This is a genomic window from Pseudoalteromonas rubra (assembly GCF_004212645.1).
GTDB classification, from domain to species: domain Bacteria; phylum Pseudomonadota; class Gammaproteobacteria; order Enterobacterales; family Alteromonadaceae; genus Pseudoalteromonas; species Pseudoalteromonas rubra_G.
Genome location: NZ_PPUZ01000046.1, coordinates 1 through 57671 on the forward strand (window position 1 = coordinate 1; position 57671 = coordinate 57671).

Below are 57671 nucleotides of genomic sequence, written 5' to 3' on the forward strand. Positions count from 1 at the left end.
CGAGCGGGTCATTAGCTCAGTTGGTAGAGCAGTGGACTTTTAATCCATTGGTCGATGGTTCGAGTCCATCATGACCCACCATTCTTGCTGAATCCCTTTCCTTTCATATTCTCTTAAATATTCCTTCAAAATACCGTCTTCAACTAGGATTATTGCCCCGATTTTCGTATAATTCGCGGATATTCCGTCATGTGGACTAGTGGTCGAGAGAATGAGTCTAGCAGAACAAATTATGCCGGAGGACTATATTTTTCCTCCAAAGCCTGCACCGTTAACTAAGCAGGAACAAGCCGAATATAAAACCAGAATTAAAGCGTTGTTAAAAGAGAAGAACGCGGTTCTGGTTGCCCATTATTACACAGATCCAGAGATCCAAGCCCTGGCTGAGGAAACCGGTGGCTGTGTTGCAGATTCACTGGAAATGGCGCGTTTTGGTGCCAAGCAAAAAGATGCCGATATGATCATTGTTGCCGGTGTACGCTTTATGGGTGAAACCGCCAAAATCCTAACACCAGAAAAAACCGTTGTTATGCCCACTTTGGCAGCAACCTGTTCTCTGGATGTAGGCTGTCCTATCGACGCGTTTTCGGCGTTTTGTGATCAACACCCGGACAGAAAAGTGGTTGTGTATGCAAATACCTCAACCGCAGTGAAAGCACGCGCTGACTGGATAGTGACTTCGTCTTGTGCACTTGAGATTGTTGAGCACCTGGACTCAGAAGGTGAGAAAATCATCTGGGGACCAGATAAACACTTGGGTTCTTACATTCAAAAGAAAACCGGTGCGGATATGATCATGTGGAACGGTGCCTGTATCGTCCACGATGAGTTTAAAACCAAAGCGCTGAAAGACATGAAAGCCCTGCACCCCGATGCGGCAGTATTGGTGCACCCTGAGTCGCCAGCCGAGATCGTTGACCTGGCAGACGCTGTGGGCTCAACAAGCCAGCTGATTAAAGCGGCGCAGGAAATGCCTAACCAGAAGTTCATCGTTGCGACTGACCGCGGCATTTTTTACAAAATGCAGCAACTGTGTCCTGAGAAAGAGTTCTTTGAAGCGCCAACGGCGGGTGAAGGGGCAACCTGTAAGAGTTGTGCCCACTGTCCGTGGATGGCAATGAACGGCCTTAAAGCCATTGAAGAAGCGCTACTGGATCCAAGCGGTAAAGAAGTCTTCGTAGATATGGACTTACGAGAGGGCGCATTGCGTTCATTGAATCGCATGCTGGACTTTTCAGCAAGCTTGCAAAAATAAGCTAAGTTGCTTAGTAACTAAGCATTTGGCTGGGTTTTTACAAAAAATACTTGCTAAAGCGTTAAGCTTTTCATAGTATTAGCGCCGCACCCAAGCGGTGCTACAGTGCGGAGAGATGGCTGAGTGGCTTAAGGCGCACGACTGGAACTCGTGTATACGTTTATAGCGTATCGAGGGTTCGACTCCCTCTCTCTCCGCCATTTCAAATTTAAAAAGGCGTCCGGTGGACGCCTTTTTGCGTTTTGCTTCTTTATATAAATACACCTTGCCAAATCCTTGTGGTGCTACACTTGGTAGTACACACTTGGGTGAAAAGCCGTTACTATAATCAGCATTAATCGAGTCTGCGAGTATCTAATGCAAGAAGAACTGCTCAATTCAGTAATCAAAATAACAAAAACAAGAGACATAGATTCGCTCGAATACAGCCTGCTATCGACCATTCAGGAACTGGTAGGCTGTCAGCATCTGTGTGTGTATAAGAATTTTAATACTCAGGAAGATCTCGCAGTTGAACGAAGCATTGGTTTGACTATGCATGGTGAGCGGGAATTTGAATGGCTCGACAGGCAAGTGATTGAACAGCCTCAGTCTGAATTGATCTCCTGTTTGCAGTCCTCCTGCATTATCACGGTGCAAAATGCAGATGGTATAGAAAAACGCTGGCTGCCTATCAATATCCATGAAACACCGGTTGGTGCAATAGAAGTGCACTCAGGTGGCCTGAACAGTAATGAGCAGGTACTTCTGAATGCCTTTGTGCGCATCTACGAAAACTATCTGACCATATTGCATGAAAATGAGCGGGATAAACTCACAGGCCTGCTGAATCGTCAGACCTTTGAGAAAAAGCTTAAGCAGTTGCTTGAGAAGCAAGTGATCAAACAAAATCGCCATATTCGCGATGAGCAGGATCCACGCACCTTTCATCAGGGGGCAACATCCTGGCTGGCGATGATAGACATAGATCATTTCAAGCAGGTCAATGATAATTATGGCCATGTTTGCGGGGATGAAGTCTTGCTGCTGGTTGCGCAGAAAATGCAGCAGTTTTTCCGCTCGACCGACTTGTTATTCCGCTTTGGAGGTGAAGAGTTTGTGCTGGTGTTTGAGCCAACGGATCAGGCCTCTATCGAGGCAAAGCTGGAGCAGTTTTTAACGCTTATCCGCAACACGCACTTTCCATTTGTAAAAACCCTGACTGTCAGCGCGGGGCTGGCGCGGATCAGCCCCTATGACTTTCCTATCAATGTATTAGAGAATGCAGACAGGGCGCTATATTACGCCAAGGAAAACGGTCGAGATCAGGTTGCGTTTTTTGAAACACTGTTGAATGCCAATAAACTGGAGCGCCATGACGAAGGCTCTGGGATTGACTTGTTCTGAGCCGACAGGACACCCTGCGGTAATGGCAGCCTGTTACCGCATCCTCTTTTGCTACTCCTTTGGTTAGCGATGTATTCAGCTACGTTGCTATTACCCTGTGAAATCTCTTACACTGATCAAAGTCCAAAACTCGCTTAAAAAGCCCGAGACATCATTATGTTGCACATAATCCAATCAAATCGTATGGAAGCCCTTCAAGCACAGTTTACAACGTTGTTGAAGCAGGCACCGCTTGAGGACCCTTTTGCTAACGAAATTGTCTTGGTGCAGTCTCCGGGCATGTCTCAGTGGCTTAAAAATGGCTTGAGCCGCGATATCGGCTATGCGGCACAAGTTGAGTTTCCACTGCCACTCAGTTTTATCTGGCAGCTGTATCAACAGTTTTTGCCGGATGTGCCCAAAGAGTCACCTTTTAATAAAAACAACATGAGCTGGAAGCTGTTTACCTTGCTACCCCAGAAGCTCAGCAACCCGCTTTACGAGCCGCTGAGAGTATACCTGGAAGAGGGCAGTGATCTGCCACAGAGTGACCTTAAGCGCTTTGCCTTGTGTGAGAAAATTGCCGATGTATACGACCAATATCTGATGTACCGGCCAAACTGGCTGGAACAATGGGAGCTGGGCACAGATACGCTGGAAGATGTCGATGTAGGTATTGCGCCCTGGCAGCCGGACCTGTGGCGGGCACTGGTCGAACATACTCATAATTTAGGACAAAGCCCTTATAACCGGGCCAATATGCATCAGCAATTACTGGCAAAGCTGGCGGATGCTGACATCACCAGCTTGCCCCAGCGGATCAGCATATTTGGTCTTTCAGCCATGGCGACTAACCAGCTAGAGATATTCAATGCCCTCGCCCAGAAAATCGATGTATTGCTGTTTTTCTTTAATCCCAGTGAACATTACTGGGGCGATCTGGTTGATGAGAAAACCCAGGCAAAGATCCTGGCAAACTATCAGGTAAGGCCGGCCCTGGATGCTCAGCTGCAAAAACAGGCTGGCGAAGGCAATTACTACAATACCGGTAACCCTTTGTTGTCCTCTTGGGGGAAGCTAGGCCGGGATTACCTTGAGCAGTTGCTGCAAACCGATGCGCGCTGGTTGGATGGCTTTGTTGACCAGTTTGATGACAGCCTGCTGGCCCAATTGCAGCAGGAAATCTATCAACTGGCGTTTAAAGGTGAGTCTCTGGTCGATGACCCAAACTGGTATGTCAGTCCGCAGGGGCGGCTGACCATCAAAGAGGATGACAGCTCCGTTTTACTATGCGACTGCCACACACCATTGCGCGAAGTTGAGTTGCTGCACGATCATCTGCTGACGCTCTTTCATGAAGACCCGGCGCTGACGCCAAAAGACATCATAGTGATGATGCCGGATGTGGGCAGCTACAGTCCTTATATAGAAGCGGTGTTTGGCAGTGCATCAGGGGCGAGAAAAATCCCTTTTGCACTGGCCGATATGAGCATAGAGCAAGAAAAGCCGGTGCTAAATTCCTTCGTTACACTGGCGGGGCTGCCTTTTAGCCGGTTCAGCGTGTCCGATATACTCGATCTGCTGGGCGTTGAGCCTATCGGTAAGCGCTTTGCGGTGGAGCAGAGTGAGTTTGTGCAGATCCAGACCTGGCTGCAACAGGTGGCGGTCAAATGGGGCTTAGATGGCCAGCACAAGCGTGACTACGGGTTACCGGAGATCTCATTGAATACCTGGCGGCACGGGCTACAACGCCTGCTGCTTGGCATTGCCAGTGCAGATGAACTGACGGCATACAATGAGATATATCCGGCCGATGCGGTAGAAGGCATGGCTGTGAACACCTTGAGCAAGCTAATTGCCTTTATCGAAGCGTTGGAGCAGGCGCGAGAGCAGCTCTTAGTGGCAACGCCACTGGGTGAGAAGTGTGCTGTGCTCAGACACATGCTGGCAGACTTTTACGATCAGGATACCGAGCAGAGCTGGGATCTGATGCAATTGCATAAAGTCATCGACGAGCTGGAAAAACACCATATTAATGGCGACTTTGCCGGTCCGGTTGATGCCAGGATCGTATTACATCAGGTTCGCCAGGGGATCAAAGACAAAGGGGTTGGTCAGCGCTTTTTGGCCGGGGCAGTAAATTTTTGTACTTTGATGCCGATGCGAGCGGTGCCGTTTAAAGTTGTCTGCCTGCTTGGTATGAATGATGCCGATTATCCGCGCCAGGTACAACCGATTGGCTTTGACCTGGTACCGTATTCGCGGCGTCGTAAAGGAGACCGCTCACGTAAGCTGGACGACCGTTATCTGTTTCTGGAGGCGCTGCTCAGTGCGCGTCAGCAACTCTATATCAGTTATCTGGGCCGCTCTTGTTATAACAATGAGCCGCAGGTGCCGTCCATTTTAGTGAGCGAGTTATGTGAATATCTGGACCGGGCTTTTTGCTACCAGGATGACAGCCTCAAGCCCAGTGAGCAGCTTTACCGCCAGGCACCTTTGCAACCATTTAGCAGCGAGCATTATCAAAGCGGCCCATTACACAGCTTTAACCCCAACTGGTGTCCATCTCAAAGTGAGCCACCGTCTGAATTGGCACAGCAACCCACTGAGCAAGCGATTGCACTTGAGCCGCCAGACGAGCTGGAGTTACCGGACTTTTTGCGCGCCTGTCTGGCACCGCAGCGCTGGTTTTATCAGTATACGCTGGGCGTCAGGTTAGTGACGTTAGAGGAAGATACGCCCGACAGTGAGCCATTTGCACTGGACCCTCTGACGCGTTATCAGTATCTGGACGAAATCTTACACAGCGAACTGAGCGACACACCGCTGCCCGAGGCGCAGCTGCTGCAACGCGCCCAGTTACCACAGGCCAATGTGGGTGTGGTTGAACTGCAAAAGTTAAAGGGACGCGTCGCGGCTATGTCAGGACGCCTGAAAGACGTGATGGGTGAGCCAATGGAGCCGGTGGAGGTATGTGTGCAAGTTGGCTCAACGCGTCTGCTTGGCTGGCTGGGAGACTTATACCAGGGCAAGCAAATATTTTATCGTACGGCCAGTATCAAAGGCAAAGACAGGATCCGAGGCTACCTGATGCACCTGATAGCCAATTGCGTGACACCCAACACAGAAACACACATTTATGGCCTGGATGAGCAAGTCGTTTTTCCGCCAGTCAGTCGTGATGACGCACAGGTTCAGTTAGCTAAGTGGCAGGATTTTTATGCCCAGCTTATCACCCGCGCAGTGCCGTTCTTTGCGGCCACCAGTTATGAGTTTTGTAAAACCCAGGATATGAGCAAAGCACTGAACAAATTCCAGGGAGGCCAGTACATCGGCTTTGGTGACTCTGAAGACCCGTATGTGGCACTGAGTTTCCCGTCATTGCAGGCCTGCGAAGCGGAGTTTACACAGTGGAGCAACGAATTACTGACCCCGCTTATCGACCTTGCACAGGAGTCCCGCTATGAAACGGCTTGATCCCCAAACCATGCCTTTGTCGGGCCATAACCTGATTGAGGCCAGCGCCGGAACGGGTAAAACTTATACCATCACGGGGTTGTATTTACGCTACCTGCTGGGGCTTGTTGATGCGCAGAGTCAGACTACTCCGTTGAGTGTCGAGCAGATCCTGGTCGTTACCTTTACAGACGCCGCGACTCAGGAGATCAAAGACAGGGTCCGAAAACGTATAGTACAGGCTCGGGATGCTTTACTCGGCGGCGGCTGTGACGATGCGCTGATCAGTGCGCTACTGGCGCAAGTGGCGCAAGTGGCAGATCAGGAAGCGGCTTATCACCTGCTCGATGCCGCGGCTAAATCCATGGATGAGGCCGCCATTTTTACCATTCATGGCTTTTGTCAGCGCATGCTTAAACAGCATGCGTTTGAATCTAACCTGAGCTTTAATCTGGAGTTTATCCTCGATGACAGCGAGCTGTTTAATGCCGCTGTTGAGGACCACTGGCGACGCTTCGTCTATCCCCTGGATGCGGATAAAACTGAGCTGGTGTTGTCGCATTTCTCTCATCCACAGGCACTGGCAAAGCGCCTTTATCCTTTGCTTAAACGCGGTGATGCCCGCCTGGCGCCCGAGCTGGACCTGGCCGTCGTGCTGGAGCAAAGAGCTGAGTATCAGCGCCGGGCGGCAGGATTTAAACAACAGCTGTTAAACTCTGATTTCTTCCAGGTATTGCGCGACAGTGGAATTTCAAAGAGCAAAGCGCCGGGACGGCCTGCCAATATCCAGGCGCTGATCGACTATTGCATGGGCGACGACTGGTACTTTGAATTTGGTAGCAGCAAGCATTCGTTTGCCTTATGGGGAGAGGCCCAGCTGAGCGACCCGAAAAACTATACCAAAACGGGTAAGCCGATTGTTCACCCGGCACTAGGCTGGTTTGATGAGATGGCGCTGTTGCACCAAAATGTGTCCAAAGGATTACCCATTGCCTTGTTACAGCATGCACTGAAAGAAGTGCGCGCGCTGATGAGTCAGGCAAAGCTTGAGCACAGCCTGATCTCGCCAGACGATCTGCTACAAAACTTGCATCAGGCATTACACGGTGCGCAGGGGGAGACGCTTGCTAAAAAAATAGCGCAGCTTTATCCGGTTGCGATGATAGACGAATTCCAGGACACAGATCCCATTCAGTTTGGCATTTTTTCTCGCATCTATGGCACTGAGGGCGCCCAAGGCCTGACCATGATAGGCGACCCTAAGCAGGCCATATATGGTTTTCGTGGTGCGGATATTTTCACTTACATCGGTGCGAAACATCGGGTGGATGAAACCCGCCAGTTTACTTTGGATAAGAATTATCGTTCGGCCCGGCGCGTGGTCAGTGCGGTGAATGCCATTTTTACCGCGCAGGCCGACAGTTTTATTTTTAACCGCGACATTCCGTTTATTGAGGTCGACGCTGCGGGCAAAGACGCCGACAATACCTTTACCCTGGATGGTACTGAACCGCCGGCTTTGCAATTCAATGTGCTTGAAGATGACGACGCGCCGGTTACCAGCAAAGCCAGCGCCTATCCGCAGCTTGCCGAGGGCTTTGCGGCGCAAATTGCACAGTTGCTGACCCAGGCTCAGGAGGGACGCGCCTGCATTGGTAAGCGCCCGGTGCTGGCTGCGGATATTTGTGTGCTGGTTCGGGATCGCGTTGAAGCCAGTGTGATAAAACAGGCGCTACAAAGGGCTGGCGTAAGCAGTGTTTATCTGGCCCGGGACAGTGTGTTTTCGCAGCCTGTCGCGCTGGCTGTCTGGCAGTTACTGCACGTTGTACATGGCAATTATGATGAAGCGGCTTTACGCGGCGTGCTGGCCGGTCCCTTGTTCGCCCTTAACGAGCAGCAGATCTTTGCATTACGCACTCAGGAAGGACAGTGGCAGCGTTACCTGATGCAGTTTGCCCAGCTTAAACAGCTGTGGTATCAGCAAGGCGCAATGGCCACACTGGAGTCTTTACTGGTCGACAATCAACTGGTTACCTTGTGGCAGCAGGCAGGCTACGAAGTTGAGCGCTGGCTGACGGATTACCGGCATCTGGCCGAGTTGTTGCAGCATAAACAGATAGAGCTGGAAGGCACACACAGGGTGATGCGCTGGTTGCAAGCTCAGTGTGCCAACCCCAGCTATGAAGGCACCCAGCTGCGCCTTGAAAGCGATGCCGATCTGGTCAAAATCGTCACTATGCACGCTTCCAAAGGATTGGAATATCCCCTGGTTTACATGCCTTTTGCCACTGCATATAGAGAGGCCAGTGAGGTGATTTATCATGAAAATGGCGAGCTGGTGCTCAATCTGGATGCGGACGATAACGCACAGCATAATGCCGAGCGTGAGCGTCTTGCGGAGGATATTCGCCTGCTGTACGTGGCACTGACCCGGGCTGTTCATTTTTGTAGCCTGGGCCTGTATAACCTGCCTCTGGGGCGCAGTAAAAAGCCTGGGATCCAGCAATGTGCTCTGGGGCATGTGTTGTTGAACAAGGATAAAATCACAGAGGCAGCCCAATGGCATGACCAGCTTCGCGACCTGTGCTCACGCCATGAGGGGATGGCGTATGAGGTGCTGCGCATAGCGCCTTGTGTGTATCAGGCGCAGCATACCCAGGAAACACAGTTGTTGCATAGTCGGCCTGTCGAAGTAGCGATTGAGCAAAACTGGCGAATGACCAGTTTTAGCCAGCTGAGTTATCATGAAACCAGCGCAGATCGCCCGGTGGGGGCACTGGATGAGAACCACAAAATTGACCTGCCCGAGCCGAGCGTGATCAAACGCTTTACTCCTTACACCTTTGTTAAAGGTGCGCGCGCCGGTAGTTGTTTACATGAGATCTTTGAGCAGATTGACTTCACCGCGCCCCACGCACCTACCCGGCCAGACAAACTGACCTTAGCTGAAGCAACTCAGGCTTGTCTGGAGAAATATCATCTTGATACGGTATGGCAGGAAACCGTGGAGCAGTGGATCCTGGGGTGTCTGAATGCACCTCTCACCCCGCTTCCGGAGCTGACGTTGAGCCAGCTGAGTGTCTCGGATTGTCTGGTGGAGATGGAGTTTCAGTTACCACTTAAGCGCCTGTCCTACACCAGATTAAACAAATTAGTAGCGCAAATCACAGGCGCGCCGAGCCATTTACGTTTTGATGAGGTACAGGGCATGCTCAAAGGCTTTATTGACCTGATCTTTGTTTGGCAGGGGCGCTATTTTATTCTCGACTATAAATCAAACTATCTCGGGGATGCAGCGGCGGATTATCAGGCCGATAACCTGGCGCTGGCGATGAGCTCGCATCAGTATCATCTTCAGTATCTGATTTATTCCGTGGCCCTGCACCGGTTATTAAAACATCGCCTCGCGGATTATTGCCCGCAGCGGCACTTAGGGGGCGTGTATTACTTGTTTTTACGTGCTTTACCGGATGGGGCCGGCTGCTTCTACACCCAACTGGACGAAAAGACGTTGCTGCAACTGGATGCCTTATTTGATACGGGAGAACAAGAATGATGCAGGACATGTTTGAATTCCCGGCAGAGGAGCTGGATCATCAGGCCTATATTGCCTTACTGATCCACACCCGACGTGTGCGAGCCGCCGATGTGGCGCTGGCAAAGCTTTTGTGCCAGGGGCAGTATGACGCGGTATTTTACCTGGTTTTATTGTTGCAACGAGCAGAACAAAGTCAGCACACTTGCTTGTTACTGGCTGAGATTGACTGGCAGAATCCATTTTCTTTAAGCGCGGACGATATGAGTGCCGGTTCGGATACTGTGTCAGAGGCTCAGCGTTTGCCATACACCCCGTTTGGTAACCCTGACATGGCATTGGCTGCGTTGAATTCGCATCCGGCGGTGGGCGAAGGGCGGCCTTTACGGCTATTTGCCGGGCGGCTATATCTGGGGCGTCTGGCGGACTATGAAGCTTACCTGAGTGACCGTTTTCGGCAGATGGCAGAGCAACCGATACAACAAGATGCAGGGCAGTTGAGTGCTTTGCTGGACCAGTATTTTCCGCTCGATAATGCTCAGGACATAGATTGGCAAAAGGTTGCCTGTGCCATGGCTGCATCCAGCGGGTTTTGTGTGATCACCGGAGGCCCAGGCACTGGCAAAACCACAACGGTGACCAAGTTATTGGCGATTTTACAGTCCTTGTACACAGCAGCACCACTGAGTATTAAGCTGGTGGCGCCGACGGGCAAAGCAGCAGCCAGACTCAGCGAGTCTATTATTGGTGCGAAAGGGCGGCTGTCGCTGCCGCCCGAGCTGGCAACGCTTATCCCGGAGCAAGCCCAAACCATTCACCGATTGCTTGGTGTGATCCCGAACACCAACCGCTTTATTCATCATCAGCAAAATCCATTGCACATTGATTTGTTGATAGTGGATGAAGCTTCTATGGTTGACCTGGCGCTGATGAATAAACTGGTCAGGGCGTTGCCGCCGCATGCCAGACTGATCCTGCTGGGAGATAAAGACCAACTCGCATCAGTTGATACCGGCAGTATACTGAGTGACTTATGTGGTCATCTTAAACTCGGTACACAGCCGGCATATACCATTAATCGTGCGGCTTTTTTAAATCAGGTCTGTTTTGCCGGGCGCGACGTGCTAAAGGGTAAAGCAAGCCGTTATGCGCTGGCCGACGCCACGGCATTTTTACAGCAAAGCCATCGCTTTAAAAGTGATAGCGGCATTGGTCAGCTGGCCAGTGCAGTCAATAACAACGATCCTAAGCAGCTGCAACAGGTGATCAATCACGGATACAGCGATCTGAGTTTTTACGGACTGGGTGTGGATCAATATAATGCCTTGCTTGAGCGGGCGGCGGATCACTACAGCCGATACCTGGAGGCTATCCAGAGTCACAGTGAGCCAGAAGAGGTGCATGCGTTATTCAGTCAGTACCAGCTACTTGCAGCGGTCAGAGAAGGGCCTTATGGCGTCGCAGAGCTTAATAAGCGTATTGAGCAGAAGCTTGCTCAGCGCAGGTTGATTACGCCGTATAACCGCTTTTACGCCGGTATGCCGATTATGATCACGCAAAATGACTACCAGCTTAAACTGTTTAATGGCGATATTGGCATTTTATTACCTGACGCACAGGGTCAGCTCTATGCAACTTTCATTGATGAGCAAAGCACAGTGCGACACTTTTATCCCGCAAGACTGCCCAGTTTTGAGCTGGTGTATGCCATGACTATCCATAAGTCTCAGGGCTCGGAATTTGATTACACGGCATTGATTTTGCCTCCAATCCAGCGCGCCGGTAAAGGTGTGAACCGTCAGCTGGTTTACACAGGTATTACGCGTGCAAAGCAACACCTGGAGCTCAATTGCCAACCGCAAGTGCTGCAATTATCCATGCAAACGGAGGCGGGACGACAATCAGGAATGGCTCAAAGGTTACGTTTGAGTTAAATTTGTGTTTTTATCTTGTTTGTTTTTTTCTTTGGGCTACAGTTGTAAATAACGGAGATGACAGAAAGTGTTCATCTGCGTTAATAACCCAGTGATTTATGCCGCCACTCAGCTGGCGGCATTTTTATTGCCAGTAAATGTGAAGAGCTGCGGTCTTATCCTGTTACAGTGTTGACTTTTTCAGCGGATTGCGGCTTTATAAAATAAAGTAATTACTCAAAAGAATAAGAACGATGAAATCACTTGAGCAACATCTGGTCAACTACGCCTTATATCACAGAGACAAACGCAATATTGCAACTCACTTTGTCGGTGTCCCTTTAATCGTATTTGCTGTGGTCTGGATGACATTTGTGCCATTAGGCGTAATCTTTCAGGTCCCGATCAGCCTCTCTGCCTGTTTAATTTTGCTGGTTAGCATTTATTACTTAGCTTTGTCGCCGACATTGGGCAGCTGGATGATAGCGTTTCTGCTGCTGTGTCAGGGGGCTACTGGTTATGCATTTAGTGCGATGGCCCAGGCAGGGGTCGATGCGGTGTGGTTCTATGCCACGGGGCTGGCATTGTTTGTTATTGGCTGGGTGATCCAATTTGTCGGACATTATTTTGAAGGAAAAAAACCGGCCTTTGCAGATGACCTGATGGGGTTGCTGATAGGGCCGCTATTTGTGATGATGGAGCTACTCAATAAAGTCGGATGTTTTAAAGCCCTTGAGCAGCAGGTTAATAATGAGGCCGGTCCGTACCGGCCCTGAGTTGCTCATGCCCGTTTAGATTGAGATCCGGGTTTCCAGTTGGCATCCTTTAACAATGGTAATATTCTGACAATTAAGGCGAATTTTACCATTGTTGGTTTCCAGCACGTAGGCCAGTTCCGGGGCTCTATCTCCGCCTGCCTCTGTCAGTTGCTTACGGGCACGGTGCACCATGATATTCATATGATTGGTTTGCACGCCAAGCGCCTTGGCCAAGTCTTCGCGATACAGCCAGCCCTGAGATTCAGTGTCCATGCCGTTTTGTTTATCGTCAATCCGGGTTCTTGCCAGCAGTAACATCAGGTAGTGGTGCGTGCGGCAACCTAAGTCGATTTCCTGACCTTCAAGTTCCAGTGTCAAATCCGTTTTTTCCTCGTCCTGGCTTACACTAAAATTTAACGCAATGGGTTTTACAATCGGTTGATTGTCCAGGTGTTTGGTCATGGTGGAGGTATTGGCACAGTAGAACAGCCACTGCTGACCAAACAGAGAAACGACGCCGCCATCAATCAAAGCCTGACGGTCTGAGGTATTTAAATCTTCAAGAAACCAGTAATTGAGTAAGGCATCGAAGTACACGATATGGCTGGCCTCTTCGTCATTGGGCAACAGGATCTGATTTTCCAGTTCAATGACTTCATTGGCATTGGTTTGCGATACCAGATACTGGCAATTGGCATTCAGGTTGGCCACGACGTAAGAGTTTTGTCCCGGGGCTGCAAAGTCAATTTTGTCATTCTCTGAGAGCTGATACGGGAGGTTTTTATCAATCTTTTTATCATTGATCCAAATGCCGTTTGTACTAACATCGCGAATTAGCCAGGTGTTATTAGCGTGTTCAATGATGGCATGATGTCGGGATATACCGGGCTTATCGACGAACGTATCTACATTAAATTTGTAACGCCCAAAAGTGTGATAACTTTTCAGGTAAATTTTTTCCAGTTTTTGTTCATCGATCAAATAAGCCATAAAATTTTCCTAACTTTCCGTATAAGTGACGCACGCGAAATTGCATTTCGGTGGAGATTCTACCTTGTTGAAGACACTATTTCCTTAGTTACCTTCAATTTATAAAAAGAACCCGCCGCAGCGGGTACTGTTATTTCAGGAAATATTCACAATAATAATCGACCTGAAACAGGCAATTATCATGTCCGGGCAAAGACAATTGCGAACCTTACCATTGTAACCAGACCAGTGGCATCTTGCCATTACAGCAGATTACACCACGCAACTCACTCTCTTGCATAAAGTGCAACTATGTTCCATATTTTTATGAGGGTTAGATCACAGGAGTCGGCTACAGCGTCGACAGCGGAGGGGATATGAGTGAATATAAATCGCTAAAAACACTTAAATTAGAAGGGGTCTATCAGTTTTGTGATTATTCTGATGCGGAGCCGCTGAGCTTATCGAGTCCCGCCGTCAAGGTGATCACCGATTTTGCCAGACGTCAGCCGCAGATGATCCAAAAGGATGTCGACATAGACCATGCTGTGTATATGATGCTAAACGGCCATGTGCGCTCAAAGCTGGTCGTTGATCATGATGATACCTTTCTTGGCGTGGTTAATTCAAAAGACTTGTCGGGTCGGCGGGTTTTGTCCATTGCCCAGAAACGGCAGGTATCTCGTAGTGATCTAACCGTTGAAGATGTCATGACAAAAAAGCAGGACTTACATGCAATGCGTTTTACGACCGTTGCTAAAGCAAAAATAGGGGATGTTTTAGAAACGCTGAAGGAGCTAGGTCAGCAGCATGTATTATTAATGGATGAAAAAGGGGGCCTGAGAGGGATGATTTCGTCGTCAGATATTGCCCGAGCCTTGCATGTGCCCGTGAATATCTTCCAAAAAGCACACTCCTTTAGAGACATCTTTGAAATTATTCACGAGCACGGGGAGCTGATGGCCTAAATTACTTTTGGGCTGCCAGGTAGGCGATTGCGCCTTCGATAGCAGCAACCTGGCCATCAATACAATTTTGCGGTGTTGTGTTTGGGCTGTCCGGATAAACTTCGGTAGTTGTGACATAGGGCGCATTGGTCATGCCCATACACAAACCTAGATGCGTGGCGTCGTAGTTGATAACACCAAGTTGTTCTACCGGTACGCCAATGAGCGCATTATGCTCATCCGCTTGAGCAATATGTGTGACCTGTTGCACGGCGTGAATGATTGCCTGTTGAAATGCCGCTTGCGGTTTTTGGCTATGACCAACCAGATAAAATCCGTCTGGAATATTCCAGTTATGATTTACTTTGCCATCGCGTGCAGCCAGTGCCGGTCTAAATTCGCTGTTGTCTGTGTCTGTGGTTTCATGCAGGTCTATGTGCAGAGCGATGGATCCCTGACATTGATTAACATAAGCCATAGCAAGCTGTGATTCCTGAGCAGAACTGTTTGCATAAAAAGAACGGTTTGGGTCTACTGCTTCTGGGTTCCAGCGGTTAATGGTTTCGTAACCCCAAGGACTGATACAGGGCAATATAAGCAGATTAAACTGATCTTCAAAGGTGTTAGCATGCTGCTTTGCAAACGCCAATGCACCAAGCACGCCACTGGTTTCATAGCCATGTACCCCGCCTGTAACCAGTACCACAGGCAGTTCCGCATGCCAGTTGGCAGACTTCAGTGCATATAGCGGGTACTGGGTATCGTAATCGAGTATACCATATTGCTCAACTCGAAAGTCAGCTTTGAGAGCATTGATAAGTGGTTCAATATCTTCAAAGTAGTCACGCTTTTTGATTTGTGTCGCTAACCACTGTTGTTTTTCTGCTGCTTGCCACGGTTTACCGGCTTGCCCTATTGGGTACTGATCAGTCATAACATGTCTCTTTTGTCTAGATATCTGCATGCTAATTAGATTATGAGTTCAGGGCAAGAGGGTTACGCTAGGTAACCCATATTTCTCAGACGCTGTTGCTGCTCTTTACGTACTCTGAATGCCAGTAGCTTTATAACTCCGTGATTGGTCCTGACATGTGTCATCGTCAGACCGATATAGTTTACAAATTCAATAGATTGAATGTTCTCTGCCGGTACGTAACGCTGGCGACCGGTCAGGCTGAAAAATGACAGTCCCTGGTTACACAGTGTGACGCGTTTACGTCCTGCCATACTCAATAGCAAGTGAATAGCCAGTGCAATAGTCACTACACTGGCTATCGCGATTTGTATGGTTGCCAGAAATGACAGATTGAGTTCAGTAAACAGCCCCGCCAGTGCCAATAACGCAACAACGAAAACCCCAACAATGCTGTAAAAAGCCGTATTTACTTCCAGTTTTAATTCATTCATTACCTGTTCCTAATTTGACATATTCCCGAGTGGCTGGAAATTTAGGAGAAGAAAATGGAAGAAATATGAATACCCGAAATTAAAACTGATAATTGCGATTTTAGGGTTAAAGTATATGCCATTCATCAATCAAAGGGGTGATAAACCCACACTGGCGATAAGCCTGATCAATGAATTTGTGTGCTTTGAGCTTTGTCAGGCCAAGTTGCAATGCAGCATAAGCCTCTTTAGCGTATGGATGGTGTCTGGAGACTACGAAATGTCGGCTGTCCTGAAGTGCGACTTTAATACCTTCTATTGCTTCTATGCGGTATCCTGGTCCTTCATAGTAGAAAGGACGAGTGTTGTTAAAAGAAACCAGCATGGCATCAACCCAGCCATTACTGACCAATTTTGCCATGGTGATCCAGTCATCTTCGTGGTGCAGCTGTTTGGGTTTCAGTGCTTTCAGGGTGACCCAGTCAACGAGCCAGGCCCGGCTGCTTACGATACTTATCTGACTCAGATCCTTTGAGATTTTGTTCCGTAAAGATACTTTGTTGGAGCCTGACGTATAGATCCCGGCAAAATATGCGCCTTTTTCTATTATCGGTTCTGAAATATAAACATCGTCATTGATTGTTTGTGCCTGAGACAGCCAGATGGTGTCAAAGCTCATTAGTAGCAACCCGGATTGCAGCAGTTTCAGGTTCCTTGCATCATAGTTTCCGAGCGTAAAGCGAAAGGGGTGTGCAAAGCCACCTTCCAGCAATGCGCGCTGTGCAATCAGAAACTCGACGACATCACGCTGGCATTTGGGGTGATTGAATATCTCAGCTGAGAATTCAGAAATAGGTTGTTCGGACAGTATTTCTTTTGCGTATTCATATATGTCTTGCTCTATTGAAATTGAGATGTGTGCGTGTACAGGGAATACAAAGCTCAAAATAACGAGTAGTTTCAAATATAAGCGATTCAGCCAAGACATAACGACTTCCTGTAAGTACTAAGGCTAGTCTAGCTCACAGCCAACTGGTTGACTATTTTTAAAGTGACAATCCGACTTTTGTAGAATATGTTTGAATGCTATGGGGTGTTGTTGTTTGTTGTCTGTTGTCTGCACCTAAGCATCAGGTATATAACAAGGGTCAGATTAGCTGGTACAGATACCTATATCGTGACTGGTCGGCGTTATCTCAATTACAAGGAAACCAATATGAAATTTGAACAACTATTGAACCACTTTGATATGGGAATATGTGTAGAGCAATTGCAAAAAGAGTCCTTGTTAGATATTGCTTTGCTATTTGTCTGTATCGACGAAAAAATTGAAACCGAGGAAATGGAGATTGTCCGTGATTGGGCAAATACGCTGCATTGGAACTCTGCCATAGCACTGCAGGACTATATGGATGATGCCTTGGGTAAGTGCCTGATTGCAATTAAGCAAGATGAGACTGAGTGCTTCATTCAGCATAGATTGAATCACATTGTTGATAAGCCAATGCGCGAGCTGGCGGTGTCGATAGCCCATAGGATCAGTGAAGCCAATGGTGAGGTTTGCGACAGCGAAAAGCGTGCGCTGGCCATGCTGGAAAGCGAGATATAGGGGGCAGTCCCCCTATATTTGATTGCACAGAAGTGCCTATTTAAGCGCGTCCGCTACTTCAGCTATCTTTTGCCTGAGCCAGATGTGGCTGGCGTCGCGGTGTAGCAGCGGGCTCCAGATCATATCCAACTCAAATGGCGGAATAGGGAAAGGTGGCTCCAGTATCGCCAGATTAGGGTCGTCGCTGTATATATTCGCCGCTTTTGATGGCAAAGTTGCAATCAGGTTTTGCTCTTTGGCAAGGTGAATGGCAACGTGATAATTGCGTGTAAACGTTGCGATGTTACGATGTTTGCCGAAATGCGCTAATGCTTCGTCTACCCAGCCCAGCTTTTGTACATCTGCGGGATCCATCCCGACACCGACTCCGAATCCGGTTTTACTTACCCAAATATGCCGGGCTTTTAAGTAAGCATCTAAATTAAAATGCGCTTTGATCGGGTTATCTGACTTAACCAGACAGCAAAAGCTGTCTTTCCATATCCGTTTGTGATGAAAAGACTGAGGTAAGTTCTCAAAGCGGTTGATGGCCATATCGACCTTACCGTTTTCCACATCGTGAAAAGTCACATCACTTGGTGTAAGGATGTCGAGTGTGGTGTCCGGCGCTTCCATATGCAGTTTATTAAGTAGCTTAGGAGCCAGTGTACTGGCTGCGTAATCACTGGCCATGATGCGAAACACGCGTTTACTCTGCCGGGGATCGAATTCGCGGTTAGGGGCCAATGTTTCTTCCAGTGTCATCAAAATACCGCGGATCACGGGCTGGAGCTCAAGCGCTCGCTCTGTCGGGACCATGCCCTCACTGGTACGCACAAGGATCGGATCGTTAAACAAGTTTCTGAGCCGTTTCAGGCCGTTGCTCATTGCAGGCTGAGTAATACTGAGCTGGTTCGCCGCGCGGGTGACGTTACATTCTCGTAATAATGTATCGAGGTAGACCAATAGATTCAGGTCAATTTTGCTTATGTTCACAGTGTTCCTTTATTATTTTATGTGTCGATAGAAGCGCTGCGAGGCTGGGTAGGGGTAAATCTGCTTAACCACATGGGTTTGAATATCCCGTTGCGCCTGTTGCCAGTACTCCACCTGTAATAAGGCTTCATGCGACCGTTCAAACACCGCTCTGAGTTTAGGGTCTGTGAGGACAAATGTACACAGCTGTTGTGGAAATACGTCATTCGGGGCCGCAGAGGGCTCGGCTACACCGCTGTATAAGTCTTCCAGAGATGGGCTCGGCATAGGCCTGAAGTTCATGTCAGTCAGATACTGAACTTCATCATAATCATAAAAAATGACCCTATGGTGTTTGGTGACACCGAAGTTTTTGAGCAGCATATCGCCCGGAAAGATATTCACACTGAGCATTTCCCGGATGGCATGGCCATAGTCCTCAATCACTTTCTTGGCGGTTTGTTCATCTGCGGTTTGTAAAAAGAGGTTCAGCGGCGTCATGCGGCGCTCAATATACAGGTGCTTAATCACCAGGTAATCCCCTTCATCTCGCAAGCTGTTGCTGATTGTGGCTTTAAGCGTTTTCAGCAGAGCAGGGGAAAATTTCTTTTTGGGGATCACCACTTCCGAGTATTCGATGGTGTCGGCCATACGGCCAACACGGTCGTGACTTTTCACCAGCTGATAGCGTGCCAGTACGGTATCTCTGCCAAACGGTTTACTTTCGGCGAAGACATCTTTGATGACTTTAAACACGAAAGGGAAATTAGGTAAGGTAAAAACCATCATGACCATGCCGGGCGTGCCGGGGGCGATAGTGAAAACGTCTTCACTATGTTGCAAGTGAAACAGAAAATCACGATAGAATTCAGTTTTCCCCTGTTTATGAAAGCCGATGGCATTATAGAGCTCTGCGGTGGTTTTATTTGGCATTAATTGTTGTAAAAAGCCAACCATAGCGGAAGGGGCATGAGTTTCAACCAAAAAATAGGCGCGGGCAAAGCCAAAAATAATGCGCATCTGTGCACTTTTGGTTAACAGCGCGTCGATATACAAGCCGCCCTGAGGATGGTGTAAAAGGGCAATAATAAAGGGTTGTACGCCCGATTTAGAGACGACCCGGCCAACGATGTAAGCCCCTTTGTTTCGATAAAAAGGGGCTGTCAGGATATCAAAACGTAACCCATGGTGGCTATGGTGTGTACTTGGTGCCTGCTTAATGAAGGCTTTGACCAGCAGTCGAATATCCTGCTCCAAGTCGCGAAAACCACATTGCAAGTCCATGTGCGAGATCATATTGCGGATGGTGGGTTTAAGTCCTGAAATAACCGGGAAATAACTGCGAAATTCCGCCTCAATAGGTAACGTCGTTGGTTTTGTCAGGGTTGTTTCAACAAAAATAAAGTCGTTTTTGTAGTAGCGCCTATGAAACAGTCTACAAAACACTGAGTTAAAAAAGGTTTCAGCCAGCTCAGCTTGTGGGTGAAAAGACAAAAGCTCGGCGTAATGTTGCTTTACCTGATGCCATAACGCTTCGTCGGGGGTGTGCTGTGGTGTATGCTTTTTGAGTTCGGTGACCGTATCGTTAACACGTGCATCATAGAGGCTGATCCTTTGTTTGCTGATCTGCTCGATTTCACCCCATTTTTGCAGTGCAAACGCCTGTGGCGCGCGTGCAGTTATTTGCTGAAATAACGCGTAGTGCGCGTGAAACCCGGACAGAATATGCTCTGCAATTGTTTGAACCTGGTAACTCATCGGACCTCCTAATCTGCCGAGTTACTCTAGCGCATAAATGTCAGGCGCTCAACCACGGATTTCCTGACACTTAAACGCCCTTAAGTGTGCTATTACTCTAGTCGCTTAAGGCGCTTTTCCAGGCGTGCTATTTCTTTATTAAGGAGCTTTACCTCTTTGAGGTAGGCGGTATTGATGGACTTGATATTACGTTTGACATCTTTGAGCGTTTTGGCACGCTCACTTTTCTCCATCAAACGGGAAATACGCCGCTGCTCATCCCGGGTAGCCTCGTCTCGCTTTCTGCCCAGAATTGCAGCCTGATGCTTTTTGGCTCTGAGTGTTTTTTTTAACCTGAGTACCATTTGCTGGCGCTCAATGTTGTTCAGTGTTTTAGTGTGTTGGCCATCGGGCGGGGGGGCTTTTGGATCTGAGTGGCTCAAAGTATGCTGCTCAGCATTGGCCGCGCACGGGTGTTGGCTGTACACTATGGTCTTGTTAGTGACACATTTGTAGTAGCTGAAGGTGGTTTTTGCCTGGCCTAATGTGGGCAAAAGCAGCCCAAAGACGATGATAAATATCCTCATAGCAAGTGCTTCCCTGAAACCTGTGTTTACATTTCAAGATAGTAAATTTGTTCGATATCGCAAGTGTGATGACAGACGCCGCACTACTTTGTAGCCGACGTCTGATTGAACTGCTTGAGTCGTTTAATGCTTTGGATTAAGAAAGGGATATCCAGCTTCTGATCCAACGTAAAGCCCTCTTTTGCAGAGATTTGCTTATAACTACCATCCTGAGCTATCAGTGTGATCCTATCCTTTTTGTATGCAACCAGAACGCCACGAGAGTAGTTGACACCTTCATTGAGTGTGTCAGTTGCTATGTTGTTGCCCAACATACTCGCCGTTGCGAGTGCACTACACTGGAAATGCTCGGCTGTGATTGTCGTCAGCACATCACTGATTTGGAACAGTTCAGAATAGCCAGCAAAAGCCGGGATATTGGTATAAAAACGGGTGGTGGTCACCATATCGGAACTTGCAGGCTCGACAATGACGACGGTGGGGGGCATGTCTTCACTAAAAGCAGGGCTTTGCGTTTGGTACGATACCCGCACATCGGCACTCTTGGTGTCGTCGATATAAGCAAATTTGTCCAGGCCAGTAACGGATAAAGACAGGCGGCTCGACCATACCGGCGGTACTCTGTTGTCCATCAGTGGCTGTTTGTAATAGGCTGGCAAACCGTACAACAGATTAAACTGAAAATCTTCCATTAAAGTGGGTACAAGCAGCTGCTCGGAGCGATGCCAGCCTAGTTGCATCAGGTTTGCTTCGGTTTGTTCAGTCAGCGTCTTGACGATATAGATGTTTACGGGCGTATCTTGAGCTGGGCATGACGCCAGTGACGCTGGTGGATGATAGCTTACTTCGTTCGGTCCGACATTCAGCGATCTTGCCTGGTTATACTTTTGCATATCGAGCAACTCATGCCTTGCAAGCAGGGTTTTCGCCGTTGTTGGGTAGGATAATGGCAGTACATTGTCTTGCATCGTGATGTCGAAGTAGCTATTGGCGTCTGCCCAGATGTGCATAATATGACTGGTTGCAAAGCAGGTAACGAGTATCGTGCTGGCGAATTTTGGAAAGGCGTAGCCCTTTAATCGCTCCAAGTGGCGCCAAGCGTGATTGCCAACGATCAGCTCAAAGCCCAGAATCGCAGCGATCATAGCCAGTACAATCAGACTGTTAACAGCGGGGGAGCCACTGATGGTTTTCCAAAACAGGGATAGTATCTCCGGCAGTGCCTGAAGATTCAAATGATATCCCAGCTGGAAATAGACAAAGGCATCGACACTGAGTACGGTAATGCCCAGTGTGGCTATGCAGGCAGCCATGCCCCGAATGTGCCTTGGATAGGGAAAAATCAGGCTGAGCGGAAAAATACTCAGCACAAAAACACAAAAGGTAATAAAGCTGGTATGACTGAGCCAGGTGACCAGCATGTAGATCCAGCCAAGCGCAGTTGTAGGAGCTTTATCAGCGGCCAGGTAGCTTAAGGTGATGAGTAATACCAAGCCGATGTTGGCAAAGGTAAACCAATGCCCCCAGCTTAATAGCTGGCTGGCCTTTGAAGAAAAAGGACTATGCGAAGAAAGATTCATTCAGTTACTTTACCGACTGAGTCAACGCCTTAGCAAAATTTTCGGCAACCGCTTGTCTTTTCTGTTCTGGCACATGCTCTTTGATGATGTGCGTGATAGAATTTCCTAAACACATTAAGCTTAAATCAACGGTTGCCTGATTCTCTGTCAGTACGTTTAACAGTTGGTCGACAATTTGTTCTACTTGTTCGTTGGAATATTTTGACTGGATAGGCATCGGTTGGTTCAAATAAAAAGAGTTATAATTCTTTCTATTCTAACACCAGAGGCGTTAAAAACAAAGATGAGCATTGAGGTGAACAAGCTTGTTGTACATTATGTCGACAAGCAAGACGAAGAAACACAAATTCATTTACGCGAAGATGAGATGCAGATTAATGATAGGGTCTCGGTATTTATTGAGCAGCTCCATCATGCTTACAATGGCAAGCCAGGAAAAGGTTTTTGTGCTTTTGATCCCGATAAAGACAGCCGTGTTGCCTCAGCGATGCAAAGCTATCGCAATAACGAGCTGGCATTTTGGCATCTTACGCAGCAAGCAACCGAAGTGTTGAAAGAAGAGTTGAACAAATATGCGTTCAACGAGACCGGCTATCTGGTGTTTTGTCATTATCAGTATGTTGCCAGCGACTATTTGTTGATAGCCATGATCAACATCAAAGAGCACTACTCGATTACCTCTGAGCTGGACCTGGCGGCTTCAAGACATTTGGATATTTCGCGTATGCAGCTGGCCGCACGTATAGACCTGACGGCCTGGGATACGCAAGCGGACGAAAATCGTTATATTTCGTTCATTAAAGGCCGTGCGGGCAGAAAAGTAGCGGATTTTTTCCTCGATTTTCTGGGTTGTGCTGAAGGTATAGACCCTAAACAGCAGTCGCAGACTATGCTGCATGCGGTAGAAGACTACCTGGCTGAACAACAGTTTGGTAAAGAAGAGAAGGACGCGATCCGTAAAGAGGTCTTTGATTATTGTAATGACTGTATCAATAGCGGTGAAGATGCTGATGTCGAGTCTTTGTCAGATACAGTCTCTAAGTCTTCGGATGTTCAGTTTGAAGACTTTTATAAGCAACAAGGCTATGAGCTGGAGGAGTCATTTCCGCTTGATAAAAAGACAGTCACCACTATGGTTAAATTCTCCGGCCTCGGTGGGGGCGTCAGCGTGGGGTTCGAGCGCAAGCACTTAGGTGAGCGGGTATTATATGACCCGCAAAATGACACTTTAACCATTAAGGGTGTGCCGCCCAATCTTAAAGATCAGCTGGAAAAGTTCTATCAAGAAGACAGTGAATAAATTAAAAAGGGCTAACTTGTGTTAGCCCTTTTTGTTAAGCCGATAATACGGATTGTTCCGCTTAGGATTTGCCGGTAACCACAAACTGTGCCAGTTGAGTGCCCAGTTTATTTGCCAGCTTAGTCATGGCATTGCTTCTGGCTGTATCTTTATAGCCCGATGCTGCTTTCACTTTGGTATTAAAGTGTGCCTGCTCTTCGCCGTTTTCTATCACAACTAAGTAGCTCTCTGCGACACTGTAAAAAGTGTTAGCTTTATTCATGTCCTGCCAGTCTACGGTAAACTTTAAGGTAAAGTCAGCCTCACCAGTGGTGACCTTGATCCCCTGAGAGCTGAGCGCTTTTGCCAGGATATCACGGACCTTGCGGTGTGCCGGTGTGTCGCCCTCAATACTAAAGCTGATGCTGTTAATGATTGCATCCGCTTCATCTTGCTTAGCGCGAACAGCGTCAGACAAAGCGATTGGGGCAGCTTGTAGTTGTGTCAGGTAACGATTCTGCTTGCTGCGTTTGACTAACAGCTCCTTAAGCGTGACGGCCTGTTTCAACTGCCCAGACTTGCTGCCACCGGTTGCCAACCTGAATTGGGCAATATCTTCATCGAGTGCACGAATGGTCAATTCAGTTTGCATGGCGGCTTCGGTGCGGTTAAATGCTGCTAATGCAAACGCTGTTTGCTGATCCGCACTGATGTATTCATCTTCAATTTTAACCCCCTGCAAATGAATGTCAGGCACCTGAGAGTTAATGAGCTCATCGACGTGAAACTGCATTGACTTCTCAGTGGCGGATTGCTCAATCCGGGTATTGGCTGAGATGGTTACATTGAGCTGTTTAGCCAAGGCAAGTCTGGCCGACTCCTGTGCTGCCAGTTTGGCCTGCTGTAAGTCACCGGTATTTTGCGCACTGCCAACACCGTAAATCATGTAGCTGGAGCTGGGCATGGCAGTGATCCATGCAGGCTTAGTATCAGCAGGGGCCTGGCTTGCATTATTTGCACTACAGCCGCTAAGAATTGCGGCTGTTAGCAAAGTGGCAAGCAGCGGCTTAGAAGCCAAAGCGCGAACGCTCCTGCAGTTTTTGAATTTTCTTCTGTCCATTCCATACCTCACGGTTTGTGGTCATATCGATCAATCTCAGGTCGACCTGATAAAAAGTCACGCGATCGCCGTCTTTCTCGTCAACGAATGAGTTAATGGTGCCTGACAGGGCATAATCAGCGCCTTGTTCCTGGCCCATCTCATTTTGTGTTGCCAGGCTGGCGTTGAGCTCCTGATCTTTCCTTTCGTCACGGATCTCCTGGCGAACATCTTTGTTTGCAACGAAGTCCGCCTGGCCGCTGCGTAAAATAGAACGCTTCAAGTCATTTAAAAAAGTATCAACCGCAATATGCTGATGCGATTTATTACGTACTGACTGGATTATAATAGCAGGGCGAGTGCCTTCTTTTTGTAAGTGATCGTTAACCCATGGAAAGCTCAACATATCGTTGATCATGGCCTCTGCAACCAGTTGCGAGTCCTTACCGTTCCACTTGTCAGAAAGAGCAACCTCTTGATTTGCATCTACTCTTTGTACTTTGGTTGACGAGCAGCCGGTAATGGCTAAGCTACATGCAACAACCAAAGGAGTTAGCTTTAAAAGTGTGGTTTTACAGTTCATAACAATTATTCCATTGTAAGCAGAGTGGTTGGTGCTGCGGATTGGGCACTTTCGATGAAAGTACGGGTATGCCACAGCGTCATATTTTCGTTGATTTCAAGTGTGTCAGATTGTTCTATCACTTTGCCCGAGCGCAGTTTGGTTTTGAGCATGATATTAACGGTGCCCTTTGTTACCGGTACCTGGGTGAGTTTAATCTGCGCAGGGAGTGACTGCCATTGGCGTAAGTCGGCACCGGCTGTGACCGCATTAACTACGCTGGTTGCTAACTTGGCAAAACCGTCAAAGGCTTGTAGTCCAGTGCTTTGTATTGCTTTATGGGCTGTCATGGCCTTAACCACTTCACGGGTAAGTGCAATTTGCATTTCCCGATTGGCGTTTTTCAGCGCACTTTGTAGGGTTAGAAGGCTAACAGAATGATAGTTATCCAGCTCTGCGACTTTTTTGCCCTCAATCCAAAGTTCAGACTTATCTATTTTTTGCTCGAATGGCTCAAGGTAAGTTACTGCGATACGGCTGCCGTGTTCCAACGCATCTATCAACCCAGCCGTTTTAGCACTTTGCCACAGGGTGTCGCCTAATGGCAGGCGCTTCGTCAATGCCCCCATGGCCACGTCACCGAGGTCGCCAGTGGCGTAATTTTGCATCATATCGAACAGGCTGGTGTCTGCGTATAACATTTGGAACCACCACATTTGTGCTTTTCGCTCCGCTGATGTTCCCCAAAGGATGGGCGTGATAACCAGCGCTTTAGCACTATGATCTGCTCTTAGTAGTAAATTAAATTCTTTGCGCTGTGGGCCAATGCCGGCATTCTGGACGACGGTTAAGCGGGGGCCCGTTTGTTCTGGTTCACTAATGCTGTAGCCCCATTTTTCCTCGAGCTCGCTTAGCTCATTGTGATAGCCACCTGCTTTTCGCATAACGCGTGCCAAGTCCATATAGGCTTGTCTTGTGACGTTATTACCCAAGTTGTATTGCTCGGCGAAACCTTGCTCGAATGCCTGTGCGGCCCTTTGATACTGAATACGAGCTGCATCGAGCTCGTTGCTACTTTCGTAAAGAACACCACTGATGTAATGGGCAAAGGCGTCGTCCTTATAGTCGATGTTCTTTAGCAGGTCGTTTGGCGCCAGTAGCGGCTGTAAAATACGCATCACTCTGTCAGTGAGGCCGTCACCGCTCGGTTTACCGTCATAACCACCTGTTTCATCGGTGAGCGTCGATAAGTAGGTATCAAGTTGGCGCATTTCAACCAGGGCGGCATCCAGGTAAACTTGTCTTTGGGCGGGGTGTTGATTTGCCAAAGCGTTATAGTTCAGCGCTTTAAAAACGTTGATAAGCGGGCGGTGGAACTCTTTACCTGCGAATGTGGTGTAAGTCGGGCCGCTCAGCAACGCCAGTGCCTGTTCTGAAACGCTGATGGTGTATTGCTCTTCAATAATTGCTTTGGCTTTGTCGAGGTTATCGTTACTCAGTTGGTATTTTTGCTCAAGGTGATACAAAGTGCCAAGCTCAAGGTGGCGTAACAGTTTATTTTTGCCCGAAGCCGGGTAAGCGGTTTCGATCGCAGTCTTTGCTTGCTCAAACTGACCTTGCTGAGCAAGTATAATTGCATTTTTGTTAGCGGGTGTTGTATTGCATCCAGTCAGAACCACAATCAGGGTCACGGTTAACCAAGCTCGATAATGCAAAGTATTGAATAGAGATAGCATTACGCTTCCTTTGCTTGTAATAAAGTTTACGGTGACTATACCAAAAAAGTTGGATATATTTGCACTAACTTAAAGATTATTTTGCTTTTTTTGAAGCTGAATATTGTAAGAAATCGTTCTTACAATTTATTACTGTAAAGCAATCTGGCTTTTGTTAAATTTAAATCATCGCTTAGAAACCAATAGCTCGAAGGACAATATCATGAAGATCAAACCGCTTATTACTACTATGCTCGTAGCAGGGATATTAACAGCTTGTAGCTCGACTGGAGAAAAAACCGCTTCTGAGTCGAAGATTAATATACCAGACTGGGTTTTGAATCCGGCTGTTGAAAATGGCATCGCAGCTGCCGATTGTGTGAAGTTCTCAGGCAACATCTCGATTGACCAGAAAATGGCAGTGGCTAACGCAAGACTGGCGTTGGCTCAACAGATTGAAACACGCATTGAAGGGCTAGACAAAACCTTTGCTAACCGCACCGATGCGAATGAAGAAACCACAGTGGGCGCGACGTTTAGCTCAGTTTCAAAGCAGCTAACAAAGCAAACGCTTAATGGATCTCGCGTGATTAAAGCCGACGTCGTTGAAATTGGCGGCAAAGATTATTTCTGTGCATTGACGACATTATCACCGGCACTGACAAAAAGTCTGTTTAAAGATCTGGTGAAAGAGAGCAAGAAACAAATTAACCCGCAAGATGAGCAATTCCTGTATCAGGAATTCAAGGCATTTAAAGCAGAAAAAGATCTGGAAAAAGAAATCGCCAGATTGACCAATTAATCGAATCGTTAGCGCACCCAAAGGTGCGCTATTTATTAATAGGAGTGGGCTGTGAAAACCATACTTGCATTGACGATTGCATCTCAGTTTGCCGCCGCGGCAGCGGTTGCCAGTACATCCAGTTTGTTCAGTGAATTGGAAGCGGCAATGCAAACCTATGACAACAGCGCCCAGGAACAAACGGAATTTGAGCGCTACAAGGCGCAGCACTTACAAGAATTTAATGACTATGTTGAAGCGCATTTTGAGGAGTTCGATGCGTTTCGCGATCAACTGATCCAACAGTGGGGAGAAGCGAAAGTTTCTGACCAAAGCCAGTTTGTCAGTTATTCCGAGGATAACCGGGAGCGCCTGGAAGTCGATTTTGAAAACAATGAAATCGTTCTCAGTGTGCGCCACCATGCCGGCTCTCATGTCTCGGATGAGCAAGTTTCACAGGCAATTGAGAGATTTAAACAATCTGAAGATAGATTGTTTAAATCTTTCCTCAGCGGCAGTGCACTAGATGATGGAGAGAGTGAGCGTAAGCAAGTGACGATAGATAATGGACTTCGTGTGAAATCTATCATAGCGGCAAAGGCCCAGATCAAACAGCAGACTCAGGAGCAGAAGCAGCTCGCAGAACAGCAAGCCGATGAAGCACTGGCTCTGGAATCTGATCCGCAAGTTGTGGAAGCCGCCAGTAAGCAGCTTACAACCAAAAAGGCGGAGCTGGATCAACTGGCCACCAAGCGTATTAAAAATCTGACCAAATCTGTTAAACAAATCTCGAAGACTGAGCCTCAGCAGGTAACCCAGGTACGGATTAAAATGCCGAAAGGTGGTCTGGCACATAAACGTGCCGCCCAGTATCAAGGCCAGATAGCAAAGCAAAGCGAGCGCTTTGAAATTGACCCCAGTCTGGTATTGGCGGTTATGCATACGGAAAGCCATTTTAATCCACTAGCCAAGTCACATATTCCGGCATTTGGTTTAATGCAAATTGTGCCAACCAGCGCGGGAGTTGATGTTAATCGCTTCCTGCATAAGCTGGATGAACCAATGAGCCCGCCTTATTTGTATGTCGTTGATAATAACATTGAGGCAGGCACCGCCTACCTGCATTTACTCAACGATCGTTATCTGAGTGCGATTAAAGATCCCCTGAGCCGCAAGTACTGCATGATAGCAGCGTACAATACGGGCGCTGGCAATGTCGCGAGTGTGTTTAATGCTGACGGCTCTCGCAATATCAAACGTGCAGCGAGAGTGATTAACTCATTGTCTCCTGAACGTGTGCTGGAAGCGCTGCAGCAGGGGCTGCCTTACAACGAAACGCGTCGTTACCTGAAAAAGGTATTGGCGACTGAAAAGCTTTATATTTAATTCTTTACGGGAATATCAGTGCTAACTAAGCTGGTACTCCCGTTTCATTGTCTTCTCTTTGGTCAAACGATTAGCCTGATGCAATGCTGTGCTTCCTGGCTGGTCGCTGTTATTTGATACCAGTCACCATTTACCTGAAACCCATATTCAAGTAAAAAAGCCGCCGATACCTATTGAGCATAGACCCAATTAAGCGGTGCAAAACAAGAAACTTCAATTGCTTAACAGCTAGATATTCTTGCCTTGCAGGGCGCTCAAACAAGCGGCTGGCTCCCATCATCTTGAACCATCTGCATAGGAACTGAAGCTATTAAGATGAGCGGATGAATATGCGTTGCCTTTCTCTGAGCTTGATTGAACATTGCTTGACTGAGTATGCGCTATGAACTTTCAGCGTTCACGGGGGATGGGATCAAAAAGGGCCGCTTAGGCGGCCCTTTTAAGTGGTTATGCAAGCTTATTCGTAGCTTGCTGGCGATGCCATGGCTGAGCTGGCACGTGCCGTTGGCGACTTAGAGCCAGAGCCCTGGCCACTGTCACTGACTTTTTCACGCATGGAGTCTGGCATTGCTGAGACGGTAATAGCTATCTCTGCACTCTCATCAGCTGCAGCTTTTGTCATTGGCGCTTCGGCGACGTATTGGTAACGTGCCCGGTTTGACACCGCATGTTCAGCAGGTGCTTCAGTTACAGGAACCTCTTGCGCTTCAACAACAGGAGCTACTGCCGCGTGCTTTGTTACAGGGGCCTCATCAGCAGCAGGTGTTTCCACTTGCTCTATAGCTGGCGTTTCAGCAACCGGTGCTTCTACTTGCTCTGTAGCTGGAATTTCAGCAACCGGTGCTTCAACTTGCTCAGCTGGCGCTTCAGCAACCGGTGCTTCTACTTGCTCTGGAGCTTGCGTTTCAGCGATAGATGCTTCCACTTGCTCTGGAGCAGGCGTTTCAGCGACAGGTGCTTCCACTTGCTCTGGAGCAGGCGTTTCAGCGATAGATGCTTCCACTTGCTCTGGAGCAGGCGTTTCTGTAACAGGTGCCTCTACTTGCTCTGAAGCTGGCGTTTCTGCAGTGGGTGCTTCCACTTGCTCTGAAGCTGGCGTTTCTGCAGTGGGTGCTTCCATTTGCTCTGGAGCTCGCGTTTCAGCGACAGGTGCTTCTACTTGCTCTGTAGATGGCGTTTCTACTTGCTCTGTAGCAGGCGTTTCAGCAGCAGGTGCTTCTACTTGCTCTGTGACAGGCGCTTCAGCAGTTGGCACTTCTACTTGCTCTGCTACTGGCGCGTCAACAACCGGTGCTTCAGCTTCAGCAACCGCTTCTTGTGGCTCTGCGTCTGATGTTTTTGCTGTGGCATTTAGCTCAGCTTCAAACTCGGCTGCTGCCTGATCTGCGACTGGCACAAACGCTGGTGTTGCATCCTTATTCTCATTGCGTTTACGCTTTTGGCCTGCTGCTCTTAGGTGACGCGGCGAACGGCGAGAGCGAGTGCGGGGTTGCTCTCGTTGCTCTTTGTCTTCTTCGCTTGCCTCTTCACCTTGTGCTTTGTCTTGAGTAAGCACCTGAGTTTGCGTTGCTGATTCATCAGCTGGCGTATCGACTGTTTGCACTTGCTCTACAGCTTCTTGCTGGGCAGCGGTTTTGGCGATAGCGTCATTGCTTCGCTCAGTGACTTGCTGTTGTGCTGACTCAGGTTGTTGCTCAGGTGTCTGCACAGGCTCTGATTGAGTGTTAGCGCTCTCATCATTCGCCTGAGCGGCTTTTACTTCACCCTCAATACGTACTTTCTTTTTCAGGTTACGGCGCTGGCGACGCGGCTTATTCGCTTTCTCCTGAGTTGCGTTTTCAGTATTGTCTTGCTTTTGCTCAGTATCTTGCTCAGCACTTTGTTTTGCTTTATCTGAGTCGTTGCGACGACGCTGGTTCTGACGGCGGCGCTTGTTGCGACCTTCGCTGCGTTCCTGGTTGTCGTTACGCTCATCTTTGCGTGTTTTGTTGTCGTTGTTATCAGTCTCTGCTTTACGGCCGTCATTACGCTCATCGTTACGACTTTCGTTACGACCATCGTTGCGACGGTCATTACGGTTACGGTTTTTGCGGCGTTGCTGGTTACGACGACGATTGTCCTGGCGCTGGCGAGGTTGCTGCTTGGGTTGCTCTTCCTCTTTTTGCTCTTCCTCACTACCAAACAAGCCTTTCAGCCAAGTTCCGATGCGGCTTAACAGACCCGCTTCCTCTTGTGCTTGCTTAGCTGCCTGAGGTTGAGTGGCTGTTTGTGCGGCTTGTGGCGCTGCTGCAGGTGCTGGCGCTGGTGCAGTAGGCATAGCAACACCTTTGAGAACAGGCTCTTCTTTTGCCACTGGCGCTGCGATAGGTGCGGCGATCTCTTCAACTTCAGGAGTAACAACCTGCTCGTAGCTCACACTCTCTGGCACATCATCTTTGCGCAGACGAACCACATCATAATGTGGTGTTTCCATGTGCTGGTTAGGGATGATCACCACGTCACAGTTATGGCGCTTTTCAATGCGCTGAACTGCGCGGCGCTTCTCGTTAAGCAGGTAAGAGCCTACTTTTACAGGTACTTGGGCGTTAACCTGAGCGGTGTTCTCTTTAATCGCTTCTTCTTCAATCAAACGCAGGATAGACAAAGCAATCGATTCGTTTGAACGGATCGTGCCCTGACCGTCACAACGAGGACAAGAGTGCTGGCTGGCTTCACCCAGTGAAGGGCGTAAGCGCTGGCGTGACATCTCGAGCAGGCCGAAGCGTGAAATTTTGCCAATCTGAACGCGGGCGCGGTCTGCGCGTACAGCATCTTTCAGGCGATTCTCAACTTCGCGCTGGTGACGCGGAGGCGTCATATCAATGAAGTCGATCACTATCAGGCCACCCAGGTCACGCAAACGTAATTGACGGGCAATTTCGTCAGCTGCTTCCAGGTTCGTATTTAATGCTGTTTCTTCAATATCACCACCTTTGGTTGCCTTTGAGGAGTTGATATCGATAGAAGTAAGCGCTTCGGTTGGGTCAATGACAATTGAGCCGCCAGAAGGCAAGCGTACTTCACGCTGGAAAGCTGACTCTATCTGGCTTTCGATTTGGTAGTGCGTGAACAGCGGAACATCGTTTTGGTATAGCTTAACGCGGTTAATAAAGTCCGGGCGGAAGCGCTCAATATGGGCTTTAGCTTCTTCAAAAACACGCGCTTTATCGATCAGGATCTCACCGATATCGCGACGTAAATAGTCGCGGATAGCGCGGAAGATAACGTTACTTTCCTGGTGGATTAAGAATGGCGCCTTACCGCTGTCAGCTGCGTTTTGAATGGCTTCCCAGTGTACCAGCAGGGCTTTCAGGTCATATTCCAATTCTTCGAAAGACTTGCCCACACCTGCTGTACGCACGATCAGACCCATACCTTTCGGTAGGTTTAGGCGGCTCAGTGCTTCTTTTAGCTCGATGCGCTCATCACCTTCGATACGGCGAGAAATACCGCCTGCACGAGGGTTATTTGGCATCAGTACCAGGTAGCTGCCGGCAACGCTAATAAAAGTGGTCAGTGCCGCACCTTTTTGGCCTCGCTCCTCTTTATCAACCTGAACAATGACTTCCTGGCCTTCTTTGATCACATCTTTAATGTTTGGACGACCATTGAAGGTATAGCCTGAAGGGAAGTATGTTTTGGCAATTTCTTTAAGAGGGAGGAAACCGTGGCGCTCAGCACCATAATCAACAAAAGCGGCTTCTAGGGAAGGTTCTATACGAGTGATTTTACCTTTGTAAATGTTGGCTTTTTTCTGTTCATGACCAGGGCTTTCGATATCAAGATCGTACAGACGCTGGCCGTCAACCAGTGCAACGCGCATTTCTTCTTGCTGCGTCGCATTGATCAGCATACGTTTCATATTTTTACTCTACTTAATTTTTTACACTTTGCCTGTGCACGCTAGTTCAGGTGTTTAGTGTTCCTATTTTTATAATGCAGTCTCACGACTGGGAGACGGGAACAATCATTTACTTCCGCATGTAACGCTTACGCCACACTGCTTTTTAAGTGGCGGGTTACTGAGTATTTTACTCAACTTGCGGATGTCGCACGGGCCTAAACATATCCCGACTAAACTACACAAGACATTAATAATTATTGCTTTTAATTTCGGTTATTTAGCTGTGTTTAATCAGTACAATGAACTATTACACGCTTCATTTCAGATTAAACGCACGTATTTGTCACTGGGCCGGGTCGATAAAGCTGTGGAAATCTCAGCTCTAATCTGTATGATCCTCCACCCAAGATGTGCATCACAGCGGCATCAATGCGATAAAAAGCACGCTCGCAAAGATAGGCGGGCCGATTATCCCACTAATACCTGCGTGATAGCAACTAAATTATTACTCAATTCAGTGATTAGGCAATGTCAGAAAAAACCGGCTTAAAGGTAAGTTTTGTAACCATAACAGAAGACCAACTCGGTCAGCGCATAGATAACTTTTTGCTTACCCATCTTAAGGGGGTGCCAAAGAGTGCAATCTACAAAATTCTTCGCAAAGGGGAGGTCAGGGTTAACAAAAAGCGGGTCAAGCCGGTATATAAGCTACAACTGAACGACGAGGTGCGTATTCCGCCGATTAAAGTGGCAGAGAAGTCAGAGTTTGTACCAAAGAACTTGGACAAAGTAGCCGGGCTTGAAGATGCGATTCTGTATGAAGATAAGTATTTGATCGTCATGAATAAGCCATCAGGAATGGCGGTGCACGGCGGTAGCGGTCTGAGCTATGGACTGATTGAAGCAATTCGAGCTTTGCGCCCGGAAGAGAGAAATCTGGAGTTAGTACATCGTCTCGATCGTGATACCTCTGGCTGTTTATTGATCTCAAAACGTCGCGCCATTCTCAAAGGGCTGCACGAACAGCTCAGAGAAAAAACCATGGAAAAGAACTACTGGGCCTTGGTATGCGGTGAGTGGTCTGCAAAGCACAAAAATGTTACTGAGCCGCTGCGTAAAAATACCCTGCAATCAGGCGAGCGAGTGGTGCGAGTTGATCACGAAGAAGGTAAAGCGTCACATACGCGCTTTCGGGTACTGGAGCGCTTTGAGGGGGCGACCTTAGTGCAGGCATCGCCTGTCACGGGGCGTACCCACCAGATCCGCGTGCATACGCAATGCAAAGGACACCCAATAGCGTGTGATGATAAATATGGCGATCAGGTGTTCGACAGCAAAATGCGCCAGCTCGGACTGGGCCGCTTGTTCTTGCATGCCCGGGAGCTCAGGTTTATTCACCCTAAGCACGAGACCACCTTACATGTTGAAGCGCCACTGGACAAAGCGCTGGAGCACTGCCTGACAACATTAAGAGGTACCCATGGCATATAAACTGGTCATTTTCGATTGGGATGGCACGGTAATGGACACTGTGCCAAAAATTGTCAATACCCTTCATAAGGTCACGGCATGTCATGGGCTTGAGCCCATTTCAAATGATGCAGCCAAGTCAATCATAGGTTTGTCGTTAGAAAAGGCCATGGCTACTTTGTTCCCAGAGCATCAAGACAATGCAGCTGATTTAGCATTGACGTATAAACGTCTATATAAAGAAGACACAACACCCATAACCGTGTTTGAGGGAGTTGAAGCACTGCTGGCCGAACTGAAAGCGCAGGGCATTTTACTTGCTGTTGCAACAGGTAAAAGCCGTGCTGGCCTGGATAATTTGCTGGCACACAGTGGTTTGAGTGATTACTTTTGTGTCACTAAAACGGCGGATGACGCAAAATCAAAACCCGATCCGGATATGCTGCTGCAGATCTTAAATGAGCTGGGTGTGTCTGCTGAAGAGGCCATTATGGTAGGCGATACGGGTATTGATATGGCACTGGCCAGCAATGCCCGTGTACCTGCTATTGCTGTCACCTTTGGTGCTGCCAGCGAAGCGCAGCTCAAGGCTTACGCACCGCTGGCCTTGTGTCATAGTTATACCCAGTTGAGTGACTTCCTATTGTCCGAGCACGTCGACGCCGAATTCGCCCAGTGATTTAGTCAGTTCAATCAGAGGGAGTCCAATTAATGTATTGGGATCGTCTCCCTCTAGTTTGTCGAACAGACAAATACCCAGCCCTTCACTTTTAAAGCTCCCCGCACAGTTGAGTGGCTGCTCTTTCGCGACATACTGTGCAATCTGCGTGTCGGTTAACTGACGAAAATGCACTTTAAATGGCACAACCTTAGTCACTGCCCGCTGAGTCTCAAGCTCATAGACGCATAATCCGGTGAGAAAAGTAACCACCTGGCCGCTGAATTGTTTGAGCTGAGCATGGGCATTTTCCACTGTGTGAGGTTTACCAAGGATCTGATCGTTAAATAAAGCGACCTGATCTGAGCCAATGACCAATCCACTGCTATAATATTGGTGCGCGACACGCGCTTTGCTTTCACTTAACCTGGCAACCAGCTCGGCAGGCGCTTCTTGAGGCAAACCTGACTCATCAATGTCGGGAGAAAAGCTGTCAAATGGCAGGCACAATTTTGCTAAAATTTGCTGCCTAAACGGAGAGCTGGAGGCTAATATAAGTGGTGATTTCATAAGTACCGTCACTGCGTTGTAGTAAATTCTCCATAGGATAATCACAACGTAGTCAAAAACAATATGAAAGTTTAATTTTGCTTTGACTAAAGCACTAACTATCTATATGATGCAGCCCCTATGCAAAAGGTGAAAATTCCTATCACCATTGATCCTTGCAAAGCGGCACAGCGCCGGGCCAGTTATGACGGTGTTATAGCGCTTGAAGAACTTTCTCGTTTGCAGCAAGTTGTGCAAGATCAAGTAGGTGAAATAGCGGTAACTATTCGTTGCGAAACAGACCAGCAAGGTTTGGTTGTGGTACGTGGAAACGTGCAAACCAAAGTCACCGTGTTGTGTCAGCGTTGTAACGATGAATTAGGGTTGGATTTGGAACAAGACTTTGCGTATTCGCCAGTCGGATTCGGTGCAGAGTCGGAAGAACTCCCTGAGTGCTATGATGTTGTGGAGTTGGATGAAGAAGGTGAGATTAATCTGCGGCAAATTGTCGAAGATGAGTTGATACTGGCGATCCCCATCGTTCCTAAGCATACAGAAGCATCCTGTTCTTTTTCTGATAAGCCAGTTAGCTTTGGTGATATAGAAGAACAAGAGAGCAAACCAAATCCATTTGAAATTTTAAAACAACTTAAGAAAGATTCTTAGGAGAAAGGCTAATGGCGGTACAAAAAAGTAAGGTGTCACGTTCACGTCGTGGCATGCGTCGTTCACACGATGCTATTAACGGTCCTACACTAACTGTAGATCAAGTTTCTGGTGAGACTCACCGTCGTCACCACGTAACTGCTGACGGTTACTACAAAGGCGAAAAAGTAATTTCTAAGTAAGAGATTGCTTTATGCACGCTGATCTAACCATAGCGTTAGATATGATGGGGGGCGATTACGGCCCCCGTTCATCAATACCTGCCGCGCTCGCTGCAGTTGAAAAATATCCCCGCTTAATTCTGTTGCTTTGTGGCAACCGAACCGTTCTTGAAAATGCGCTCAAGAAAGCTAATGCGCTGTCACACCCGCGTTTAATCGTTAAGCACTGTGATGAAGTCGTCACGAATACCTGTGATCCTGCTCAGGCACTGCGCAACAAACGAAAATCCTCCATGCGAGTGGCACTGGACTTGGTTAAATCTGGTCAGGCACAAGCGTGTGTCAGTTCCGGTAATACCGGCGCGCTATTGAGCATGGCCCATTATGTTCTGAAAATGTTGCCTGGCATAAAAAGGCCTGCTTTGATCACCTCTGTGCCCACAGAAAAAAAACAGCCCGTCTATTTGCTGGACCTCGGTGCTAACATACAGTGCGACCCCGAAACCCTATTGCAGTTTGCCATTATGGGCTCAATCGTCGCAGGCGCCGCGCTGAAACTGGACAAACCCAAAGTCCACTTGCTTAACATTGGACTTGAAGATATCAAAGGGCACGACGGGATCAAGCAGGCTGCCAAATTAATGCAGGACTGCTCTGCCATCAATTACCAGGGCTATTGCGAAGGAAGTGATATATTTTCAGGCAAGTCAGACGTCATTGTGTGTGAGGGTTTTGTTGGCAATGTCGCATTGAAAACCTGCGAAGGAATTGCCAAACTTATCATGTTTAAGTTTACAAAAGCGTTGAAAAAGCATCTTTTTTACCGCTGCTTGGCGTTTTTACTCAGGCCCGTCATAAAAAAACTGTATAAACGCGTGAACCCCGACCAGTATAATGGCGCAAGTCTGGTAGGATTGCGCGGTATTGTAGTGAAAAGTCACGGAAATGCGTCGAAGAAGGCTTTTTTGGCTGCGATTGAAGAAGCGGCCAGAGAAGTAGATAGGCGTATTCCAGATAAGATCCAGGCGGCCTTTGAAGAAATGGCGCCGATTGAAGAGACATCTGCCAGATCCTAGTTCATCCAGATAGTGTGGCTAAGGAAATGGCAGAATATAGAAATCATAAGAGCACACTATGTCACAAAAGATTGCTTTACTATTTCCAGGCCAGGGCTCTCAGAGCGTTGGCATGTTGGCGGAATTATTAGAAACTTCTCAAGTTGTTCAGGATACCTTTGCAGAGGCCTCTGCGGCGCTGGGTTATGACCTGGCAAAACTCGTTTTAGACGGTCCTGAAAGCGAATTGAATGAAACCCACCGCACACAGCCTGCATTGTTGACCGCCAGTGTGGCGATTTTCCGACAGTGGCAAACTGAACAGTCAGACGCCGAACTGGTATTGGCTGGCCACAGCCTGGGCGAATATTCAGCTTTGGTATGCGCAGGCGTACTTGACCTGGCTACGGCCGTAAAACTGGTTGAGAAACGTGGTTTATATATGCAACAGGCAGTACCTGCGGGCACGGGCTCAATGGCCGCAATCATAGGTCTGGATGATGAGTCCATCGCAAAGATCTGTGAAGAGCAGGCTGAACAGCAAGTGGTTGCGCCGGTAAACTACAATTCACCGGGCCAGGTCGTCATTGCTGGCCACAAAGAAGCGGTTGAGCGCGCTTCTGCCGCGTGTAAAGAAGCGGGTGCCAAGCGTGCCTTACCTTTGGCCGTCAGCGTACCTTCTCACTGTGCACTGATGAAGCCAGCTGCACAGCAACTGGCTGCAGACTTGGCAGAAATTGAATTCGCAGCGCCTTTATTCCCTGTTATCAATAATGTTGATGTTGCACAGCAGCAAAGTGGTGATGCAATTAAAGATGCCCTCATTCGTCAGCTATACAGCCCTGTGCGCTGGACTGAAACGGTGCAGCAATTAGCTAAAGAGGGGATCACTCAGGCATACGAATTTGGCCCGGGTAAAGTTATCACCGGTCTGGTTAAACGAATTGATAAATCTATAGCGTGTAGCGCCGTTAATGATGCGGCAGCAATCACGTCTGCAAAGTAAATGACGGAATTGAATATGACAAACCTATTTGATTTGACAGGTAAAGTGGTACTTGTCACGGGCGCAAGCCGAGGCATTGGTAAAGCCATTGCAAATGCGATGGTGGCACAAGGTGCAAAGGTAGCAGGTACTGCAACAAGCGAATCGGGTGCAGAAAAGATTTCTGACTACTTGGGCGAAAATGGTAAAGGCTACAAGCTTAATGTAACTGACGCAGAATCGATTGAAGCAACGCTTCAGGCCATTAAACAAGACCTGGGCGATGTGGATGTGCTGGTTAATAATGCTGGCATTACCCGTGATAACCTGCTGATGCGCATGAAAGATCAAGAGTGGGATGAGATCCTTGATACTAACCTGAGCTCAATTTTCCGTTTGTCTAAGGCGGTTTTGCGTCCTATGATGAAGAAAAAATCAGGCCGTATCATTAACATTGGCTCAGTGGTCGGTACCATGGGTAATGCAGGACAGGCGAACTATGCAGCTGCCAAAGCGGGTGTGATTGGTTTCTCAAAATCGATGGCCCGTGAGGTGGCATCACGTGGTATAACCGTTAACGTGATTGCACCTGGTTTTATCCAAACAGACATGACTGATGAGCTAACTGACGAGCAAAAGGCGGCAACGCTCGCGAACGTGCCGGCAGGGCGCCTTGGTAAGCCAGAAGAGATTGCAGCAGCGGCTGTTTATCTCGCATCTGATGCTGGCGCTTATGTTTCAGGCGAAACTTTGCACGTAAATGGCGCCATGTACATGGTGTAACAATTGTGCGCGAGGTTGAAGTTTTTGTGATCTTGCGGCAATCTTACTTGAAATTGCTATGAAAATAGGCGATAAAAGTAAAAAATATTTAGTAACAGGTTTGACCAGAAAAAAAAGTCATGGTCAATCCTTGAATCACAGTATGATGCGCCGTAAACTACGCCGCAATCTGAAATTAACGCGATAGCGTTTAAATAAAGGAAAGAAGAATGAGCGACATCCAAGAACGCGTAAAAAAAATCATCGTTGAGCAACTAGGTGTTAAAGAAGAAGAAGTAAAATCAGAAGCGTCTTTCGTAGACGATCTGGGTGCTGACTCTCTTGACACTGTTGAGCTGGTAATGGCTCTGGAAGAAGAGTTCGACACTGAGATCCCTGACGAAGAAGCTGAGAAAATCACGACTGTTCAGGCAGCGATCGATTACGTTACTGCTCACGCTGAGTAATTAACGGTTTTAAATTAGGGCAGCATTCGCTGCCCTGATCATTTATCCCCCCATCATTTCGAAAATCCCTTTTGGAGGAAACCGTGGCTAAACGTCGAGTCGTAGTAACTGGCTTAGGTATGTTGACGCCGCTAGGTAATGACGTCGAGTCAACCTGGCAGGGCTTGTTAGAAGGCCGAAGTGGTATTCGCAATATCACACACTTTGACACTACTCAGTTCGGTACCAAGTTTGCGGGTCTGGTCAATGATTTTGACGAGACTCAATACATGTCAAAGAAAGATGCCAAGAAAATGGACTTGTTCATTCAGTACGGCATCGCGGCGGGCGTACAGGCGCTTAAAGATTCCGGGTTGGAAATCACAGAACAAAATGCCAAGCGCGTTGGTGTCGCTGTGGGTTCTGGGATCGGGGGCCTGACGCTGATTGAAGAAAACCATGTCAAGCTATTGAACAGTGGCCCACGCAAGCTGTCTCCTTTTTATGTACCTTCGACCATCATTAATATGATCTCAGGCCACCTGTCTATTATGCACGGTCTGCGAGGCCCGAACATTTCCATTGTGACGGCATGTACAACAGGCTTGCATAACATTGGCCATGCAGCACGTATGATAGCCTACGGCGATGCGGATGCGATGGTTGCCGGTGGTGCAGAAAAAGCGTCTACGCCAATCGGTATGGGTGGTTTTAGTGCGGCACGTGCTTTATCTACACGCAATGATGATCCACAAGCGGCGTCGCGCCCTTGGGATAAAGATCGTGACGGTTTTGTGCTGGCTGATGGTGCGGGTGTGATCGTGCTGGAAGAATACGAGCACGCGAAAGCGCGCGGCGCGAACATCTACGCAGAGCTGGTCGGCTTTGGTATGAGTGGCGATGCTTATCATATGACGTCACCACCAGAAGATGGTGCAGGGGCTGCACTAGCGATGGAAAATGCCTTACACGACGCTGGTGTTAATGCTGAGCAGGTTGGTTATATCAATGCACATGGTACGTCTACGTCAGCGGGCGACAAGGCCGAAACTTCGGCAGTGAAGTCTATCTTCGGCGATGCTGCGAAAGATGTGATGGTGAGCTCGTCCAAGTCGATGATGGGTCATCTGTTGGGCGCTGCAGGCTCTGTAGAGTCTATCATCAGCATCTTGTCGCTACAGCACCAAAAGGTCACGCCTACTATCAACCTGGATAACCCGGATGAAGGGTGCGACCTTGATTACGTACCACACACGGCACGTGATGCTAAGCTAGACTATGCGCTATGTAACTCATTTGGGTTCGGCGGCACAAACGGCTCTTTGCTGTTTAAGAAAGTCTGATAGCTAACTCAGTATAAAAACCCGGCAATGTCCGGGTTTTTTTATGTCGATATGACACCGTCAGAACAGCAGATATGATACAGTTGGCGCAATCAATTTGAAGTGGTAAAGACGAATGCAGCAGGTAAGCAGCCGGGATCGCGGCCTTAACTATGGCGATGGCTTTTTTACAACGGTTAAAGTTTCAGCGGGCAAATTGGAGCGCTGGGAAGGTCATTTAAAACGCCTGGCGCAGTGCGCAAGTACCTTGTATTTCCCTGAGATAAACTACAGTGCGCTGACTGAGCAATGCGAGTACGCGTCGAGGGACGTAGATGAAGGGGTGCTCAAAGTGGTGATCACCCGAGGTGAAGGCGGAAGAGGTTATGGCTTGCCAGAGGAGCCTCAGGTTACAACACTTGTGTCGTTATCGGCGTATCCGGCTCATTATACGCGCTGGCGTGATGCGGGCGTGACTTTGGCCCTATCCGATGTTCGTTTAGGCCACCAACCTATGTTAGCCGGACTGAAAACACTGAACCGACTTGAGCAGGTGCTCATTAAACAAAATGCCGCTCACAAAGCTGCGGATGACGTCCTTGTGATGGATTTACACGGCCAGGTTATCGAAAGTTCAGCAGCCAATATTCTGATCTGTCAAGATAAGCACTGGTATACACCCGATTTGTCTCAGTGTGGGATCCAGGGCGTGTATCTTGCAAGCCTGCAACAGCATAATCCCATTACAACGATTTCCCTGAGTCTGGAGTCTGTTTATGCGGCAGACGCTGTTTATCTGTGTAACAGCCTGATGGGCCTTGTGCCTGTGCGCCAGATTGATAATCATGGTTTCAGCCTGGATAAGGCGCATGCATTGGCAAAGGAGCTTGTTGTCAGATTATGATCAAAAAGCTGATTTTACTTTTGCTGTCAGGGTTAGTCATTGTTGTGTTGGCAGCTACGCATACCATTTCAGAATTTAAGGATGCGCCACTTCGCAGCGATACACGCTACTTTGAGGTGAAACGGGGTGACAGCTTTGTGGCAATTTGCCAGCGCTGGCAAGGCCTGGGCTGGGTCGAAAGCTGTTTGCCTTATCAGGTTTACGGCAAAGTGTTCCCGGAGCGAGTCAAAGTCAAAGCGGGTGTCTACGAATTACAAGGTTTGAGTGTACTCGATGCGCTATCAAAGTTAAGTGCCGGGGCGCAGGCCGATTTTATGTTCACTATCATTGAAGGGCAAACCTTTAAACAGGTACTGACCAATCTCAAGGATGCGCCGTTTATTCACTTTGACCTGAATGAAGCTGATATGGCAAAGCATATGCGCCTTGATACAGCAGGGCTGTCTGGTGACCGGGCTTTTCATCCGGAAGGCTGGTTATTTCCCGAAACCTATCATTATCACGCGCACAGTAAAGCATCTGCCCTGATAAAACGTGCCAGCGAGCGTATGCATCAGCAACTGGCATCTGCATGGCAGCAACGGGCAGCCGACTTGCCCATCAGCTCGGCTTATGAGGCGCTGATTCTGGCATCCATCATCGAAAAGGAAACGGGCAAAGCACAAGAGCGTCCGGTCATCGCGTCTGTCTTTGTCAACCGCCTGAACCGCAAGATGCGACTGCAAACGGACCCGACGGTTATTTATGGTCTGGGTGAGCGTTTTGACGGAGACATTAAGCGCCGCGATCTGCGCGAGCATACGCCTTATAACACATACCGAATCAATGGCTTGCCCCCAACACCCATTGCCATGCCGTCGTTCGCTGCAATAAAAGCGGCCACTCAGCCAGCACAAACGGATTATCTGTATTTTGTCTCAAAAGGAGATGGCAGCCATTATTTCTCCAAGTCTCTACGAGAGCACAATCAGGCGGTGCAACGCTACATATTGAATAAACAAAATGGCTGAACAAGTAAAAATACCTGCGCCGCTCAATGAGTGGTCGCAAGCGGCTGTATATTGTAGACAAATATGATATACCAGCAACATAACACTACACGGATAATAAAAACTGGAGCTCTGTAATGAATAAGTTGAATGCGCTCACACTCGCCGTAGCGATTGCTTTGTCGGGCTGTGCACAGGAAAGCCGGGTCAATCAGGTTGACTCTGCAGCAACTGCCGCTGCGCCATTGTCACGCGCTGACATCGACAAGCAAGTTGACGCCTATACGCAAACCTTTATAAATCATCAGCCTGCACTGGCAACCTCATTAAAGCTATCTGCCGATCAATACGGCAGTTATGCCGACAGACTGCCTGACTACTCAGCATCGGGTATGCAGGCGCTGCAAATTGATATGAATAATGCCGCAGAAAAACTCAAGCGTCTGCAAGCGCACAAGATGAGTGAAGATGATCGTTTACACCTGCGTGTGAACGAAGTGCTGGCGCGTTATTATGCCGGTGACGCCCAATTTAGCGGCGGATATATAGATACCTGGGGTGGCCACTTACCTTATATTGTGAATCAGCTTTCCGGGCCTCTGGTGGATATTCCAAACCTGCTCAAAGATCAGCACAGCGTTGAAAACCTGCAGGATGCGCAAAACTATCTGACCAGGCTGGACGCGTTTGCAACACTGACCGAACAGGTTCGCGGTAAGCTTGCGGATGATGCTGAAAAGGGCATCATCCTGCCCAAGGTCCTGTTCCCGAATACCTTTGGATACCTGAATAACTTTACCGCGCATTCGAGCGATAAACACCCATTGGTTACCTCATTTGACGCCAAATTATCAAATGTTGCATCTATTTCTGAAGCACAGCGCACTGAGCTCGTTAATGCGGCAGCAGCATTGGTTGATCAAAAGATCTATCCCGCATATCAGCGTGTGATTGCCGATCTTAAAGTGTTACAGGCAAAAGCCCCTGAAAAAGTCGGGATCTGGGCGCAGCCAGGTGGTGAAGCCTTCTATCAGCATGAAATTACCTATCTGGCCGATTCGGATCTCAGTGCACAGCAGATCCACGATATTGGGCTTGCGGAAGTTAAACGGATCACCGAGCGGATGGACCAGATCCTGCGCGAAAATGGTTATACCACGGGCTCTGTGGGCGACCGTATGAAGCAGCTAAATGATGAACCTCGCTTTTTATACGAAGACAGTGACGCGGGCCGCGAAGCATTGCTGACCTTCTTGCGTGGAGAAATTGAGACCATCAACAAAAAAGCACCGCAGTACTTTTCAACTCTACCGCCGCAAGAAGTAGAAGTACGCCGTATTCCCAAAGAAGTGGAAGCCGGTGCACCGGGTGGCTATTACAGCGGGCCTTCTCTGGATGGCAGTCGTCCCGGAGTATTTGCCATCAACCTTAAAGACATGAAGGCCGTACCAAGCTTTGGTATGAAAACTCTGACCTATCACGAAGCCGTGCCTGGGCACCATTTCCAGATTGCGCTCAACATGCTGCAGACAGACATTGGTCTGATGCGTCAGAATGCCTCGTTCAACGGCTATATTGAGGGCTGGGCGCTTTACTCTGAGTTAGTCGCCTATGAAATGGGAATGTACGAGAACGACCCGTTTGGTGATTTGGGTCGCTTGCAGGCAGAAGCCTATCGGGCTGCGCGTCTGGTGGTCGACACCGGACTGCACTATAAGCAGTGGACGCGTCAGCAAGCGATTGAGTACTTTGCTGAAGCGACGGGCTCGGCTATGAGCGATGTCACAGCGGCAATTGACCGTTATATCGCCTGGCCAGGTCAGGCCCTGGGTTATAAATTGGGTATGATTAAGCTCGTTGAGCTGCGCGATAAAGCCCGCAAGGCGCTTGGCGATAAGTTTGATATTAAAGCCTTCCATGATGTGATCTTACTGAAAGGTGCCAGACCTCTGGCGATTGTGGAAGACGACGTCGACCGCTGGGTCGCATCACAAAGTTAACTTTAAGAGGTGGCTGTATAGCCACCTTTTTACAACGCCTGCTTTTAATGCTGTAGAAAATATCGAGTGGTTTTTATTACCTGAAGTATTAAGACGTTAAGCCAGGCTGGCATCTCGTGACTGCCAGCTCATAACCGCCTTCAGGAAACGTCAGCAAGTCAACTTTTGTTTCCAATACCTATACGCCATTTCATTTCTGCCCCAGAATTTGATACGAACGGACGTGCCTGCCTTTCAAATGAAATGCCGATGCCCTGATCGCGCTAAGAAACACCTGCTCAAATCAACTCCCATGGATAAAAAATATTGTATACAATATAAATTCATTGTAGGGTGATTAGGTCTGCTACAGACAAATCATCAATGGGAACTCAACAGGAATTAGAAATGCGTAACAATAAAAATAATACGCAGGTGATCCGTCAAACGCTGGCTGCGAGTGCAATCGCGCTGGCATTAGGTGGCGCGGCGCCTGCATTTGCTGCAGATGGCAACAGTTTGATCAGAGGTAGTATCGTTAGTGGTCAGGGCAATGACCTGAGCAATGTGGAGCTCATCTTTACGCACAAAGCAAAAGGGCTGACATTTAGCGTCAGAACCAATGCTCAGGGTGAATACATTCTGCGTAACTTACCGGTCGGTCAATATCGGGTATCGATCGGTAAGGACGGGTTTGAAACTGTGCTCGAAGAGCAGGTTCAGGTCAGCATAGGCCAGTCGGTGTTACTGGATGCGCAGCTTAATCGCATCGGCGCGTCGGATATCGAGCGCATCGCGGTATCAGGTACGGCCATTCGTCGTGTTGATATGGCTTCTTCCACCGCAGGTGTGACCTACACAGACGAAGAAATTAAAGCCATGCCTGTTAATACCGGCTTTGAGAGTATTGCGTTGCTGGCACCGGGCACCGCAGAGCCAGGCGGTTCCGAGTTTAAGGATGCATCCAGCTTTGGTGGTTCATCGTCGGCAGAAAATGGCTATTACTTTAACGGTCTCAATGTTACCAGCATTCGTACCGGGCTGGGTTCAATACGACTGCCGTGGGAGGCGATTTCGCAAACTCAGGTGAAAACGGGGGGAGTGAGTCCCGAATTTGGTGGTGCACTGGGTGGTATCGTGAATGCGGTCTCCAAGTCGGGGGATAATGATTTTAAGTTGGGCGTTGAGATGCGCTACGACCCGGATAGCTTACGCAGTCAGCACGACGCCCTATACCAGCAAAATGGGGTGGTTGGTTATGACACCAATACCCAACAATCTACTGAATCGTATAAAGAGTTTCAGGTCTGGGCAAGTGGCGCACTGGTTGAAGACTCACTGTTTTTCTATGGTCTGCTGGCACCGTACCGAGAAAATGAAACCTGGGCCAGGCAAACGGTTTATAACGACCGGGAGCGGGAGGAGGATCGCTGGTTTGCCAAGTTAGACTGGTTTATCAATCAGGACCACTCTGTGGGATTTTCTGCGATGAACAACAAGCGAACCTGGGAAACCACCTCCTTTGCGTATGACTGGGAAACCAATGTGGTGGGAGAGCAGCGGGGAGTTGCCGCACCAGGTGAAGACGGCGGTAAAGTATACAGCCTGAACTATAACGGTTATATCAATGATTTTTTCAGTGTTTCCGCTGTCGTTGGACGGGTGTCGGAAAACGTGGAAAATGTGGTTGCTTCTACGGATCCGGGTGTCTGGGATGAGCGTGACGGCTTTGTTACTGTCTCTTCACATACCGCCAGCGGGATCACCGAAGAAGAGTTTATTCGCGATCAGTTCAAACTTGATTTTACCTGGGATCTGGAAATGCACTCAGTGTCGTTTGGTATCGATTACAGCAAGATTACGGTGGATTATTACGAAGGACAAAATGGACTGGGCGAGGCGCAGGGCTGGTGGACTATCTTAACTGCGTCGGAGGATGATATTTCAGGCGCGCCTCAGGGGACGGACTATATTGAGCGTCGCGTGCGTACCCGGGAAGTGGGGAACAAATCCGACTCTACGTCACTGGCACTGTATGTAAATGACAGCTGGCAGGCAACAGACAACCTGGTGCTTAATCTGGGGGTCAGATACAGCGAGTTTGATAATTCGACCTCTAGCGGTGAAGCGTTTGTAGATATGACAGGTCAAGTTGCGCCCAGATTGCAAGCCATTTACGACTTACACGGCGATGGCAGCGCTAAGATTTTTGCAACCTATGGGCGCTACTTCCAGCCTGTTTCGGCCAACATGAATGTGACCCTGGGATCGTCATCCATTGAATGGTTTGAGTACTTCGCATTGGATCAGGTTGACGCCAATGGCGTGCCAGTTTTGGACCCTGATGGCGCGCCCAGCAGAGGGGCGCAATTGCGGGAGCGTTACTGGCGACAAAGGGGGATCACGGAGCCCGGTCTGATAGCGTCATCCTCCCTAAAGCCGATGTATTCGGATGAGTTCACTCTGGGTTACCAGCAAGAAGTGTTTGGTGATATGGCGCTTGGAATTCGCGCCATCTATCGTGACTTAGGACGCAGCGTGGAGGATACCGACGTGGGACCGGTACTGGCTAAGAAACTGGCTGAACTGGGGATCAAGGATAACGTCGGGCAAAGCTCTTATTATGTGCTGAATAACCCTGGAGAGGCCATTAGCATGAGTTACGACTTTGATGGCGATGGGCAGGTTGATGAGATCACCCTCAGTGCTGAGGAGCTGGCCCTGCAACAGGCTAAGCGCAAGTATCTGGCACTGGAATTGACCCTCGAAGGTAATGTGACCGACCGGTTTCGGATTAATTCGTCCTATACCTGGTCTCATAGCTACGGTAATACAGAAGGCCTGGTCAAGACTGACAATAACCAGGCCGACCCGGGCTGGACAACGTCCTATGACTATGCGGATCTGATGGACAATGGGTACGGAGATCTCCCCAATGATCACCGCCATGCAATTAAGTTTTCCGGTGCCTATGAACTGACCGATGAGCTGACGCTGGGTATGGTTGCGCGCGCCATTTCCGGGCGGCCGACAAACTATTTATCCTTACACCCGCGTAATGTGGATAGCTGTAAAACAGGCAGCCCGTGGGATGCGTGTGTGAGCCGGGACTATGGTCATGTCAGTCACTATGATGAGCATGGTAATGCAGCCCCGCGAGGCAGTATTGACAACCTGCCATGGCTGACAAGCTTCGACTTATCAATGGCCTACAATACCGATATCTCGGGCCATGATCTGATGCTCAAGGCCACAGTTTACAATCTGCTGAACAACGATGCGGCGCTGGATATCACCGAAACCAGAACCCGCAACAGTTCGGTGGAAGGTCAGGAACTGGAGTTGAACCCGGATTATGGCCTAGTGACGCGTCGTCAGGAAGAGCGGTTTGTTTCTTTGGTAGCACGCTTTACTTTTTAATTTGTAGTTTTCCCTGGTCAGTCGGGCTTCATGCCCGGCTTTTCCTTATGGAGGCGTAATGACACGTTACCTAACTTCCTGGCGTATTCCCTCGCATTGGACTCAGATCCAGGCACTGGATATGCATACAGCAGGTGAGCCGCTGCGTATTATCACCGCCGGCGTGCCAGAGCCACAAGGCAAGAGTATGGTTGAAAAGCGCTTATATTGCATGGCGCACTACGACAAGATTCGCCGAGCGCTGATGTTTGAGCCGCGCGGTCATGCCGACATGTATGGCGCATTACTCACAGAACCCCAGCGAGCTGATAGCGCCTTTGGCGTACTGTTTATGCACAATGAAGGTTACTCCACTATGTGTGGCCATGCGGTGATAGCGCTGGCTGAGCTGGCCAGAGCACAAGGAGCGGACTTGGATGGGGAGCAGCGACTCAACATGGATACGCCCGCAGGACAGATCTGTGCGTTTTATTCTCCGAATAAAAAACAGGTGGGATTTTATAACGTCCCTGCTTTCGTTTGCCAACTGAACGTGGCGGCGGTGCTCGCGGGAGTGTGCACAATGCACTGCGATATTGCGTTTGGTGGTGCTTATTATGCGTATGTCGATGCCGATCAACTCGACCTTGCACTGGATCTGCAAAATAGCGAAGAGATCATTTGCCTGGGCAGAAAAATAAAACAGGCATTAACGGGCAAGATAGAGCTTGAGCACCCTGAAGATGCCTCGCTGAGTTTTTTATATGGCGTTGTGTTCTACTCCAATTCTCAGGTGAGCGGAGCACATTGCCACAGCCGCCATGTCTGTATTTTTGCCGACGGGTCGCTCGATCGCAGTCCAACCGGCACAGGCGTTAGTGGCAGAGTAGCTTTGCTGGCTGCCCGGGGGGAGCTGGCGGTGAATGAGGTCATTCATATCGAGGGGATCCTGGGCTGTGGTTTTGATGTCAGTATTGATGCTCTGTGTCAGTATGGTGCCCGGCAGGCAGTTCGACCAAAAGTGTCCGGCGAGGCGTATGTCGTCGGCGAACATACATTTTGTCTGGATCCTGAGGATCCACTTCAACAAGGCTTTATTTTACGATGAATCAATATTTGCAACGACAAACAGCCTTACGCAGCCAGCTTAGCGCATCAGGTTATGATGCTATGGTGGTGTTTGGCTATGAAAATATTCGTTATTTATGCGGGTTCAGCGGCCACGCAGCCACTTTGCTCATCAGTGCTGAGCAGTGTCTGTTGATCACCGACTATCGTTATGTTGAGCGTGCACAGGCAGAGGCCGAACATGCTGAAGTGATACTCAGACAGCGAGACCACGAAAGTCTGGGGCAATGCCTGAGCCGTTTGTCTGGTGAACTAAAGGCGCTCGCGTTCGATGCTGCCCATATTGATGTGGGCCAGTGGCAAGAGATCAGCGGCGAGCTGTCAGGGCGCACTGTAACGCCCACTCGGGGACTGGTAGAACAATTAAGACAAGTCAAAACCGCAGAGGAAATCGACTGCATTCGCCAGGCGGCGCAAATCGCTGACAAGGCCCTGGCGGATACCTTGTCCCTTGTGAAAGCAGGAGTCAGTGAGCGCGACCTGGCGCTGGAGCTGGATTATCGCATGCAAAAGCTGGGCTCTGAAGGCGTGTCGTTTGACACTATCCTCCTGTTTGGCGCACGCAGCGCCTTACCGCATGGCAGCCCGTCAACACAAAAGCTCAAGCACGGCGACCTGATCCTGATTGATTTTGGTGCCGTTGTTGGTGGTTATCGCTCGGATATGACGCGCACTTACGTTTACGGCATGCCCTGTCACAGGCAGCGCGCCATGTTTGATACGGTACAAACCGCCCAGCAAGCAGCGTTGGCACATGCGTCTTCAGGCGTTGATTGTCAGGTACTCAATACGGCGGCGCACGCGGTACTTCAAAACAGCGAATTTGCCAGGTATGCAGGAGAGGGGCTGGGACATGGCTTGGGTTTGTTTCTGCATGAACAGCCTTTTATCAAACCTGGCGTCGACTATCGCCTTGAAGCGGGGAATGTGATCACCATTGAGCCAGGTATTTATATTCCGCAATTTGGTGGTGTGAGACTGGAAGAGGACATCGTCATTACAGCGTCAGGCTATGAGTTGTTGACGCATGCACCACAAGATTTTGAACTGTGAGGGAGACAAGATGAAAGTAATAGACCGAGAGCAGGTGCACCAGGCACTGACTTTTCCTGCTTTGATTGCGGCGCTGCAGCGCGGATTTGCCAGCGAACATGCCATGCCCAGGCGCAGTGTGTTCGAACTGGACACACAGGCTACGAATCACGATGCATTTGCCGTGCTGCCCGCCTGGAATGACTCCGTGATTGGGGTCAAAGCCTTTACTTACTTTCCCAACAATGAAGCAAAAGGTAAAGCCAGTTTATATTCAAAAATCATGTTGTTTGGCCGCGAACATGGCGAGCCGCTGGCGCTGGTGGATGGCACACAGGTGACGTTATGGCGTACGGCCGCGGTTTCCGCACTCGCGGCGTCTTATTTGGCCAGGGAAGATGCCAGTCACTTAGTCATGTTCGGGTCGGGCAATCTGGCACCTTATATGGTGCGTGCACACCTTGCGGTAAGAAATTATGACAAGGTGACGCTGGTTGCCAGAAACCCGGACAAAGTGGCTACGCTCAGGGCGCTGCTGGCTCAGGAATATCCAAAGGTGAAGTTCGAATTAGGTCAAAGTCAGGCCACATTAGTCGCCTCTGCCGATGTTATCTGTACGGCGACGGGCAGCCATAGTCCCCTGTTTGATGGGCGCTGGTTGAGCGAGGGCACACACATCGACGCAATTGGCAATCACCACTCAACGGCCCGGGAGCTAGATACTGCAACAGTACTTGCCAGCCGGGTCTTCGTTGACAGCAAGACCAATGTACTTAACGAAGCGGGAGAGTTACTCATTCCCATCTCTGAAGGGGTGTTTAATGTAGATCAAGTGGAAGCGGAATTGGCTGATATGGCCAGAAAAAACCACTCATTACGCACGCATTGCAGCGACATCACACTGTTTAAATCCGTTGGCACAGCGCTGAGCGATCTGCTGGCAGCCAAACTGGTACTGGAGCAGGTCGAGTGTGGAAATTTGTAAGGAAAAACAAACAGCGCTGCCGTATGTGTCCAGTCATCGACCTGGTTGTAGTCAGGGACCGACGCTTGCTTAATCCGCTGGTGTGCCATCAGGCACATATGCTGGTGACGTATCGATATGCAGGTGCGCTTGCCAGTGATACGCTGCTCTACGACTCAGTTTTGTTCCAGCGATTTCATTCGGGAAAGGTGTGCCAGGTATTAGCCGATGACCATGGCATAGTGCAGGCCTAACATTTTCAAACACTCTCTCACTGAAAGGCACGGGGAGACTTTATACACTTAACCCGAATGAAATAAACACAGTCAGGGTAAATTGTATGAAAAACTGGATTGCATTCTCTTTGGTCGCCATTTTTGCAAGTGGCTGCGCACATCACAATAACGTTCGTCCTTCTGCCGACGGCAAGCACTATGTGAATCTAACCGCAGAAACCAGAGAGGCAGCAGGTAAGGAAGCGCTTGAGCAGGCTAACCATTATTGCGATAAGCAAAGTCTTGGTCATGCCTATATTCAAAATGAAACCATTACCTACATGGGCTCAATGCCTGAGCAGGACTACCTGCAACAACGTAATATCGCAACGGCAGTGGAAGCTGCAGGCACCGCGATGTGGATCTTTGGTGAAAATGCCGTTGATGATGTAGGGGCAGCCATGAGCATTGGCGGCGGTATCGCTGAAGACTCAATGGGCGAACCCTACCAAATTACCTTGGCGTTCAGTTGTAAATAATCTCCCCCCAGGTTCAAAGCGGTGCTGCGATAGACAGGCATTTGTCTGAGATATACGCACCCTTTGCACCTGACCTTTTCCAATATGCCAAGAGCACTAAGACGATTGTTTTTTAATGTGATTTGGTTACACTGTTAACAAGTAGGCAGTTACCGGACCCGACATTTGCATGAAGCATAGGATCACGCAGTTTGCACTTCTTGTTGTCACCTTAATGCTCTGGCAAGGGTCGGTGTATAGCGCCACCAGTTCACAGGCTCCTATCAATATTGCCATTGTAGGCAAGACCAAAAACGACAGCTTTTATCAGCAGTCGTACAAAGGGTGCTCGCGCTTTGCCCGCGATTATCCCAACGTTAACTGCATTTATGATGGTGCCGATGACTATCAGGATGTCAGAACTCAGGTACTGATCGTCAAAGAGCTACTGCGAAAGGGCATTGATGGTTTACTCATCTCCACTACTGACTCTCAGTTCCTGGTTGAGGGCGCGTTAAAACAGGCGGCTAAAAAAGCCATTCCGGTTATCACGTTTGACTCGGATCTGCTCCCGGAACATGAATCATATCGGCTCACTTATGTCGGCACCAATAATTTTGACTTTGGAATGGCGCTCGGCGAAGAAGCAAAACGCTTTAAATCCAGCGAAAAGCAGTTTATTTGCCTGCAGTCTGGGCATCAGACAACCCCAAACCTGAATCAACGCATTGCGGGCGTACGTCATGCGCTGTCGGGGCAAAGTGAAAAAAGACTGTCGGGTGAAAATGGCTGGGTAGAACATTATCGTTGTCCGCTCTATACACTGGGTCGGCGCTCGGATGCGCTGGATCAACTTGTTACTATGATGAAGTATCCCGATCCCCCCATCTTTCTTGCCGTTGCCGGGTTTGCCCAGTTTAATCCAGACTATATTAATCGCATGTCACAGTTTAAATCTCAGATAGCCAGGCAGCAAAGGGTGATCATTTCAGCCGATACCGAGAATAGTCAGCTCAAGGCATTGCAAAGGGGATTGTCCGTAACGAATATTGGGCAAAAGCCGTTTGAAATGGGGCGTCTGGGTACTGAGCTTTTGCACCAGTTTATCACCCAAGGTGTCAAGCCTGTGCAGTCTCATTACTATCTGGATTACCATTATTGTAATAATGGTAATGTTGAAACTTGCACGACCAATCATTGATATTTGTCCTGTCAGTACTAAAATAATCGAATAAACATTACCTTAAAAGCTCGGTTGGTCGATGAAGAAGTACCTGTTATTGTTGCTTTTGCTGTGCAACAAGGCGTCCGCTGGGCCGCTGCATTTTGTATCAATTAACTATCTGATTGAACAGGAAGTGGGTCGTCTGGTGTTACCCCAGGTATATCACAAACTCAATGTATCTATCGTGATCACACCCTACCCGGGAAAGCGTGCGCAGCAGCTGGTACGCAGCGGTAAAAGACATGGAGAGATAATGCGGATCTTTAGCTATGGCGAAGAGAACCCACATACAATTCGCGTTCCGACACCTTATTACACGCTAGAGACCATGGCGTTCGTGCGCAGTGATGCGCAACTGGATATTCACAGCGAGCAAGATTTAAGCAAATACAGAATTGCAAAAGTACGCGGTGTAAAACATACCAATAACATTACCAAGGGCATGCCTGAGGTGGAGGATACGGATACCACCATACAGGCGTTAAATCTGGTGTCTAAGGGGCTGGCCGACGTAGCGTTGACTAATCGAATTGACGGTCTGGTCATGCTAGCGCAGGCAGGGATTGAGAATGTTGTCCCTCACCAGCGCAGCTTTCGTGTACTGGCGCTTTACCACTATATCCACAAAGATCAGCAGCACTGGGTTGATAAAGTTGATGGGGTGTTGCGCCGCATGATGCAAAGTGGCGAGCTGGCGGCGTTGATAAAAAAAGCAGAAAACCAAGTGATTTCAGAACACTGTCGGCAGAGCACGGTGGCAAGCGAACTATGCCGACGTCACCTCAATCAGGAGGAAGACTGAGCTGCGCGATTAGCACGCCACTGGCGTATCTTGTTACCAAAGCTGAGCTTAAAGCCCCAGTAAACGATGACCAGTAAGATAAACAGTTCAGGTAGTGCCAGCAAGCCCGAGTCTATCAGAGATTGTGGTAATACTTTTGCAGCACCTTGTGACAAGAATGAGCCAACCGATATAAATAAAGCAAAAGTCATTCTCCATAAATGGCGGAACAGTCGCGGTTTTGGGTTAAGCCCGCCCGCATACACCAGGCGCACGTCGCCAACAAAAGATAAGCCAGCGAGTAAAACAAAAAAGTAGTAATCATAAGCGCTTATGCCATGTTTTATCTCGGCCTGGCTGGTTCCTGCCTGGCCGCTGAAGTAAAGGCAGGCAAGGATGATCAACAGCGAACACACTGGCATTACATAATCAAACTTTCCCCTGGTGTTAGGCTTGGTCTTCACTGCCAGCCACGCGCTAAGCACCAGATAAGTGGTAAAGATACCCGCGATGGCGGTGATGATCATGGGCTGAAATAGTGCGATCAAAGTGCCGCTGATAGCCATGATAAGCATAGTGTAAACAAACCAGGTGCCTGCCGAGGCATGTAAAGATTTCCCTTTTGCAACAGTTAAGGCGACAACACCTGCAATTATGGCAAGGGTACCCGTGATTATATGCGCTAGCATAGTCATTGTGATCTGTTCCATCTTATTCTTCCTGTTTATTGCGATGTGGTTGTGTTGCACTTTATACTGACCTACAAAGCCTGTCGTCCAATACTACAGGTCAGGACACTTTAAATAATTATAAGTATAAATATCATAAGGTTGTAATGGTTTGTTTGAAGCTGAATGGACGTTCGTCTATACCTTTTTACTCGGTGCACTGGGCCTGGCATTGACTATTCTGATTGGCAGAGCGAAGCGCTGGCACTGTTACCGTGCACTGGCATTGTTTCTTACTGCTCTGTTTGTGATTTTGGCCGGCCCGCTTATTTTTGCGCAATTTCCAGCTGCCCGCTACGTCTATATCGCGGCGATAGTGCCTGCCTGGCTGTTACTGTTTCCCTGCTTCTATCTGTATACGCGCGGCTTAACATCAGCGCGTCCCTGGCGTTTTACTCGTAAGAGTGTGTGGCATTTCGCCCCAGCTATTATGTCGTGTGTACTTTCTGTTAGCTTGTTGAGCCTGCCTGAATCGGATTTACAGGATATTTTTTTCGCACAAGGGGATGTTGAGCTGGCAACTGAGGCACGCCTTGCTGTCAGGCTGATCATCGCAGTTATGCTGTTCTGGCCGGTGCAGAGCCTGGTTTATGTTATTAAAACCTGGCGCAACTTGCTGTCCTACCGACGTCAGCTTCATGCGGTGTTTGCCAGCACAACAGAGCGAGAGCTGGGCTGGCTGGGGATTGTATTGCTACTAATGCTGTTTACCTGGGGCTGGCTGGCGCTCACGTTGCTTCAGGATTTGAGCTCTCATCCGACCTTGTTGCGTGAAGGGGGCGTTGCGATTTTGACTGCTGTGACCGTCTGGCTGTTACTTTACTGGTCGTTAAGACAAAAGCCTGGGTTTGATAAAATTTATCACCTCACGGAGCTGCCAGCAGTGACAGACACTGTGACTAGTGCAGAGAAGGAAGAAAACACGCAGACCAAATATCAGCATTCGGCGTTGAGCGATGAACAGGCAACTCGCATTGCCAGGAAAATACATACAGCTGTGGTCACAGAGGAGCTTTATTTGGAGCCGGACCTGACCTTATACAAGCTGGCGGATTATCTGAAGGTGTCGGCAAACTACGTGTCTCAAACTTTAAATCAGACATTAGGCCAATCGTTTTTTGATTATGTGAACAAAGCCCGTATTGACGCCGCTGCAGAACTTTTACTTGCAGGTGAGAAGACCGTGCTGGATATCGCGATGGCGGTGGGTTTTAATGCACGCTCTTCCTTTTATAAGGCATTTAAAACCCACACGGGAATGACACCGGGGGAATATAAGAAGCATATACGTGCGAACACATAGTGTGATAAATATGTTTATTTTTTGTTTCGTTCATATTGCTTTGATGGGGGAGAGTTGCTAGCTTAAAAGGTGAGTGATAAATAAACAAGGACATGACATGAAACTGAAAATTAAGAAGTTGAAAAATCTGACTAATACAAAAAAACTTACTGATGCACAAACACCTTTTATCGCAGGTGGTATGCCACCAGATATTACCAACTATGAACTATGTAATACGCTGACTGACAGGTGGAGTTGTACGCGTGCAGCCTGTGAGGTGTAATTGTCGGACAAAAGGTTAGCTCAATCGCATTAACATCATTTGTTGTGATTGAGCGTCACTGAGATATATTTCTCGTTAAGATCAGAAGTTGTTATTCCTTTGCCTTTACCTACTAAAGTGTGTTCATCATTTCCGTGACCCGTTGAGAGCGTGTAAAAAATTGTGTCCGCACTTTAAAAGGTTACCTGCGTCATATTACTAAAATTCTTAACGGCTTCTCGCTGATTCTGCGGATACGTGCGGCCATCCTGTGAGGGACACAACACTGACGCCTGCCTTTGTTGTGAAATAGCGGGTGTGGTGTTTCTAGGCGTTTGTGTACGCACCGGCTCAATCCAGTAATATCGGGGGAGTGCGCTTAGGTTTTAGCTGAATGTGTGCAAAGCAGGGGATTGCTTGCTCAGGTGAGGGAGTCAATTGAATGAGCAAGGGTGCTACCAGCGTGTCACACTGGTAGCACATTTGCCGGACTAGTCGATTAAGTCTTCTACGCCGACGATAACCCAAGGCGCGTCGCCCTGTGTTTTTCTTTCCAGGTGCCAGATCTCATGGATTGGCTCTTCCTGCTTGTCACCAAGGTCACGGTATTTACCTTTGAACATCACGCTCACTTCCCAGGCAACTGGAGAGGTTTCTGCACGTACTAGTTGTGCATCCACAAACATGACTTCTGTTGCAACGTCACCCTGCTGTGCACGGTCTTGTTTAAACTCTTCAACCAGTTCGGGGCTCAGGTATTCTGCCAGGGTGGTGAAATCGCTCTGGTTCCAGGCATTTTGAACGGTATGGTAGTGATCGCGTGCGCCTTGCAGGAAACCATTCACATCAAAGTCCGCAGGCAGGTTGAAAGGAACCTGTTCCTGTTGCTGACCAAAACCACTGCTTACCGGGGCTGACTGTGGCTGCTGACGGAACTGAGCTGGTTGGTTGTGACCCTGGCCCGTATTATTTTGGCCAAAGTTACCGCCACCAAAGTTGCCACCCTGTGGCATACCGGCCATATGTGGCTGCTGGCGCTTGGTCATAAAGGACTTAATGACCTTAAACAACACAAATGCCAGGATTGCGAACAGGATCATTTCCATAAACTGGAAGCCTTCAAAGTCATCGCCCATCATAGCTGCGATAAGGCCACCGGCCAATAGACCGCCCAACACGCCTGCCATAATGCCTTTTTTGTTTGATTTAGGCTTAGCAGTGGTATTGGGTGCCAGGGTTTTGGTGTCGACTTGTTTTTTCTGTGCTGTAGTACTGGTTGCGTGGGTTTTACCCGCGCTTTTTTTACTGCCGAATTTTTTGCGTGCTTCTGCACTGAAACTGGTAGATACCAGAACGGCAATTAGTGTCATTAAAACAACAAATTGTTTCATGGTGTTCCTCTGGGTTTTTGATCTGACTGCATTGTAGTGAA

49 protein-coding genes and 2 tRNA genes are annotated in these 57671 nt (G+C 48.6%); 35 read left to right on the forward strand and 16 right to left on the reverse strand.

Features of this window, described 5'->3' with window-relative positions:
- Nucleotides 1-5 precede the first annotated feature (5 nt).
- From C3B51_RS16500 to C3B51_RS16535, 8 genes are all read left to right on the forward strand, one after another.
- Nucleotides 6-81: transfer RNA gene (locus C3B51_RS16500), tRNA-Lys, on the forward strand.
- A 130-nt stretch (nt 82-211) separates the two neighbouring features.
- Nucleotides 212-1255, forward strand: a complete 1044-nt coding sequence (gene nadA / locus C3B51_RS16505) for a quinolinate synthase NadA (RefSeq protein WP_046005902.1) — start codon at nt 212-214, stop codon at nt 1253-1255.
- Nucleotides 1256-1364: 109 nt separating this feature from the next.
- Nucleotides 1365-1455 (forward strand) — tRNA-Ser (locus C3B51_RS16510).
- 157 nt (nt 1456-1612) lie between these two features.
- Entirely contained in the window at nt 1613-2641 is a 1029-nt protein-coding gene (locus tag C3B51_RS16515; protein ID WP_046005903.1) for a GGDEF domain-containing protein, read from the forward strand.
- A 156-nt stretch (nt 2642-2797) separates the two neighbouring features.
- Nucleotides 2798-6097: an exodeoxyribonuclease V subunit gamma gene (gene recC / locus C3B51_RS16520; protein WP_130245777.1), complete on the forward strand. Its 3300-nt coding sequence runs from the start codon at nt 2798-2800 to the stop codon at nt 6095-6097.
- Nucleotides 6084-9632, forward strand: coding sequence for an exodeoxyribonuclease V subunit beta (gene recB, locus C3B51_RS16525; protein ID WP_130245778.1), 3549 nt, complete (start codon nt 6084-6086; stop codon nt 9630-9632). Before recC ends, recB begins: the two co-directional genes overlap by 14 nt.
- Nucleotides 9629-11545 (forward strand): exodeoxyribonuclease V subunit alpha, encoded by a 1917-nt coding sequence (gene recD, locus C3B51_RS16530; RefSeq protein ID WP_130245779.1) that lies wholly within the window; start codon nt 9629-9631, stop codon nt 11543-11545. The genes recB and recD overlap by 4 nt, the downstream gene beginning before the upstream one ends.
- 233 nt (nt 11546-11778) lie before the next feature.
- Nucleotides 11779-12300, forward strand: a complete 522-nt coding sequence (locus C3B51_RS16535) for a DUF962 domain-containing protein (RefSeq protein ID WP_130245780.1) — start codon at nt 11779-11781, stop codon at nt 12298-12300.
- Nucleotides 12301-12315: 15 nt separating this feature from the next.
- On the opposite strand, the gene C3B51_RS16540 is transcribed toward C3B51_RS16535, so the two are convergent.
- Nucleotides 12316-13272 carry an FHA domain-containing protein gene (locus C3B51_RS16540; RefSeq protein WP_125716403.1) on the reverse strand — a complete coding sequence of 319 codons (957 nt, stop codon included), beginning with the start codon at nt 13270-13272 and terminating at the stop codon, nt 12316-12318.
- 356 nt (nt 13273-13628) lie between these two features.
- Between C3B51_RS16540 and C3B51_RS16545 the strand changes: the two genes are divergently transcribed.
- Complete coding sequence (locus C3B51_RS16545; RefSeq protein ID WP_125716404.1) at nt 13629-14219, forward strand: CBS domain-containing protein; 591 nt, start codon at nt 13629-13631, stop codon at nt 14217-14219.
- Between the two features lies 1 nt (nt 14220).
- Here the strand turns inward: C3B51_RS16545 and C3B51_RS16550 are convergent, their stop codons facing one another.
- The 3 genes from C3B51_RS16550 to C3B51_RS16560 form a co-directional block, all read right to left on the reverse strand.
- On the reverse strand, nt 14221-15132 hold the full coding sequence (locus C3B51_RS16550) for a M14 family metallopeptidase (RefSeq protein WP_130245781.1): 912 nt from the start codon (nt 15130-15132) through the stop codon (nt 14221-14223).
- A 62-nt stretch (nt 15133-15194) separates the two neighbouring features.
- Nucleotides 15195-15605, reverse strand: a complete 411-nt coding sequence (locus tag C3B51_RS16555) for a hypothetical protein (RefSeq protein ID WP_130245782.1) — start codon at nt 15603-15605, stop codon at nt 15195-15197.
- 106 nt (nt 15606-15711) lie between these two features.
- The gene (locus C3B51_RS16560; protein ID WP_130245783.1) at nt 15712-16572 is read right to left on the reverse strand and encodes a hypothetical protein; all 861 of its coding nucleotides are present in this window, start codon (nt 16570-16572) and stop codon (nt 15712-15714) included.
- 228 nt (nt 16573-16800) lie between these two features.
- Between C3B51_RS16560 and C3B51_RS16565 the strand changes: the two genes are divergently transcribed.
- The gene (locus C3B51_RS16565) at nt 16801-17193 is read left to right on the forward strand and encodes a hypothetical protein (protein WP_125716408.1); all 393 of its coding nucleotides are present in this window, start codon (nt 16801-16803) and stop codon (nt 17191-17193) included.
- A gap of 36 nt (nt 17194-17229) precedes the next feature.
- Here C3B51_RS16565 and C3B51_RS16570 read toward each other — a convergent pair whose 3' ends face one another.
- The 5 genes from C3B51_RS16570 to C3B51_RS16590 all read right to left on the reverse strand — a co-directional run bounded on the left by C3B51_RS16570 (nt 17230) and on the right by C3B51_RS16590 (nt 22268).
- A complete protein-coding gene (locus C3B51_RS16570) occupies nt 17230-18168 on the reverse strand; it encodes a LysR family transcriptional regulator (RefSeq protein ID WP_130245784.1) in 939 nt (312 codons plus the stop codon).
- 12 nt (nt 18169-18180) lie between these two features.
- Nucleotides 18181-19905, reverse strand: a complete 1725-nt coding sequence (gene aceK, locus C3B51_RS16575) for a bifunctional isocitrate dehydrogenase kinase/phosphatase (RefSeq protein WP_125716410.1) — start codon at nt 19903-19905, stop codon at nt 18181-18183.
- A 92-nt stretch (nt 19906-19997) separates the two neighbouring features.
- Complete coding sequence (locus C3B51_RS16580; protein ID WP_125716411.1) at nt 19998-20471, reverse strand: DUF4124 domain-containing protein; 474 nt, start codon at nt 20469-20471, stop codon at nt 19998-20000.
- A gap of 83 nt (nt 20472-20554) precedes the next feature.
- Nucleotides 20555-22051, reverse strand: a complete 1497-nt coding sequence (locus tag C3B51_RS16585; protein WP_130245785.1) for a DUF3413 domain-containing protein — start codon at nt 22049-22051, stop codon at nt 20555-20557.
- A gap of 4 nt (nt 22052-22055) precedes the next feature.
- Nucleotides 22056-22268: a DUF1414 domain-containing protein gene (locus tag C3B51_RS16590; protein WP_010382154.1), complete on the reverse strand. Its 213-nt coding sequence runs from the start codon at nt 22266-22268 to the stop codon at nt 22056-22058.
- Between the two features lie 66 nt (nt 22269-22334).
- On the opposite strand from C3B51_RS16590, the gene yejK reads away from it, so the two are divergent.
- On the forward strand, nt 22335-23351 hold the full coding sequence (yejK, locus tag C3B51_RS16595; protein WP_125716413.1) for a nucleoid-associated protein YejK: 1017 nt from the start codon (nt 22335-22337) through the stop codon (nt 23349-23351).
- A 61-nt stretch (nt 23352-23412) separates the two neighbouring features.
- Here the strand turns inward: yejK and C3B51_RS16600 are convergent, their stop codons facing one another.
- Genes C3B51_RS16600 through C3B51_RS16610 form a run of 3 tightly spaced genes read right to left on the reverse strand, consistent with a single transcriptional unit; the run spans nt 23413 to nt 26727 of the window.
- On the reverse strand, nt 23413-24408 hold the full coding sequence (locus tag C3B51_RS16600; protein WP_130245786.1) for an LPP20 family lipoprotein: 996 nt from the start codon (nt 24406-24408) through the stop codon (nt 23413-23415).
- Nucleotides 24398-25012 carry a penicillin-binding protein activator LpoB gene (locus C3B51_RS16605; RefSeq protein WP_125716415.1) on the reverse strand — a complete coding sequence of 205 codons (615 nt, stop codon included), beginning with the start codon at nt 25010-25012 and terminating at the stop codon, nt 24398-24400. The genes C3B51_RS16600 and C3B51_RS16605 overlap by 11 nt, the downstream gene beginning before the upstream one ends.
- 5 nt (nt 25013-25017) lie before the next feature.
- Nucleotides 25018-26727 (reverse strand): hypothetical protein, encoded by a 1710-nt coding sequence (locus C3B51_RS16610; protein ID WP_130245787.1) that lies wholly within the window; start codon nt 26725-26727, stop codon nt 25018-25020.
- A gap of 202 nt (nt 26728-26929) precedes the next feature.
- Here C3B51_RS16610 and C3B51_RS16615 point away from each other — a divergent pair, with 202 nt between their 5' ends.
- Together C3B51_RS16615 and C3B51_RS16620 are read left to right on the forward strand one after the other, a co-directional pair.
- The gene (locus C3B51_RS16615) at nt 26930-27508 is read left to right on the forward strand and encodes an LPP20 family lipoprotein (protein ID WP_130245851.1); all 579 of its coding nucleotides are present in this window, start codon (nt 26930-26932) and stop codon (nt 27506-27508) included.
- Between the two features lie 51 nt (nt 27509-27559).
- Nucleotides 27560-28873: a transglycosylase SLT domain-containing protein gene (locus C3B51_RS16620; protein WP_125716418.1), complete on the forward strand. Its 1314-nt coding sequence runs from the start codon at nt 27560-27562 to the stop codon at nt 28871-28873.
- A gap of 457 nt (nt 28874-29330) precedes the next feature.
- Here C3B51_RS16620 and rne read toward each other — a convergent pair whose 3' ends face one another.
- On the reverse strand, nt 29331-32774 hold the full coding sequence (rne, locus tag C3B51_RS16625; RefSeq protein WP_130245788.1) for a ribonuclease E: 3444 nt from the start codon (nt 32772-32774) through the stop codon (nt 29331-29333).
- A 510-nt stretch (nt 32775-33284) separates the two neighbouring features.
- On the opposite strand from rne, the gene rluC reads away from it, so the two are divergent.
- Entirely contained in the window at nt 33285-34247 is a 963-nt protein-coding gene (gene rluC / locus C3B51_RS16630; RefSeq protein ID WP_125716420.1) for a 23S rRNA pseudouridine(955/2504/2580) synthase RluC, read from the forward strand.
- Nucleotides 34237-34905 (forward strand): HAD family hydrolase, encoded by a 669-nt coding sequence (locus C3B51_RS16635; protein ID WP_130245789.1) that lies wholly within the window; start codon nt 34237-34239, stop codon nt 34903-34905. The genes rluC and C3B51_RS16635 overlap by 11 nt, the downstream gene beginning before the upstream one ends.
- On the opposite strand, the gene C3B51_RS16640 is transcribed toward C3B51_RS16635, so the two are convergent.
- A complete protein-coding gene (locus C3B51_RS16640) occupies nt 34867-35454 on the reverse strand; it encodes a Maf family protein (protein WP_125716422.1) in 588 nt (195 codons plus the stop codon). The genes C3B51_RS16635 and C3B51_RS16640 overlap by 39 nt on opposite strands.
- A 120-nt stretch (nt 35455-35574) precedes the next feature.
- On the opposite strand from C3B51_RS16640, the gene yceD reads away from it, so the two are divergent.
- From yceD to C3B51_RS16730, 18 genes are all read left to right on the forward strand, one after another.
- The gene (gene yceD, locus C3B51_RS16645; RefSeq protein ID WP_130245790.1) at nt 35575-36099 is read left to right on the forward strand and encodes a 23S rRNA accumulation protein YceD; all 525 of its coding nucleotides are present in this window, start codon (nt 35575-35577) and stop codon (nt 36097-36099) included.
- Nucleotides 36100-36110: 11 nt separating this feature from the next.
- Complete coding sequence (gene rpmF, locus C3B51_RS16650; RefSeq protein WP_010382129.1) at nt 36111-36281, forward strand: 50S ribosomal protein L32; 171 nt, start codon at nt 36111-36113, stop codon at nt 36279-36281.
- Between the two features lie 11 nt (nt 36282-36292).
- A complete protein-coding gene (gene plsX, locus C3B51_RS16655; protein ID WP_130245791.1) occupies nt 36293-37336 on the forward strand; it encodes a phosphate acyltransferase PlsX in 1044 nt (347 codons plus the stop codon).
- A gap of 58 nt (nt 37337-37394) precedes the next feature.
- Entirely contained in the window at nt 37395-38321 is a 927-nt protein-coding gene (gene fabD, locus C3B51_RS16660) for an ACP S-malonyltransferase (RefSeq protein ID WP_130245792.1), read from the forward strand.
- Between the two features lie 15 nt (nt 38322-38336).
- On the forward strand, nt 38337-39083 hold the full coding sequence (gene fabG / locus C3B51_RS16665; protein WP_046005929.1) for a 3-oxoacyl-ACP reductase FabG: 747 nt from the start codon (nt 38337-38339) through the stop codon (nt 39081-39083).
- A 209-nt stretch (nt 39084-39292) separates the two neighbouring features.
- Nucleotides 39293-39529 (forward strand): acyl carrier protein, encoded by a 237-nt coding sequence (gene acpP / locus C3B51_RS16670; RefSeq protein ID WP_010374019.1) that lies wholly within the window; start codon nt 39293-39295, stop codon nt 39527-39529.
- A gap of 83 nt (nt 39530-39612) precedes the next feature.
- The gene (gene fabF, locus C3B51_RS16675) at nt 39613-40851 is read left to right on the forward strand and encodes a beta-ketoacyl-ACP synthase II (RefSeq protein ID WP_125716426.1); all 1239 of its coding nucleotides are present in this window, start codon (nt 39613-39615) and stop codon (nt 40849-40851) included.
- Nucleotides 40852-40966: 115 nt separating this feature from the next.
- The gene (gene pabC, locus C3B51_RS16680; RefSeq protein ID WP_130245793.1) at nt 40967-41734 is read left to right on the forward strand and encodes an aminodeoxychorismate lyase; all 768 of its coding nucleotides are present in this window, start codon (nt 40967-40969) and stop codon (nt 41732-41734) included.
- Nucleotides 41731-42744 carry an endolytic transglycosylase MltG gene (gene mltG, locus C3B51_RS16685; RefSeq protein ID WP_130245794.1) on the forward strand — a complete coding sequence of 338 codons (1014 nt, stop codon included), beginning with the start codon at nt 41731-41733 and terminating at the stop codon, nt 42742-42744. Before pabC ends, mltG begins: the two co-directional genes overlap by 4 nt.
- 116 nt (nt 42745-42860) lie before the next feature.
- Nucleotides 42861-44723, forward strand: coding sequence for a DUF885 domain-containing protein (locus tag C3B51_RS16690; protein ID WP_130245795.1), 1863 nt, complete (start codon nt 42861-42863; stop codon nt 44721-44723).
- A 387-nt stretch (nt 44724-45110) separates the two neighbouring features.
- Nucleotides 45111-48122, forward strand: a complete 3012-nt coding sequence (locus tag C3B51_RS16695) for a TonB-dependent receptor (RefSeq protein WP_130245796.1) — start codon at nt 45111-45113, stop codon at nt 48120-48122.
- 58 nt (nt 48123-48180) lie between these two features.
- Nucleotides 48181-49209, forward strand: coding sequence for a proline racemase family protein (locus C3B51_RS16700; protein WP_130245797.1), 1029 nt, complete (start codon nt 48181-48183; stop codon nt 49207-49209).
- Nucleotides 49206-50282: a M24 family metallopeptidase gene (locus tag C3B51_RS16705; RefSeq protein WP_130245798.1), complete on the forward strand. Its 1077-nt coding sequence runs from the start codon at nt 49206-49208 to the stop codon at nt 50280-50282. Before C3B51_RS16700 ends, C3B51_RS16705 begins: the two co-directional genes overlap by 4 nt.
- A gap of 10 nt (nt 50283-50292) precedes the next feature.
- A complete protein-coding gene (locus C3B51_RS16710; protein ID WP_130245799.1) occupies nt 50293-51246 on the forward strand; it encodes an ornithine cyclodeaminase family protein in 954 nt (317 codons plus the stop codon).
- Entirely contained in the window at nt 51231-51479 is a 249-nt protein-coding gene (locus C3B51_RS16715) for a hypothetical protein (protein ID WP_130245800.1), read from the forward strand. Before C3B51_RS16710 ends, C3B51_RS16715 begins: the two co-directional genes overlap by 16 nt.
- 86 nt (nt 51480-51565) lie before the next feature.
- Entirely contained in the window at nt 51566-51979 is a 414-nt protein-coding gene (locus C3B51_RS16720) for a hypothetical protein (RefSeq protein WP_130245801.1), read from the forward strand.
- A gap of 169 nt (nt 51980-52148) precedes the next feature.
- Nucleotides 52149-53159 carry a substrate-binding domain-containing protein gene (locus tag C3B51_RS16725; RefSeq protein WP_130245802.1) on the forward strand — a complete coding sequence of 337 codons (1011 nt, stop codon included), beginning with the start codon at nt 52149-52151 and terminating at the stop codon, nt 53157-53159.
- 61 nt (nt 53160-53220) lie between these two features.
- The gene (locus C3B51_RS16730; protein ID WP_130245803.1) at nt 53221-53985 is read left to right on the forward strand and encodes a substrate-binding periplasmic protein; all 765 of its coding nucleotides are present in this window, start codon (nt 53221-53223) and stop codon (nt 53983-53985) included.
- On the opposite strand, the gene C3B51_RS16735 is transcribed toward C3B51_RS16730, so the two are convergent.
- Nucleotides 53970-54674: a hypothetical protein gene (locus C3B51_RS16735; protein WP_130245804.1), complete on the reverse strand. Its 705-nt coding sequence runs from the start codon at nt 54672-54674 to the stop codon at nt 53970-53972. The two genes, C3B51_RS16730 and C3B51_RS16735, sit on opposite strands and share 16 nt — an antisense overlap.
- A 130-nt stretch (nt 54675-54804) precedes the next feature.
- Between C3B51_RS16735 and C3B51_RS16740 the strand changes: the two genes are divergently transcribed.
- Together C3B51_RS16740 and C3B51_RS23615 are read left to right on the forward strand one after the other, a co-directional pair.
- Nucleotides 54805-55995: a helix-turn-helix domain-containing protein gene (locus C3B51_RS16740; protein WP_130245805.1), complete on the forward strand. Its 1191-nt coding sequence runs from the start codon at nt 54805-54807 to the stop codon at nt 55993-55995.
- A gap of 97 nt (nt 55996-56092) precedes the next feature.
- Nucleotides 56093-56260 (forward strand): hypothetical protein, encoded by a 168-nt coding sequence (locus C3B51_RS23615; protein WP_164519172.1) that lies wholly within the window; start codon nt 56093-56095, stop codon nt 56258-56260.
- A gap of 470 nt (nt 56261-56730) precedes the next feature.
- Here the strand turns inward: C3B51_RS23615 and C3B51_RS16745 are convergent, their stop codons facing one another.
- Entirely contained in the window at nt 56731-57630 is a 900-nt protein-coding gene (locus C3B51_RS16745) for a Tim44 domain-containing protein (RefSeq protein ID WP_130245806.1), read from the reverse strand.
- Nucleotides 57631-57671: the final 41 nt, after the last annotated feature.

What these genes read in the sequence shown, in the direction of transcription:
- nadA (WP_046005902.1), top strand. Translation starts at nt 212, where the DNA reads ATGAGTCTAGCAGAACAAATTATGCCGGAGGACTATATTTTTCCTCCA.
- C3B51_RS16545 (WP_125716404.1), top strand. Translation starts at nt 13,629, where the DNA reads ATGAGTGAATATAAATCGCTAAAAACACTTAAATTAGAAGGGGTCTAT.
- acpP (WP_010374019.1), top strand. Translation starts at nt 39,293, where the DNA reads ATGAGCGACATCCAAGAACGCGTAAAAAAAATCATCGTTGAGCAACTA.
- fabG (WP_046005929.1), top strand. Translation starts at nt 38,337, where the DNA reads ATGACAAACCTATTTGATTTGACAGGTAAAGTGGTACTTGTCACGGGC.
- C3B51_RS16695 (WP_130245796.1), top strand. Translation starts at nt 45,111, where the DNA reads ATGCGTAACAATAAAAATAATACGCAGGTGATCCGTCAAACGCTGGCT.
- C3B51_RS16725 (WP_130245802.1), top strand. Translation starts at nt 52,149, where the DNA reads ATGAAGCATAGGATCACGCAGTTTGCACTTCTTGTTGTCACCTTAATG.
- C3B51_RS16605 (WP_125716415.1), bottom strand. Translation starts at nt 25,012, where the DNA reads ATGAACTGTAAAACCACACTTTTAAAGCTAACTCCTTTGGTTGTTGCA.
- C3B51_RS16540 (WP_125716403.1), bottom strand. Translation starts at nt 13,272, where the DNA reads ATGGCTTATTTGATCGATGAACAAAAACTGGAAAAAATTTACCTGAAA.
- C3B51_RS16710 (WP_130245799.1), top strand. Translation starts at nt 50,293, where the DNA reads ATGAAAGTAATAGACCGAGAGCAGGTGCACCAGGCACTGACTTTTCCT.
- aceK (WP_125716410.1), bottom strand. Translation starts at nt 19,905, where the DNA reads ATGAGTTACCAGGTTCAAACAATTGCAGAGCATATTCTGTCCGGGTTT.
- rne (WP_130245788.1), bottom strand. Translation starts at nt 32,774, where the DNA reads ATGAAACGTATGCTGATCAATGCGACGCAGCAAGAAGAAATGCGCGTT.
- mltG (WP_130245794.1), top strand. Translation starts at nt 41,731, where the DNA reads ATGATCAAAAAGCTGATTTTACTTTTGCTGTCAGGGTTAGTCATTGTT.
- C3B51_RS16690 (WP_130245795.1), top strand. Translation starts at nt 42,861, where the DNA reads ATGAATAAGTTGAATGCGCTCACACTCGCCGTAGCGATTGCTTTGTCG.
- C3B51_RS16535 (WP_130245780.1), top strand. Translation starts at nt 11,779, where the DNA reads ATGAAATCACTTGAGCAACATCTGGTCAACTACGCCTTATATCACAGA.
- C3B51_RS16565 (WP_125716408.1), top strand. Translation starts at nt 16,801, where the DNA reads ATGAAATTTGAACAACTATTGAACCACTTTGATATGGGAATATGTGTA.
- rpmF (WP_010382129.1), top strand. Translation starts at nt 36,111, where the DNA reads ATGGCGGTACAAAAAAGTAAGGTGTCACGTTCACGTCGTGGCATGCGT.
- C3B51_RS16745 (WP_130245806.1), bottom strand. Translation starts at nt 57,630, where the DNA reads ATGAAACAATTTGTTGTTTTAATGACACTAATTGCCGTTCTGGTATCT.
- fabD (WP_130245792.1), top strand. Translation starts at nt 37,395, where the DNA reads ATGTCACAAAAGATTGCTTTACTATTTCCAGGCCAGGGCTCTCAGAGC.
- yceD (WP_130245790.1), top strand. Translation starts at nt 35,575, where the DNA reads ATGCAAAAGGTGAAAATTCCTATCACCATTGATCCTTGCAAAGCGGCA.
- C3B51_RS16580 (WP_125716411.1), bottom strand. Translation starts at nt 20,471, where the DNA reads ATGAGGATATTTATCATCGTCTTTGGGCTGCTTTTGCCCACATTAGGC.
- C3B51_RS16585 (WP_130245785.1), bottom strand. Translation starts at nt 22,051, where the DNA reads ATGAATCTTTCTTCGCATAGTCCTTTTTCTTCAAAGGCCAGCCAGCTA.
- C3B51_RS23615 (WP_164519172.1), top strand. Translation starts at nt 56,093, where the DNA reads ATGAAACTGAAAATTAAGAAGTTGAAAAATCTGACTAATACAAAAAAA.
- C3B51_RS16590 (WP_010382154.1), bottom strand. Translation starts at nt 22,268, where the DNA reads ATGCCTATCCAGTCAAAATATTCCAACGAACAAGTAGAACAAATTGTC.
- C3B51_RS16635 (WP_130245789.1), top strand. Translation starts at nt 34,237, where the DNA reads ATGGCATATAAACTGGTCATTTTCGATTGGGATGGCACGGTAATGGAC.
- yejK (WP_125716413.1), top strand. Translation starts at nt 22,335, where the DNA reads ATGAGCATTGAGGTGAACAAGCTTGTTGTACATTATGTCGACAAGCAA.
- C3B51_RS16735 (WP_130245804.1), bottom strand. Translation starts at nt 54,674, where the DNA reads ATGGAACAGATCACAATGACTATGCTAGCGCATATAATCACGGGTACC.
- C3B51_RS16515 (WP_046005903.1), top strand. Translation starts at nt 1,613, where the DNA reads ATGCAAGAAGAACTGCTCAATTCAGTAATCAAAATAACAAAAACAAGA.
- rluC (WP_125716420.1), top strand. Translation starts at nt 33,285, where the DNA reads ATGTCAGAAAAAACCGGCTTAAAGGTAAGTTTTGTAACCATAACAGAA.
- C3B51_RS16720 (WP_130245801.1), top strand. Translation starts at nt 51,566, where the DNA reads ATGAAAAACTGGATTGCATTCTCTTTGGTCGCCATTTTTGCAAGTGGC.
- recD (WP_130245779.1), top strand. Translation starts at nt 9,629, where the DNA reads ATGATGCAGGACATGTTTGAATTCCCGGCAGAGGAGCTGGATCATCAG.
- C3B51_RS16560 (WP_130245783.1), bottom strand. Translation starts at nt 16,572, where the DNA reads ATGTCTTGGCTGAATCGCTTATATTTGAAACTACTCGTTATTTTGAGC.
- C3B51_RS16705 (WP_130245798.1), top strand. Translation starts at nt 49,206, where the DNA reads ATGAATCAATATTTGCAACGACAAACAGCCTTACGCAGCCAGCTTAGC.
- C3B51_RS16615 (WP_130245851.1), top strand. Translation starts at nt 26,930, where the DNA reads ATGAAGATCAAACCGCTTATTACTACTATGCTCGTAGCAGGGATATTA.
- plsX (WP_130245791.1), top strand. Translation starts at nt 36,293, where the DNA reads ATGCACGCTGATCTAACCATAGCGTTAGATATGATGGGGGGCGATTAC.
- C3B51_RS16555 (WP_130245782.1), bottom strand. Translation starts at nt 15,605, where the DNA reads ATGAATGAATTAAAACTGGAAGTAAATACGGCTTTTTACAGCATTGTT.
- recB (WP_130245778.1), top strand. Translation starts at nt 6,084, where the DNA reads ATGAAACGGCTTGATCCCCAAACCATGCCTTTGTCGGGCCATAACCTG.
- C3B51_RS16700 (WP_130245797.1), top strand. Translation starts at nt 48,181, where the DNA reads ATGACACGTTACCTAACTTCCTGGCGTATTCCCTCGCATTGGACTCAG.
- C3B51_RS16610 (WP_130245787.1), bottom strand. Translation starts at nt 26,727, where the DNA reads ATGCTATCTCTATTCAATACTTTGCATTATCGAGCTTGGTTAACCGTG.
- pabC (WP_130245793.1), top strand. Translation starts at nt 40,967, where the DNA reads ATGCAGCAGGTAAGCAGCCGGGATCGCGGCCTTAACTATGGCGATGGC.
- C3B51_RS16640 (WP_125716422.1), bottom strand. Translation starts at nt 35,454, where the DNA reads ATGAAATCACCACTTATATTAGCCTCCAGCTCTCCGTTTAGGCAGCAA.
- recC (WP_130245777.1), top strand. Translation starts at nt 2,798, where the DNA reads ATGTTGCACATAATCCAATCAAATCGTATGGAAGCCCTTCAAGCACAG.
- C3B51_RS16550 (WP_130245781.1), bottom strand. Translation starts at nt 15,132, where the DNA reads ATGACTGATCAGTACCCAATAGGGCAAGCCGGTAAACCGTGGCAAGCA.
- C3B51_RS16730 (WP_130245803.1), top strand. Translation starts at nt 53,221, where the DNA reads ATGAAGAAGTACCTGTTATTGTTGCTTTTGCTGTGCAACAAGGCGTCC.